Source organism: Aeromonas piscicola, from assembly GCF_000820005.1.
GTDB lineage: Bacteria > Pseudomonadota > Gammaproteobacteria > Enterobacterales > Aeromonadaceae > Aeromonas > Aeromonas piscicola.
In genome coordinates this window covers 1-55,196 of the sequence record NZ_CDBL01000067.1, presented here as the reverse complement: position 1 = coordinate 55,196, position 55,196 = coordinate 1, and the positions used below count along the sequence as shown (strand labels likewise).

Here is a 55,196-nt window from a genome sequence, read left to right as displayed (position 1 = left end):
AATGAAATGACAGGCAGCAGATAAAACAAAACGGCCAAGCAAGCTTGGCCGTTTATCAACTAAATCAGTGCTAAGACTGGATTAGAAGTTGTATTGCAGGGCAACAGTGAAGTCGTCATCCTTGCCGCTAACACCGTTGATTTTGTATTCGGTGTAGGCTTTCAGCTTGGAAGTGAAGGAGTACTGTACGCCCAGCAGAGTGGCATCCATCAGGTCTTCGTAGGAAGAACCGCTCAGGTTGGCATTCTCTTTACCTTCTTTGAAGTTGTAGCCGGCCAGGAAGGTCCAGGCATCAACGTTGTAGGTAGCAGCCAGTTCGTAACCACGGCCTTCATCTTTGTAGCCAGTGGTGTCGTTCTTCACTTCAGCCTGGGTGTAAACACCGGCGAAGTTGAAGCCGTTGATGGCGTAGTGTGCGCCCAGCGCCCACTCGGATTTCTTGCCGCTAGCGTCTGTGGTTTTGCCTTCCAGGTCGGAGTAAGCATAACCACCGTTGAAGCCCAGGCCGAAGTCGAAGTCATAACCGACAGCAGCAGCATAAGCATACTTACGCTTCACGTCCGGGAAAACAGTAGTCTTGATGCCACCAGCAACGTCTGCCACTTTCACAGCTTGGTCATCGTTGGTTTGATAGGACACTTTGCCCTTGAAACCGCCGATGGCGTTGGAGTAGATGACCTGGCCTTCTTGACGACCGTCATAGAAGTTACCTTCGCTGCCCCACTCGTTGAAGATATCGGTCGGCTCCAGTACGTCGTAGAAGGCGGTATCGGTCTGACCGAAGATAACCTTGCCGTACTGGGTGCCATCGAAACCAACGTAGATGTGACGGGAGTCAAACTTGTTGGCGGAGTTTTCAGCAGAAACTTGCCACTCGGTCTTGGCGATACCGGACCAGGTGTTGTTCAGAGCAATCTTGCCGGACCAACCCAGACGGGAAGAACCTTTCAGCTCACCATCAACATCTTTGTAACCAGAAGCAGCGGTAGAGTCAGCTTCGTTGGTGTCACCGTAGTAGTTAGCCTGTACACGGCCGTATACGTCAAAAGTGGTACCGTCTTTGTCATAGATCACTGCAGCGTTAGCGGCGGATGCAAACAGAGCCGGGATAGCAATAGCCAGAATTGTCTTTTTCATAGTTTCCAATGCCTACTGTAATTAAACACTAAGTTGTTGTTATTCCCTGTGTTAGCGATGTTCTTTGCATCACTATGGGGCCGAGACTAGCACCGGGTTTTCCAATCCGCAATGAAAAAACTTGGAACTTTTTACGAAAAGCATAGTCATAGCGGAAAATTTGTGACCTGAATCCCACATTGTTTGCCCCTCTTGGGAAAACGTTTACAGCGATAATGGCTGGCCTTATCGCGCAATATTGGTGATTTATCGCACAGTAGCGAGGGTTCGCCCTATAAATAGAAGAAGAGGTCTGATCTGTGCGTTGCACCATACCTCGACCCGGGTTGGCAGTTACGGGTATCCTGTCTTTCTTCGCCCCCCCGCAACGGTCTTTTCTTTCATGCTGTCTACCCGCCTCAAAGCCGCCATTCGCAATACCTATCGTCAAATCGCCGATGGTTTACCCGGTTTTGTGCCGCGCAAGGAGCAGAATTTTCTGGTGGCGGAGATAGCCAAGACTCTGACAGGGGAATATGACAAGCAGCGTCGCATCCTGGTGGCGGAGGCCGGCACCGGCATCGGCAAATCTCTCTCCTATGCCCAGGGTGCCATCCCGGTGGCTCGCCTGACCCAGAAGAAGCTGGTGATCTCCACCGCTACCGTCGCGTTGCAGGAGCAACTGATCCACAAGGACCTGCCCTTTTATCACCGCCACAGTGAGCTGCCGTTTCGTTTCATGCTGGTCAAGGGGCGTCAGCGTTACTGCTGCGAACATCTGCTTGAACAAGCGGCAAGCGGCACCGAGATGGCCAACTTCGAGCTCGATTTCGGTAGCTTAAGCAAACACAAGCCGTCAGATTCTGACAAGGAGCGCTATCAGGCGCTTTGGCAGGCCTATACGGACGGGAAATGGGATGGCGACCGGGACAACTGGCCCAAACCCATCCCGGATCTGTGCTGGGATCGCATCGCTGCCGACCGCCACACCTGCAACAAGGCGCTGAGCCATCATCAGCACTGCCCCTTCCACCGCGCCCGCAACGACATGGATGCCGCCGATGTGCTGGTGGTGAACCATGCCCTGTTGCTCTCTGATCTCACCATGGGTGGAGGCATCATATTACCGCCCCCCGATGAGTGTCTCTATGTGCTGGACGAGGCTCATCACCTGCCCACCATAGCCCGGGATCACGGCGCCGCCTCGGCCAGCGTCAAGGGCTCCCGTCGCTGGCTAGAGAAGCTGGTACAGAGTGCCGGCAAGCTGGCCAGGACACTGAACAAGGACAGCTTGCTCGACCCGCAGTTGAAGCTGCAGGATGCGCTGGCCTCTCTGCAACCGGATCTGAAGGCGCTGGAGCAGTGGCTCAGCGCCAACGATCGGCTGTTCAATGACGAGGCACACTATCGATTCGCCGAAGGCGTGCTGCCAGACCCCCTGCCCATGCTGGCGGAAAACCTGAAAGAGGCGAGCAAGAAAGCGTTGCGGGCACTGGATCGAATGCAGGGAGCCATCGGTGAAGCGCTGAAAGATGGCGAGATCCGTCGCAAGGAGGCCGAGCCACTGTTGGCGGAAACCGGTTTTCACCTGCAGCGGCTGGAGAGTTTCTGCGCCTTGTGGGAGATGCTGGGACGCCATGTGCCCGAGGGCAAGACACCGCTCGCACGCTGGATGGCCAAGAGCGACGACGGCGACATCTGGTTGCACGCCTCTCCCATCGAGGTGGGTTATCTGCTGGAAGAGTGGCTCTGGTCCAGGTGTCTGGGTGCCGTGCTGGTATCAGCCACCCTCACAGCCCTCTCTTCGTTCAGCTATTTTCGTCACCAAGTCGGGCTGAAAGAGCACGACGGCACCCGTTATCTGCGTCTGCGCTCCCCGTTTGACTATCAGAAAGCCGAGCTCTATCTACCCAAGATGGAGCATGAGCCCAGCTCCCCCGCCTTCACCCAGGAGCTCATCAGTGCCCTGCCCCGCCTGCTGGCTGGCAAGGAGGCGAGCCTGGTGCTCTTCTCCTCCTACCGGCAGATGAACGAGGTGGCGGTGGGGCTACGAGCCAAGGGGCTCTCCTTGCTGGTGCAGGGAGAAGCCTCCCGCAATGCCCTGCTCACCCTGCACAAGCAAAAGTGCGACGGTGGCCAGGCCAGCATACTGTTTGGCACCGGCAGCTTCTCGGAGGGGCTGGACCTGCCCGGCCACTACCTCACCAATCTGGTGATCACCAAGCTGCCCTTCGCGGTGCCCAACTCGCCGGTGGAAGAGGCCACCGCCGAGTGGGTCGAGAAACGGGGCGGCAATCCATTCCTGCAGCTGACGGTGCCGGAAGCTTCCCGCAAGCTCATTCAGGCCTGCGGTCGCCTCATTCGCAAGGAAGCAGACAGGGGCCGGGTCACCATACTCGACCGGCGTCTGCTGACCAAGCGCTACGGCAAGGGACTGCTCGATGCCTTGCCGCCGTTCAGCCGCCGGATTGAATAGGGTTCTGACACCCGGCGGGAGCAGGGCCGACTGGCACATACCCCTTTTGATAGAAAGATGGGCAGCCGGGCCAATCCATGGCGTCATAAACGCCTATTGCTGCCCTTGGGCAAACCTGTAAAAATGAGCCCCTGTTTTTCAGTGGGCACTCGCCTGACTGTTCAAGGAGATGAAATGAAACTGACTGTTCTGGTGCCGGCCCTGGCTGGTCTGTTGTGGGCAGGTAGTGCCCTGGCCGATGCCCAATTGGAAGTCACCAACCCTTATATCGTCCAGCTGATCGATGGTCAGTCCATCAATCCCAAGCTGCTCGACAAGACCAACACCTTCCCCATCAAGGCGGGTGATCATCAGCTGGTCGTCGCCTTCGAAGGCAACTACTCCAGCCGCAGCGACATCAAGCTGGTGACCGCAGAGCCGCTGGTGATCAACTTCACCGTCGCCGACAACCAAAAACTGGTGCTGGACTACAAAAAACCGCGCAACGAAACCGAAGCCAAACAGTTCGTCAAGGATCAAAAAGTGGTCCTGAAAGACAAGAGCAGCGGTCAAGTCGTGGCCAGCGAGCAGTTCGTGCTGCCGAAAGTAGAAGGCTTCCAGCTGACCCGTGACTATCAGCAAGAGTTGCTGGGCATGGGCAAGGCCTTCAACCAGCCGGCCACGGTCGCCGTCTCCAGCGCTGCCGTCATGGCCGCCGCCAGCGCACCGGTACAAGTTGCACCGAGCAAAGCACAGAGCAATCCGGAAGCCCTGACCCAGCTGCAGAGCTGGTACAACAAGGCCGATGCAGAAACCCGCAAAGCCTTCCAGATCTGGGTTATTCAGCAGCAGTAATGGCGTATTGAATGCCATCTTGTGCAAGAAGGGGAGCCTGGCTCCCCTTCTTCATATCCACCGTTTGAGGCAGCGCGCAATCGTCTTGGCTGAAGCCATTTTCCTGACCCCATAAAGCAAGAGGCGACCCCGGGGTCACCTCTTGCCTGTTTATCTCGTTTTGATCTTCTCTTGGCCCATCCGGATGGTTTGACGCCGTCCGGTAACGCTTCGCCAGTCGACAGCGCAGTGACGACTGATGCCTACTTTTGACGCTTGCGGGCGTACTTGCGGCGGGCGCGAGCCTGACGCTCATCTTCACGTTCGGCCTTCTCCTTGGCCTTCTGCGCCGCATCCTCTTCGGCCGCCACTATCTCGGCGCTCACCATCTCGGGGGTTTCCAGCGAGATGCGACCCAAGAAGCCTGCGCGAAACTCGTTCACCAGGATCTCGGACGCCTTGTGCAGATCGGCCAGGCCACCTTTGCGCATGAAGGCGCGCTGGCGGGCGATCAGCTCCAGCAACTCAATCTCGGTTTCCGGCAGATCAGTTATCTGGTAGCGCGCCTTGACACGCTCCGGATAGGCCTTGATGAAGTAATCGGCGGCAAACATGGCGATGTCGGCGTAGTCGAATACCGTGTCCTTGATGGCAGCGGTGATCGCCAGCCGATAGCCGCAGGAGGGCGGGTTGAGCTTGGGCCACAAGAAACCCGGGGTATCGGTCAGGATGACGTTGTTGTCGAGCTTGATCCGCTGCTGGGACTTGGTTACCCCCGCCTCGTTGCCAGTCTTGGCGATGATGCGCCCGGCCAGGGTATTGATCAGGGTGGATTTGCCCACGTTGGGAATGCCCATGATCATGGCGCGCACTCCGCGCAGGTCAAAGTTGCGCTCCGGCAGCATCTCGTGGCACAGGGTCAGCAGTTGCTTGATCTTCTCCGGCTCCTGCTGGGTCAGCGGCAGCGCCTTGATCCCCTTCTCCTTTTCCATGTGGGCCACCCACAGCGCCGTGATCTCGGGGTCGGCGAGATCGGCCTTGTTCAGCACCTTGATAACAGGGGTATCACCGCGCAACTCGGGCACCAGCGGGTTTTCGCTGGAGAAGGGGATGCGGGCATCGAGCATCTCTATGATGACATCGACCTGGGGCATGACCTCGGCAATCTCTTTGCGGGCCTTGTGCATGTGGCCGGGGAACCAGTTGATGGACATATCCGTTACTCTCTGTAGGGGCTGCGGGCGCTGGCTTGCTATGGAACGAGCGGCGGGCAATGGCGGACGTCAGGCGTCGCAAGGGGGCGTATTTTACCTGCTGATGCCCGGATTTGACAGGCTATTCTAGCCCCATGAGCGCAAACCACCAAGGATCGTCCCCCCCTTGCCGCCAGCGCAAACCCGGGGTTCATTCGATTGGTCTTTGCAGATAACTGATTGATACAACATAACATTCAAGCCCAGCCTTCACCGGATTGTCATCGACAACCACTAAAAGTGTCATCTGATCCCTCTAGGCTTCGCTCAGGTTTTACAAGGAGCGAACCCCAATGAGAAAAATGGCAGGACTTGCATTGATGATCGGCGCCGCCCTGGCCGCCGGCTGCAACTCCAACAACGACAGCGACAGCCCGGCGCCAGGCGCCAAAAACGTCATCTTCTTCCTCGGTGACGGCATGGGCCTCAACACCCTGACCGCGGCCCGCATCTATGCCGTCGGGGAAGAGGGCAGTCTCACCATAGACAACCTGCCGGAGACGGCCTTCATCAAGACCTTCTCCCACGACTCCCAGGTCACAGATTCCGCGCCTTCCATGGCGGCCTACATGACCGGGGTCAAGAGCAACAACGGTGTCATCAGCATGGACGGCGATGCCACCTATGAGAGCGACTGCAGAAAGAGTGCCGGCAAGCCGGTCACCACACTGCTGGAGCTGGCCAAGGCTGATGGCCGCGGCACTGGTGTGGTCACCAGCACCCGGGTCACCCACGCCACCCCGGCCGCCACCTATGCCCACATCTGCAACCGGGATCTGGAAAATGACATCGCCGCCCAGCTGGTGCCAGGCGGCACCGGTTATAACGGCGCTCTGAAAGAGGGGCTGGATGTGGTGCTCGGCGGTGGCAGCGGCTTCTTCCTGCCAAAAGCCGACAAGGGCAAGCGGGAGGATGGCCGCAACCTCATCAGCGAGATGCAGGCCAAGGGCTACCAGTTCGCCAGCAACCTAGACGAGCTGAACAAGGCCGAGGCGGGCAAGCCGCTGCTGGGGCTGTTTGGGGCGAGCCACATGAAATATGACCTGGACAGACCGGCCAGCGAGCCCTCCCTTACCCAGATGACCCTGGCTGCCATCAAGCAGCTCAAGGATAAAGAGAAGGGCTACTTCCTGATGGTGGAAGGGGGACGCATCGATCACGCCCTGCACGACACCAACGCCAAGCGTGCGCTGCAGGATACCCTCGCCTTCGACAACGCCATCAAAGCCGCCATCGACGAGGTAAAGAAGACCGACCCCGAGCTGAAAAACACCCTGATCGTGGTCACCGCCGACCATGACCACACGCTGGTGCTCAACGGCTATGCCAAGCGCACCGGCAAGACCACGGCCGACAACCCGGGCGTGCTCGGGCTGGTGAGGAACTACGAGACAGGCGAACCGAGCAAGGATAGCGATGGCATGCCCTACACCATCATCGGCTTTGGCAACGGCTACAACCGGGTGGATGGCCCGCGCAGCAACGTCGCCGCGCTGGATGACGCCACCGTCTCCGCCAACGACTATCACCAGGAGGTGGTGGTCAAGGTGGGCGAGATCGGCAACGAGACCCACGGCGGCACCGATGTCTTCCTCGGCGCCATCGGCCAGGGAGCGGACAGCTTCCACGGCTCACTCGACAACACCGCCGTCTTTGGCAAGGTCAAGGCTGCAGCCGGGCTGTAAGGAGCATTCCCATGAAAGGAGCCATGAAAAGAACCATGAAAAACAACCTGCACAGAACCCTCGTCTGCACCGCCTTGCTCACCGCCCTCGGCTCCTTTGCCCAGGCCCAGGCCAGCGATGCCAAAAACGTCATCCTGTTTATCGGTGACGGCATGGGCCCCACGGTGCTCACCGCCACCCGCCTGTTCAAGGTGGGTGAAGAGGGCAACCTGGAGATGATGAAGCTGCCACGCAGCGCCCGTATCAAGACCTTCTCCAATGATGCCCAGACCACGGATTCGGCCCCCTCCATGGCGGCCTACACCACGGGCGTCAAGATGAACAACGAGGTGATCGCCATGAGCAGCGACACCAAGGCGGTCGCTCCGGGCAAGGATGCCAACGGCAACAAGGGCATCAACAACTGCAGCAGCGACAACGGCACGCCTGTGCCCAGCATACTGGAGCTGGCCAAGGCGGCGGGCAAGTCGGTCGGCGCCGTCACCACCACTGAGCTGACCCACGCCACCCCGGCTGCGACCTACGCCCATATCTGCCACCGGGATGCCGCCTATGCCATCGCCGAGCAGGCGGTGCCGGGCGGTGCCGGCTTCAACGCCGCGCTCGGGGACGGGGTGGACGTGCTGATGGGGGGAGGAGCCAACCACTGGACCCCCTACAGCGCCAGCAACAAGGGCGGCCGCGCCGATGGGCGGGATCTCACCGCCGAGCTGACCGCCCAGGGGTACAGCTATGTCACCACCCAGAGCGATCTGGCCAAGGTCAGCAGTGGCAAACTGCTCGGCCTGTTCAGCGCCAAGTCCCACCTCGACTACGAACTAGACCGCGTCGCCAAGGGGGCGGCCAATACCCAGCCGTCCCTGTCGGAGATGACTGCCAAGGCGATCGATCTGCTAAGCCAGAACAGCCAAGGCTACTTCCTGATGGTGGAAGGGGGGCGCATAGACCACGCCCTGCACGGCACCAATGCCAAGCGTTCCCTCACCGATGCGGTGGCGCTGGATGAAGCGGTCAAGACGGCGCTCGGCAAGGTGGACTTGAAAGATACCCTGATTGTGGTCACCGCCGACCACGACCACACCATGACCATCAACGGCTACTCCGCCAAGGGCAACAAGGTGCTGGATCTGGTCAAGAACGCCGACGGCTCGACCCAGAACGACGTGGATGGCAAGCCCTTCACGACGCTGGTGTTTGGCAACGGCCCCAACCGCCCGGCGGTGCGTCCCCCCCTCACCAGCGATGAGGTGATGGCGGACGACTACCTGCAGGAGACGGGCGTCAAGCTGGGCTCCGAGACCCACGGCGGCGGCGATGTGATGCTGTTCGCGGACGGCGCCGGCAGCAGCCGCTTCAAGGGCACGCTCGACAATACCCGAGTGTTCGGCAAACTGCGGGAGGCGCTCGGCCTGTAAGCTGCAGGGGACCGGGTTCCTGAACCCGGGCCCCTGCTCTTTCGAGCGATCAAGCATGATGCGACTGTTACTTCCGTTATGGCTGCTTGGCAGCGCCCTCTCCTTTCAGGCTCATGCCGAGGAGACCCCCGATCTGGCCGCCCGGATCAGCTATCACGACAGGGTCACCAGCAGCGATGGCATCGCCAAGGAAAACAGCTGGCAGGAGAAGTGGATACGAGTCGGCAACCAGGTGTGGAGCCAGCGGCTCATCCCGCTGCCGCTGGCACGCGCCTATCACGCCACCCATGATGCCAACCCGGGCCACAAGCACTTCACCCATCAGATGGCGGCGCGCTGGGTAACCCGCGACGCACAGGGGGAGCTGCAACTGCGCTACGCCGACAGCTGGCACAACCAGCTGGTGGAGGTGCCGGAGGAAGAGTATGGCCAGGTGGCATTCAAACCGGATTGGGAGCGGATCCGCTACCTCGTCAACCCGGCCCTGCTGCAAGGGATGACGCCCCTTGATGAAGCCGCCCCCGAGCAGGCGCGCTGGTATGAAGGGCGCGAGGGCAAGCAGCGCACCCGCATCCTCTGGTCGAGCCGCTGGCAATTGCCGCTGGTGGTGGAGTCGGCAAGCCTGGACGGCTATCGCAGCTACCGGATGGAGGTGACCCTCAAGCCCTTGCCAAAACAGCTGCCCTGGCAGCAGCTGGAAGGCTACCAGACGCTGGATCTGAGGGATTTCTTCGACTGACGCGCCACCCTGAATGGGGTGAGCTGACTTGCGGTAACGGGATGTTACACTCTGTGTACTCATCCCTGATCCGGTCTCCTATGCGCATTCCCGTTCTCATGCTGCTGTGCTGCAGCTTTCTCTTTCCGGCCATTCAGGCCCATGCCGTTGTGGTCATCGCGGCCGAGATCCCCCCTTATGTCATCCGCTCCTATCAGGGCGCCCCGAGCGGCATGGCAATAGAAGTGCTGGAGGAAGCCGCCCGCCGCCTCAAGGAGCCGCTGACCATAGAGCTGATGCCGCTGGCCCGCGCCCTCAGCCAGACCCGTCATCGCCAGAACGTATTGCTGGTACCACCGGTCAAAAGCCCCCAGCGCGAGCCCCTGTTTCTCTGGATCGCACCCCTGCTGGACGAAGCCTTCGTGCTGGTCAGCCATCGCCAACACCACCCCGAGCCACTTTCGGTCAAGGCGCTGCCCGGCCTGACCATAGGGGTGATGCGCGGATCCTATGGCCAGAGCCTGATCCAGCCGCTTGGCCAGGTGAAACAGGATGTGGTAGCCGAGGAGGTCAGCAATGCCAGCAAGCTGGCGCTGGATCGCATTCAGGGCTGGGCCGTGGCCTGGAACAGCGCCCGTTACAATCAGCAGCAGACCGGCTTGCCGCTGACGGATCTGGTGCGCGGCGACACCCTGCAACAGACGGCCCTCTACCTTGCCGCCAGCCCCCACTTTCCCCCTGCCGACGCGCTGCGCTGGCGCAAGACCATTATGGCCATGCGCGACGATGGCAGCCTGGCGCGCATCATCAAGCAGTACGATTATCAGGCCCCCTGACAAGCCTATCAGGATAATTGCCAAAACAGTCCAGAATGGTTATGGTATCCCCATGAAAGCGTTCATGATTTTTCCAAGCCAGCTCACACCCCGTTGAGCCCCCGCCCTCGCCCCTGACAGCGAGTCGTTCGGGGGCATGCGTTCCCGATCTGTTTTTTCGTATCGACCCCCTTTTGCGACCAGCTTGCCCGCCATCCTGGTCATATGACCCATTGATAAGGAATATCTTATGCAAAGACCTAATCTCGTGATTTCCAGCCTGGATCTCGATCGCATCGAACAACTGCTCGGCAACCACCCGCAGCACCTGGCATTGCAGGAGGAGCTGGACCGCGCCGAGATGCGCGAGCCGGCCGACATGCCACCGGACGTGGTGACCATGAACAGCACAGTGCGCTTCAAGATGCAGAGCAGCGGCAACGACTTCTGCCTGACCCTGGTCTATCCGAAGGATGTGCAGGGGGATGAGTCCAAAATCTCCGTGCTGGCACCGGTCGGCAGCGCCCTGCTGGGGCTGAAGGTGGGCGACAGCATCGCCTGGCCGGGACCCGCCGGTCGCACCATCCAGGTCGAGATCCTGGAAGTGGTCTATCAGCCGGAACGGGCGGGCGAGCTGCACCGCTAGCCGCCACGGGCACGCGCCGACCCGAGCACCACGGGGGACGGCGCGTGTTCTCCCTGCCCCGACCCAAGCCGCCCCCTTCCTGATCCCGATCAAACTTTGGGGCAGAAGCGCCCACCATACTGACCACAATGCGCCCTTCCTCTTGAGCCCGAGCGAGGTGGCAGGTATCTTGTTGGCCGCGCCAGCACCCTGGCCGCAGATTTCAGGCTGACATCATGATAAAGATTGCCCTCATCGACGATCACCAGATCGTCCGCTCCGGTTTTGCCCAATTGCTCAATCTCGAGCCAGACCTCAAGGTCGTGGCCGAATTCGGCTCGGCCGCCGACGCCCTCGCCGGGTTGCCAGGCAGCGGCGTGCAGCTGTGCGTGTGCGACATCTCAATGCCGGATCAATCCGGGCTGGACCTGCTCAAGTGCCTCCCCTCCGGCCTCGCCGTGGTGATGCTGTCGGTGCACGACAGTCCGGCGTTGATCGAACAGGCCTTGCAAGCAGGTGCCAAGGGCTTCCTCTCCAAACGTTGCAGCCCTGACGAGCTGATCGCGGCGGTGCGCACCGCCGCCCACGGTGGTTGTTATCTGACCCCGGACATAGCCCACAAGCTGGCCTGCAACAACCAGGATCCCCTCACCAACCGGGAGCGGGAAGTGGCGCAGCTGCTGGCGCGGGGGCTCGAAGTCAAAGCCATCGCCGAACAGCTCGGCCTCTCCCCCAAGACGGTGCACGTGCACCGCGCCAACCTGATGGACAAACTGAAAGTCAGCAACAACGTGGAGCTGGCCCACCGCATGCTGGACAGCTGGTGATCCCCCGCCTTGCCAGCTATGTCGCCATCTCGCTGGCGGCCTGCTTCATCTTTGCCGCCGGCTGGTTTTGCCTGTGGAGCATCAGCCTGCATCTGGCGGGATCCCCCATACTGGCGGCGCTGCTGTTCCCGTTTGGCCTGCGCCTGGGCCTGTTGCTGCAAAGCCCGATCGCCTACTGGCCGCCGCTGCTGCTGTGTGAATCCCTGCTGCTCTACTGGCTCAATCAGGAGGTAGGGCTGCCGCTGTGGCAGCTGATCCAGGCGGGCAGCCTGCTCACCCTGCTGCCGCTGCTCATCGCCCGCCGCCAGCAGGTGCGCAACGACTGGCAACAGCTGCTGGTGCTGCTCGCCACCGTCACCGTGGCGGCGCTGCTGCAATCCCTGCTCTGGCATCTGGCCGGGGAAGACGGCCTCACCGCCCTGCTGCTCACCCTGACCGGCGGCCTGACCCTCACCTCCACCTGCATGCTGATCTGGCACTACCTTACCCGCGCCACCTGGGTGCCGCTCGGGCCGGCACTGGTGGATCAACCGGTAGACTGGCGCTTTCGTCATCTGGTCTGGTATCTGCTGCTGTTCGTGCTGAGCCTCTGGCTGCAGCTCGGCCTGCCTGACTCGCTGGTGCGCTTCACCCCGTTTTGCCTCGCCATTCCCATCATGGCCATGGCCTGGCGCTACGGCTGGCAGGGGGCTCTGCTCGCCACCCTGATGAACACGGTCGCCCTGATGGCGGGCCAGGCCTGGCACGAACACCCGCTGGATCTGCTGCTCTCCCTGCTGGCCCAGAGCCTGACCGGCCTGCTGCTGGGGGCGGGCATTCAGCGCCAGCGCGAACTCAATCAGGCGCTGACCCGCCAGCTCGCCCACAACCGCCAGCTCACAGAGCGGCTGCTGGAGACAGAAGAGAGCATTCGCAAGGAGGTAGCTCGCGAGCTGCACGACGACATAGGCCAGACCATCACAGCCATCCGCACCCAGGCCGGCATAGTGCGGCGTCTCGCGCCGGACAACGCCGGGGTCGGCCAGAGCAGCGCCCTCATCGAAACCCTGTCGCTCGGCATCTACGATGCGGTACGCGGCCTGCTCGGTCGCCTGCGCCCCCGTCAGCTCGACGACATGAGCCTGGAGCAGGCGGTACGCGGCCTGCTGCGGGAACTTGAGCTGGAGCGCCGCGGTATCGTCACCCGGCTCGAGTGGCAGCTGGCGGACGAGGGGCTCTCCGACGCCCAGCGGGTCACCCTGTTTAGGGTCTGTCAGGAGGGGCTCAACAACGTGGTCAAACACGCCAACGCCAGCTCGGTCACCATTCGCGCCCATCGCCAGGCCGAGCGCTTGCTGCTGTTGCTGGAGGATGACGGCTGCGGCCTGCCGGAGCACAGCTCGCCCCAGGGATATGGCCTGCTCGGCATACGAGAGCGGGTGCAGGCCCTCGGCGGCAGCCTGCAACTCTCCTGCATCCACGGCACCCAGCTGACCGTGGCCCTGCCCAATCGCAAACGGGAGGAGCGTCATGGCTGACCCCCTTATCCAGCGAGGCCCTGCATGCTGAGCTTTATGAGAAGCGCGCCGCCCCAGCCGCTCATCCGCGATCAGGCCGAGATCGATGCCAGCTATCGTCACTGGCGGCTGCATATTCTGCTGACCATGTACCTGGGCTATGCGGTCTTCTACTTCACCCGCAAGAGCTTCAACTTCGCCATGCCGGACATGCTGGCGGACGGCATGCTGGACAAGTCCGACATCGGCATGCTGTGGACCCTGTTCTACATCACCTACGGCTGCTCCAAGTTCTTCTCCGGCATCATCAGCGACCGCGCCAACCCGCGCTACTTCATGGGGCTGGGGCTGATGGCCACCGGCGTCATCAACATACTGTTCGGCCTCTCGTCATCCCTCTGGCTGTTCGCGGCACTCTGGGTCGCCAACGCCTTCTTCCAGGGCTGGGGCTGGCCACCCTGCTCCAAGCTGCTCACCAGCTGGTATTCGCGCACCGAGCGCGGCTTCTGGTGGTCGGCCTGGAACACGGCCCACAACGTGGGCGGGGCCCTGATCCCGCTCATCGTCAGCACCATAGCCCTGCAACACGGCTGGCGCTACGGCATGATAGTGCCCGGCGTCATCGCCATTCTGACCGGCTTGTTCCTCTGCTGGCGGCTGCGGGACACCCCGAGTGCCATGGGGCTGCCCACGGTCGGCGAGTGGCGCCAGGATGCGCTAGAGATCGCCCAGCAGACTCAGGATGCGGGCCTCTCTCCTCGCCAGATCCTGCGCAAATACGTGCTCGGCAACCCCTACATCTGGCTGCTGGCCTGTTGCTACGTGCTGGTCTACGTGGTACGCACCGCCATCAACGACTGGGGCAATCTCTACATGACGGAGCAGCGCGGCTTCAACCTGATGAGCGCCAACTCGGCCATTTCGATGTTTGAGGTGGGGGGCTTTATCGGCGCCCTGGTGGCGGGCTGGGGATCGGACAAGCTGTTCAACGGCAACCGCGGGCCGATGAACCTCATCTTCGCGGTGGGGATACTGCTGGCGGTGGGGTCGCTCTGGCTGATGCCCTTCTTCAGCTATGTGATGCAGGCGGCCTGCTTCTTCACCATCGGCTTCTTCGTGTTCGGCCCCCAGATGCTGATCGGCATGGCGGCGGCGGAGTGCTCCCACAAAAATTCGGCGGGGGCCGCCACCGGCTTCGTCGGCCTGTTCGCCTACATGGGGGCGGCGCTGTCGGGTTATCCGCTGGCCAAAGTGATGGAGATCTGGCACTGGAACGGCTTCTTCGTGGTGATCTCGGTGGCGGCCGGGGTCTCGGCCCTGTTGCTGCTCCCCTTCCTCAAGGCCCAGGCGCCGCGCATCCAGGCGCCGGAAGCGGAGTTAGTGCCTTGAGGCATCAGGCCAGTCGGCAGATCCGGTTTTTGCCCTCCCGCTTGGCCTGATAGAGGGCGCCATCGGCCTGGCTGAACAGGCTGTCGAAATGCCAGTCGTGCTGGCAGCGCGCCAGCCCCATGCTGACCGTGATGCCGATGCCGTCCAGCTCCAGCGCAGCCAGATCCTGCAATATCTGCTCGCAGCGCGCCTGCTGGGCTTGTTCATCCTCCCTGGGCAGCAGCAAGATGAACTCTTCCCCACCAAAACGGCTGGCCACCAGTTCAGACTGAGCGCCGAGATAGGCACCGACGGCCGTCAGCACCCGGTCCCCCGCCTCGTGGCCGTGGCGATCGTTGATCTGCTTGAAATCATCCAGATCCAGCACCGCCAGGGCACCAAATTCGCTCGCCCGCCGCGCAGCCATCCGCTCCATGAAACCGCGCCGGTTCAGCAGACCGGTCAGGGAATCATGACTGGCCTGCTGACGCAGCGCCAGCGCCCGGTACTGGGTACAGAGCAGCAGCACCCCGAAGGTGGAAAGGTAACTGCCCATCAGCATGGAGAGAAAGGGCAGCACGTTGACACCGCTCTGATCCATCAGCACCCGGGCATCCCCCTGCAGCAGAAACCCCATCCGCATCAGGTTCAAGCCATATAGCAGAATATTGACCACGGTGAACACCAGCACGGCGGGCAGGTAGGCAGGATAGCCATACCGCCAGATGAGCAGCACTATCACGGCCCCCAACACCATGTAGCTCAGGCAGGCCAGCAATACCCGGGGCGCCATCTGTTCGTTGAACAAGATGCTCCAGCTCAGGATCAGCACATAGATCAGCATGAACAGGGCGGTGGCGCGCCAGCTGAGGGGCTTGCCGAAAAAGCGCTGCAACGCCAGCGGCATCAGGGCGAGGCAGACGGTGATCAGCAGGTTGGCCAGCCAGATCCCCGCCAGATTGGGCATGAAGGCCTGCAGGGTGAAGAGACTCTGGGCCGCCAGGGCGCACAGGCTCGACCACCACCAGAGTCCGAGTCCGGGGATCTCCCTGTGGGTCGACCATATGATGGAGAGGGTGATAAAACCGAGACTGTAGCCACCCAGGGCCATGATCATGAGGGTGAATACATCCAGCTTGAGCAGTATTGAGGCGTCCATACCCGTGCCACTAAACGAAGGTAACTGAGTATATTTGAAGCGCAAAACAAGACCCAGTGGTGTCTGACTAAATCCTCAATAAAAGTTCACTTGTTGCATAAAATTACGCTGAAAATGCCCCATAAGAATCCCTCTCCTGCAACCCACCGGAAGGTGAGTAACGTTTGACACTGCTGATGAAAGGGTCCGGTGTAACAAAGTGTCCCGCGGGCATTTTGGACTTGAACCCGCTCCATTAGATAGATATGTTGTTTTCGTGTGATTTTATGAGTGCAGTCACGGGGAAAAAGCGCCACTAACCTATTGAGTCATCTGGCACAATCGGAATTTGGTACATTTTTCACTCAGCACACAGGAAATGGAATCTCATATGGGGCTTTTGCCTCAACCAAGACAATAATCCTGTCTTGCCTGTTGCCGGATGCAGCAGTCTCTTGTGCCACGGAGTCGCACGGGAGCAGGTTCAAGGCTGAACACAACATCGACAGAGACGTCACTTATGATCAAAAAACTCATTCTATCTACCTTGCTGTTTTGCGGGCTGGCCAGTGCCGCGCCCAGTTCAACCCTGGACGCCGTGCTGGAGCGCGGTGTGCTGCGGGTCGGCTTCGACGCCGGCTATCAACCCTTCGAAATGACCAACAAGCAGGGCCAGTACATCGGTTTCGATGTGGATCTCGCCAAGATGGTCGCCAAGGAGATGGGCGTGAAGGTCGAGTTCGTCAACACCGCCTGGGATGGCATCATTCCGGCGCTGCTGACCGACAAGTTCGATGTCATCATGGGCGGCATGACAGTCACCCCCCAGCGCAACCTGCGCGTCAACTTCGCCGATCCTTACATAGTCGTGGGCCAGACTATAGTGCTGCGCAAGGAGAAGGTTGGCGAGATCAAGTCCTTCAGCGATCTCAACGATCCCAAGTACAAGATCGCGGTCAAGCTCGGCACCACGGGCGAGCAGGCGGTCAAGCGGCTGATCCCCAAAGCCACACTGCTGCAGTTTGAAACCCAGGACGACGCCAAGCTGGAAGTGATCAATGGCAAGGTCGATGCCTTCGTCTACGACCTCCCCTACAACGCCATTTTCGCCTCCCAGAACACAGGCGCCGTGGTGCATCTGGACAAGCCGTTCACCTTCGAACCCCTGGCCTGGGCCATCCGCAAGGGCGACCAGGACACCCTCAACTGGTTCAACAACTACCTGCGCCAGATCAAGGGTGATGGCAGCTACGACCGCCTCTACAAGAAGTGGTTCGAATCCAACGCCTGGCTGAATCAGCTCAAGTAACCTCGCAAGGGGCGGCCTGCCGCCCCTTCACGCAGATCCCCACACAATAAATAACTACAACGAGGTTGCGACAGTGCACAACCCAACAAGACAGATGGAAAAACAACCCAATAAATTGCTCTGGCACGGCGTCTTCCTGCTGATGCTGCTGGCTGCCGTCTTCGGCATCTATAAAGCGGTTCAGTCCGTGGATTACACCTGGCGCTGGGAGCGGATCCCCCAATACATCGTCTATCAGGCGGAGCAGAACAACCTGGCCGAATTTGACGGCACAGTGATCGCCGGCACCACCAGCGCCGAGCAGGGCAAGCTGTTCCTGCAAAACGATCTCGACCCCAATCAGCGCCAGGCCATCGCCAGCACAGGGGTGAAGGTCGCCGAAGGGGACACCATCTTCCGGGGCGATACCCTGGATACCGAACTCACCTGGACCGCAGGCCCCATCGCCTGGGGTGTCTGGGTCACGGTCAAGCTCTCCCTGGTGGCGGGCGTGTTCGCCATCCTGCTCGGCACCCTGGCCGGCCTGGCCCGCTTATCCCCCAACCCGGCCCTGCGCAATCTGGCGGTCACCTATGTGGAGCTCATTCGCGGCACGCCGCTGCTGGTGCAGATCTTCATCGTCTATTTCTTCATCGGCACTGTGCTGAACCTGGACAGGTTCACCGCCGGGGTCGCGGCGCTGGCCGTCTTTACCGGTGCCTATGTGGCCGAAATCGTGCGCGCCGGCATCAGCTCCATTCACAAGGGGCAGATGGAAGCCGGTCGCAGCCTGGGGCTCACTTCGGCCCAGACCATGCGTTACGTCATCCTGCCACAAGCCTTCAAGCGGGTACTGCCGCCGCTGGCGGGCCAGTTCATCAACCTCATCAAGGACTCCTCCCTGGTGTCTGTCATCTCCATCACGGATCTCACCAAGGCGGGGCGCGAGGTGGTCAGCTCCACCTTCAGCCCGTTCGAGGTATGGTTCACCGTGGCCCTGCTCTATCTGGTGCTGACCGGCACTCTCTCTTTCCTGGTACGTCGTCTCGAGGTGAAATATGCGCGCAGCAACTGATCCGATTATCAAGGCTCAGCAGGAGTCGAGAAGTGCTGCCATCACCGGCACGCCCCGCGCCTTCCCGGTACGTCGTCTGGAGGTGAAACATGCGCGCAGCAACTGATCCCATCATCAAGGCAACAGGTGTCGAGAAATTCTATGGCACCGAGGTGCACGCCCTGAAAAACGTCAGCACCCAGGTGGCCGAAGGGGAAGTGGTGGTGATAGTGGGCCCGAGCGGCTCGGGTAAATCCACCTTCCTGCGCACCCTCAACCAGCTGGAAACCATCAACGACGGCAACATAGTGGTCGATGGCATCTCTCTGACCGAACCGGGTGACGTCAACAAACTGCGGGAAGAGGTGGGCATGGTGTTCCAGTCCTTCAACCTCTTCCCCCACCTGAACGTGCTGGACAACATCTGTCTGGCCCCGCAGAAGGTGCGCGGGCTGTCGCGCAACGATGCGCGGGACAGGGCCAAGGCCCTGCTGCTGAAAGTGGGATTGTCGAACAAGGCCGAGAGCTATCCGTCCCAGCTCTCCGGCGGCCAGCAACAACGGGTGGCCATCGCCCGGGCACTCGCCATGCAACCGCGTATCATGCTGTTCGATGAGCCCACCAGTGCGCTGGACCCCGAGATGGTGGGCGAGGTGCTGGATGTCATGAAGGGGTTGGCTCGCGAGGGCATGACCATGGTGGTGGTGACTCACGAGATGGGTTTCGCCCGCGAGGTGGCGGATCGGGTGCTGTTCATGGAAAACGGTGAGCTGCTGGTGGATGAGAAGCCGACCGATTTCTTTGACAATCCCCCCTCCCCGCGCCTGCGCCAGTTCTTAAGTCAGGTGCTCTGACGCTGACAGCCGTAGAAAGCAGAAGAGGGAGCCCATGGCTCCCTCTGTTTTCCTGCACGGACTTGGCCTGCCATCTTAATAGGGCTGGATCCTGCAGCAACACAGGGCCAGGTACTTAGTCCCTACCAAATCTCGTAGCCATCTTATTTACCACATTAAAACAAATATTTACCATAATGCTTTCCATAAGTCAGTCACCAGATGGCGGTGCAATATGTTAATGAAATTTTAAATCCATTCGGTATGCTGGAATCCAACTGGTCAAACCGGATGCCCGACATGGATGTGCAACTGCTACTGCTTTATCTCTCCCCGATCTTTCTGGCCTTTATCGGCTGGGAGATGCTCTACCTGCGCAAGCACGGGGCGGCCTTTCCCACCGCCACCTACCAGTGGCGAGACCTGTTCGCCAACGCCACCCTGGCCCTGATGCATCAGGGGGGTGACGCACTGACGGCCATCGCCATCGCCTACCTGTATGACGCCCTGTGGGGCTGGCGGCTGTTTGACATAGAACTCAATCTCTGGAGCATCTTGCTGCTGTTCCTGCTGCAGGATTGCTGTTACTGGCTGTTCCACTTTGCCAGTCACCATGTGCGCTGGCTGTGGGCCTCCCACGTGGTGCATCACAGCTCGGAGCGACTCAACCTCTCCACCGCCTTTCGCCAGAGTCTGATGTACCCCGTCTCCGGCATGTGGCTGTTCTGGATCCCCATGATCCTCATCGGCTTCCCGCCCCAGGCCGTGGTGGCGACCGTGCTGCTCAGCCTGGGTTTCCAGTTCTTTGTTCACACCCAGGTGGTGGGCAAGCTGGGCTGGCTTGAGTGGGTCTTCAATACCCCCTCCCACCACAGGGTGCACCACGCCAGCAACGCCAAATACATAGACCGCAACTTCGCCGGCGTGCTGATCATCTGGGATCGGCTGTTTGGCACCTTTGTGGAAGAGGATCCCGCCGAGCCGTGTCGCTTTGGCATCACCAAACCGGTTCGCAGCTTCAATCCGCTCACCCTCACCTTCCACGAATGGCGTGACATGCTGTGCGAGGCCCGTGGCCTCCCCTGGCAGCAGAAACTGAGCGTGCTGTTTGGCAAGCCGGCTGGCCCCGGCAGCGTCTGAATCAGAACCTTGAGGCAGAGCAAAAATGAGAGCGCCACCAGGGCGCTCTCGTTCATTGCCAGTCACAGACCCAGGTCAGACATGGGCAAATGACCAGAGTGCGGGAATGAGGCTCACCAGCGTTATCCCGGCCAGCAGTCGCTCGCGACCGCTGAGCCGCTGATGGTCACCAAGCTGTCGACGGCTGTAGAGAAACAGCAGCAGGCCCGGCCCGTACAGCAGCAAGGAGAGCAGCAGGTATTCCACCCCAGCGGCATAGAGCAGCCAGAGGCCGTAACCGCTCGACACCAGCGCCACAGTCCGCATCAGGCCATTGCCCTCACCACTCAAGGAAAGCTTGAGCAGGAACAGGCCGATCAGCAGATAGGGCACCAGGATCATGGAGGTGGAGATGAGCAGCAGACTGGTATACCCCTTGCCAAGCAGCCACACCAGCAGCAGGCAGCCCTGCACCGTCAGGCTGGTGAGCCACAGCGACGCTATGGGAGTGCCGTTGCGGTTCTGGCGCCGGAAGATAGCCGGAAAGGCGCCGTGGCGGGCCGCACTGAAGGGCACCTCGGCCGAGAACAGGGTCCAGCTCACGTAAGAAGCGAGCACAGAGACGATAAGGCCGATGCTTATCAGCAACTTGCCCCAGGAGCCTGTCATCTGGGCCATCAAGCCCGCCATGGAGGGATTGGGCAGGGCCGCGAGCTCAGGGCGACTCAAAATCCCCAGCGCCAGTACCGAGATGAGCACATAGAGCAGCAGCGCCAGCACCACCCCCAGCACTGTGGCCGTGCCCACGTCCCGCTTGTTTCTCGCACGGGCCGACAGCACAGCCGCCCCTTCGATGCCGGTAAAGACCCAGAGGGTGATCAGCATGGTGTTGCGCACCTGCTCGGAGACCGGCACTGCAAGCGTGCTGCCCCCCTGATCCGCCGCGAAGGTCACAGGGTCGAAGTAATAGCAGGCGAACAGGATGAACAGCAGCAGCGGCAGGCTCTTGGCCAGGGTCGCCACCAGATTGAACAGGGCCGCCTGCTGCACGCCGCGGGCCACCAGCAGATGCACGGCCCAGAGGATGCAGGACTCGCCGATAAAGGCGGCCAGGGTGTTGCCCTCACCAAACCAGATTTCGGTTGGCGTATCGACGAAGCTGCCCAGCGCCGCGAAGGCGATCACCAGATAACCCACCACGCCTATGGTGGCGCACAACCAGTAACCCCAGGCGGAGAAGAAACCCACCAGATCGCCAAAGCCTGCGCGGGCATAGCTGTAAATGCCGCCATCGAGATCGGGCTTCAGCCGCGACAGGTAGAGGAAGCTCGCGGCGAGCGCCAAAATGCCCACCCCGGTCACGCCCCAGCCGATCAGCACGGCGCGGGCGCCGGCCACCTCGGCCATGTTCTGGGGCAGGCTGAAGATGCCCGCCCCCACCATGGAGCTGAATACCAGGGCGGTGAGGGACCAGAGGCCTATTTTGCTCTCTTTCATATGCTCTCCTTAGCGCAGCCGGCTGGCCAGTGCCTGAATATGCTCGGGGCCTATGCCGCAGCAACCGCCGATGAGAGAGGCCCCCACCCCGCGCCAGCGCTCGGCCCAGCCGAGGTAATCCAGCGGCCCAAGATCGGCTCGGATCTCGTCCAGCCCGTCGTTGGCAGTCGCCTCTTTTGGCTGGGGCGGAAAGGCGTTGGCATAGGCGCCAAGGCGAATATCCCCTCGACCCAGCGCCTGCAAGCTGGCGCTGGCCACCGTCAGCGCGGCCTCAATCACCTCGGGCTGACAGCAGTTGAACAGGATGGCATCCACCCCGACCGCGACCAGCGCTGTGACGGCATCCGCCACCCGCTCGCCGGAGCGCAGGGTCGGCTCGCTGCCCGGCGCCTCGTCCTCTAAGGTGAAGGAGACCCAGAACGGCTTGCCATCCTGTGGCAACAGCGCTTTGAGGGCCAGCGGCTCGGCAATCAGGCTCATGGTTTCGGCCAGCCAGATGTCCACATAGGGCGTCAGCGCCCGAATGAGCGGTATGGCCAGCTCGCCCACTCTGTCCGCCTCGAACAGGTCGGCGCGGTAGGAGCCAAACAGTGGCGGCAAGGATCCTGCCACCTGTACGGCACCGCCCTGCACATCAGCCACCTCACGTGCCAACTGGCCAGCCCGCGCCGCCAGCGCTTCCCCCTCGGCGGCAAAACGCTCGGCGCCGATATGAAATGGCACCAGCGCATAGCTGTTGGTGGTGATGACCCGGGCACCGCTCGCCACATAGGCCTGATGCACCTCACGCACCGTCTGTGGCGCCTCCATCAACGCCAGTGCCGACCACTCGGGCTGGCGAAATGGCGCCCCCCGCCGTGCCAGCTCACGCCCCATGCCACCGTCCAGTACCCACAATGCCTGTGTTTCCATCTATCTTGTCTCTTTGTTGTTCTGTGCTTGTCTGTTGTATCGATTTGCAGCTTTCAGTGTTGCTCTGCGGCTGTGCCTCGCCAGGCCTCATCGTGGTGAGGCGTTCCTCTTAAAATCGGCCATAAAAACATATAGATGTTTAGACGTCCAAAACAAGATAAAACAAAGCAGAGCCGACGGCAATCGGTATCACCGAACATCAGCAGACAGCAGAGATGGGAAAGCAGCGAAGGCGGCAGAAGGCAGAAGGCAGAAGGCAGAAGGCAGAAGGCAGAAGGCAGAAGGCAGAAGGCAGAAAAGCGTGAGGCCACCCAAGGGTGGCCTCATTGCAACAGGATGAACTGGTGGCTTAACGCCCTGCCAGCACCCGTTTTATCTGTTTGGTCCAGTCGGAAACCCGACCCTGCTGGGGCAGACCACGCCAGATCTGCTCCCACTGGGCCGGGCTCAGAGGACGACCCAGTCGACGCTGCACCCCGGCATAGAGATAGTCGTGGGCCGTGGTGGCAGCATGGGCGGAGGTGAGGAACTTGGAGACAGGATCAGTCAACCGCACATCCCGCATACCAAGCAGCGGATAGTCGTTATGCACCGCCGCCAGCATGGTCTCGCGCATGGCCGACTCGATGTAACCACGGGCAAACAGGGCGGTCACCGACTCGAGGGACCCCTGATCCGGGCCGTGATACTCTTCATCGAATACCGGGCTCGGCTCTGCCACGGCACTTTGCACCACGGCATCGGGATCCGGCTGCGACACTACCACCGCCTTGGGAGCGGCAGGCTTGGCAACGGCAGTGGCCTTGCGGGGAGCGCTCTGGCTGCAAGCGCCCAGCGCGAGGGCAAGCGCCACACAGGCCAGCGCACGGGAATGAGACTGCATCTTCATGACTCCTTGATAGCTCCTTTACGATTCCTGAGCAGGCTTCTCGGCCACCACGGGTTCGACCCGGGTGACCAGCAGTTGGTCGATCTTGTAGCTGTCGATGTCGACCACTTCGAACTTGTAACCCGCGTATTTCACCGAGTCGGTGCGCTTGGGGATCTTGCGCAGCATGAACATGATGAAACCGGCTATGGTCTCGTAGTTCTGGCTATCCGGAAACGCCTCTATGTCGAAGGCCCGCATCACGTCGGAGATGGGGGTTACCCCGTCCACCAGCCAGGAGTTTTCGTCCCGCTGCACTATCTGCTCTTCCACCACGTGGGTGGCCCATTCGCCCATGACGGTACTCATCAGGTCGTTCATGGTGACGATCCCCACAACCAGCGCGTATTCGTTCATCACCACGGCGAAGTCGCCCCTGTGGTTCTTGAAGTACTCCATCGCCTCGTAGAGGTTGAGGGTGTCGGGAATGATGATGACGTTTTGCACCAGGGAGCCGCTGTTGAGGTCTATGCTCTGGCCGCTGATGACGCGGATCAGCAGCTCTTTCGCATCGACGAAGCCCTTGATGCTGTCGAGGTTGTGATCGCACACCAGAAACTTGTTGTGCGGGTGTTCGGCAATCTTGGCCTTGATGCTCTCCTCACCCTCTTGCAGGGTGAAGTAAATAAGGCTCTCGCGGGCCGTCATGGCGGAGGTCACGCCGAGGGACTGCAACTCGAACACGTTCTCGATGAGCTGATGCTCTTCACGCTGGATGACGCCGGCCTCGGCGCCTGCATCCATCACCGCATAGATGTCGTCAGAGGTGATCTCGTCGTTGCGTATCATGGAAACCCGCAGCAGCCGGAACAACGCATTCGCCATGCCATTGAAGAACCACACCAGCGGCATCAGCAGGGTCACGCACAGCAGCATGGGGCGAACCACCACCACGGCGATCCGCTCCGGCATGGTCATGGCCAGGCGCTTGGGCATCAGGTCGGCGATCAGGATGAACATGCCGGTGACGAACACGAAGGAGGCGGCGGAACTTATCTGGCTGAGCCAGGGACCTTGATAGAAGCCGGAGATGAACCCCTTGATGGCAGGATTCAGGGCAGACTCACCCAGGATACCACCCAGGATGGCGACGGTATTGAGGCCAATTTGCACCACGGTAAAGAAATTACCCGGCTGGGCCTGCAGCGCCAGCACCTTGGCGGCATGGCGGTTTCCCTCATCGGCCATCACCTGCAACTTGATCTTGCGGGAGGCGGCAAGGGATATCTCGGAAAGAGAGAAGAACACGCTGCCGGCAACCAGCAACATCAGAAAAAATAAACTATCGGCAAAACTCATGATTAACCTATTGCTACACCCGTCTTAGCACAAGACGGCAAACTGGGCCTGGGAGACCAGACCGTGAGTCCATCCGAGACTCACACAGGGGGCATATTCTAGCAGAAAAGCGCCTGTTGGGTGGCGATATCTTACTCTGGCACTCAGCGCAACAAAAAAGGCGCCCAAAGCGCCTTTTTATTCATTTCGCCATCAGAGTCACCAACCCGTTAAAACTAAGGGCATACGGCGCCAAGCCTTGTTATACCTGACTTACAGCGTAAGGTCCTCAGCTTGGCTAGGGGCTCTGATGAGCTTTCATTCCCACCCATAAACGCTAAGGTGTGGTCAATGATGTGGACACTCCACACCTAACCAGCACCACCCCTGAGCGGGTTGAACTGCACAGCATCCTGTAAAAAATCAGGCGCGAAATGAGCATAGGTCATCGTCTGCTGGATAGAGGCATGACCCAAGATTCGTTGCAGCACCAAAATGTTCCCCCCATTCGCCATAAAGTGTGTAGCGAAGGTATGGCGTAGTGCATGCACTGCTTGCCCTTTGGGTAAATCGGGCTTCACTACCTTCAACATCTCCCGCACCCGTAGGTAGTTCGCCTTGGGGAACAACACCCCACGCTTGTTTGCCACCCATTCAGCCTCAACCTCTGCACTGATGGGAACCGTTCGATTTTTACCGTTCTTGGTAGCCACGAACGTCACCCGTCGGTTGACTACATGCTCGGCCCGAACGGTAGAAGCCTCACTCCACCGAGCGCCGGTACTCAGGCATAACACGGCAACGCCTCTATCATCCCCACTTAGCCCAGCCAACAATTGCTGAACTTCAGATGGGGAAAGATAACTCATCTCCCGCGGCGCAACCTTCAAAGCCTTCACTTCTCGAACAGGGTTCTCACCACGATAGAACCCTCCCTCGATGAGGAAATTGAACATACCGCTCAGTTCCACCACCAGGCGGTTAACGCTATTGGGGGTTATGCCTGCGGCTAACATACGCGAACGCAGCAAAGTCAAAGCGTGAGCATTAAGCTGGTTGACCCGCACTTCACCCAAGTATCGATCTGCCCGTAATAAGGTACGGCGTGCGTGGGCCCCCCACTTTTGATACTGCCCTTTGTGCGCCCACCAAATTTCGATGAGCTCGGCCAACGTGCGGGCATCTGTGGGCTTGCTCTGCCAGGGCTTATCATGCTGCGTCGCCAACACATGCCGCTCGAAGGCAACTGCCTCGTGTTTCTTAGAAAACCTCCGCCGGATCCGCTTTCCCTTGCGACCCGTCGGTCTAACGTCCACTTGATATTGACCATCATCGAGCTTCTTAATCGACATAGCGAAGCTCTCCGATACTGCTTGTTGATACGTGCTGGCTCAGGCCGCACGCCTCTATATAGACAAGGAACTGCCTATGTAGGGTTAGCCAGTCTTCTGGTCTGAGGGCGATAACGTGCTGCTGTCTTGCCCAACGTGTGCGAGAACCGGCGCGATCTGGCCGGCTTCGGGTGAAACTTCATCAAACATGAACCAACTGTGGTACTTCCTGAACCTAGGTTGGCTAAATATCTTCTGGATAGCGGTAAAACCGATCTCCTTTCCTAACGTCTCGTAGCCCGTAAGTGTGCTGTACGGAACGCCTGTCAGCTCAGCGAACTGCTTTCTGTTCATCCTCTCTGACTCTCTGATCAGCTTCAGTTTCTCTGATGTATCTATTGACACAACTTCTCCTCGAAACATAATATCCCGAACGGAATATGAAATCTCATTTGGAATTTCATAGTAAAAGCCCCTGAAAGCTCTCTACAGCCAACAGGGGGTAACCAGAGAGGGTATCAGATATGAGTGATGCAACCAAAACCCCGAACAGTCAGACCGAAGTGCCCGCCAAGTTTGCTGTGGGCCTCACTCCTTCATTGGTTCATACCGATGCAGTAACCGCCGATGCGTTTGCCCATGCCATCGGAAAAACCCGCAAAGCAGTGGTGGAGATGATCAAAGTGGGCAAGTTACCCGGCGTAGAAATGAAAGTTCCAGGAAACCCTAATGCCAAAGGTGACTACTACGTATACCTGCCGGCCTGGAATGCGGGACTGAAATTGGCATTCGAAAGCCGGCCCAAGGAAATCCGGGATGGCTGGCTCGCATGGCTTGGCCTCAGCGTCTGAATGACATGCATTTATGCCTCTCTCTTGTGGCTTGGTTTCCACAAAACCATAACGACCTTTGGAGGGAAATCAGAGTGTCGAATACCACCAGAAACCTACACCCCCACTACCGCAGTGCCTGCGCTGGTTTCGTGAAGGATCGCAACGTAGAAAAGTTGGCCGCCAGCATGGGTATGTCAGCCCATGTGCTGCGCAACAAGTTCAATCAGCAGCAGAAACACAAGCTGTCGGGTGACGACTTGATCGCTCTCTACCAGGTGACCAAAGACGAATCGCTGCTCGATGCCCTGCTGTTTGAGTGTGGCCTGACTGCTGTCGCCATCCCCGATGCAGAGCGGGCGCCATCCCTGACCCACCAGGTGATCCAGCTCAACTCGCAAATAGCGAGTATCGGCCAGCGCACCCTGGAGCTCACGGAACGCGGCCGCATCACCAGCAACGAGCACCGTTCTTTCATGAGCATTGCCGCCGCCGCGATGGGCTCAGTGGCGCTGCTGATCAATGACGTCGAACAGCGATTTCAGGTGGTGTCGCCCCTTGCGGCACTGGCGATGTGAGGAGGAGAAAAAGATGAATTTACGAGCAAGTGCAGCCGAGAAGGCGCTGGCAGAAATGCGGGAAGCGCTTTACAACGCCAATTGCAGGGTTGCCAGATATTGGGGCGAACTCAATCAGCCACAACGCAAGGCCATCTGCAATGAAGCCGAATTACCGATCTCGATGGCAAGGCCTGAATTCCCACTTGGGGAGCGCGACCGCGAGGCCCTTTGTCTGGCCATGCGTCGCCTTGGGTACCAACACCTGTTTCATGGTGCAGTCAGCCTCGAGGAATGGCGCACCGGTTTGATAGCACCACCAGAAGAAAAACCAGAGGTAACAGGACCAGCCGACCGGCTGGCGAAGAGCAAGAGCTTGTTGATGACACTGGTCAACAACCCACAAACCGCAAATTGCGGACAAGAAAAAGCCCCGGTCACTGGTGTTTGCCGCACCTAACGGGGCTCTCTCAGTCAATCATCCCCAGGAATCTTGACATGACAACTCTAGCAATCCCCCGCGCGCTGCGCAACCGCGAGATCCAGCGCCGCCGTATCACAGGGCCATATGCCGCCCGCTACTCGGAAAACGACCTGACGATCCTGAGCCAGCGCGCTAACGCCCTGGTTTGGGCTTCTCTGTTTGGTCACATCAATCGCCTTAATGCCCATCAAGGAGCCTAACCATGACCATGCACACCACTGAAATGCCGTCTATGACGGACCTCAATGCCAGTACCCGCCAACGCCTGCGCCAACTGCGCGAATTTCTGGGGATGAGTCGTCCCAAATTCGCAGCGCAGCTGGATATCCCACCCACCACCCTCAAGAACTACGAGCTGGGCTATCGCGAGATTGGCGGCGGCCTGCTGCTGCGCATCATCAATACCCCTGGCCTGTCTGATTACGCCGTCTGGCTGATGAAAGGCTCTCTGATCATCCCCGAGCAAGTCCGCCCTGCCCATCCCAACTAATCCCACAAGGGGCTGCTTCGGCAGCCCCTGGAGCAATGCACATGGAAGGATTCAAGAGCATTGGCCGGATACCGGCCCAGATACAGGCAAAAGCGGCAGTAGTGCTGGCCTGTCAACGCCCTCGCCGGCTGCAATCCGGGTGTGGGGATGTCATTGCAGTGGGCTACCGATACCGCCTGTTTCGGCCCTGTGGGGCCAGCGGTTATCAGCTGATGACCCACGAACGGTACAACAAACTGACCGTAAGAAAGCGTTGAGGAAGTAGCTATGAGTGACGCAATCAAGATAGCCAGCCAGGCCCCCAAGCTCATCGAGGGGGTGCTGGCCGACATGTTCGCCGCCCGGGCTGATGACAATCGGGTGTGCCTGGGCAGCATATGGTCTGGCCCGCAGCACATTCAGATCCAGCTTGTGGCCACAAGCAGCCCAGACGCGCTGCTGGATGATGACAGCAGCGATGATGAATACACAGAAACCGGTGAGCCGGCCCAACCGAAAAGCGGGCTGTGGCTCCACTGGCAGAGCTACCGAGCCGACTACATAGGCGCCTCTAACGCCACCTATGGCACTGACGCGGCTGAGGTGCTCGCCCTTGGGGCGATCCGCTCCATCTACTGGCTGGCACTCGGCCAGGGGGAAACTCCACTTGCTACCGAAATCGGCGACTGGTGGAAAGAGTGCGCCCCCCAGCATGGACTGGGCGAGGTGATCCGATGACCGAGAACACCCCGGACTTTTCAGCTCTGCAAGCGGAAGTAGAGGCCGACATTGCCACGCTGTCCGCCATCGCCAAGGTAAAACTGGCAACCCTTCGTCAGTACCAACGCCAGCTCCTCACCTTACGAGAGGCCCGCCTGCCAGAGCCCAAATACGCCCTGTGCCGCCTGCTGTTCGAATGCAGAGAGGAGCGCCGCGCCCGTATCGAAGCGTTAGACACCGTCGCCCACCAGGAGCGGTATCTTGCCCACCTATGCGGTGACGAGCCCCTGCCCTTCTAATGCGGGACTACCACGCCGAGCTGTTCGACGCCAAACCCATCTCCCCCAGGCAGCCTGCTGCCTGGAAATTGGCAGCATCCACCAAAGCCATGGCGCGCCGCATCATGGCTTGTCGTCGTGTCTGGCTCTGCCCACTCGACGCATCCCGCCTCCCTGCCGCTCGGCGCAGGGAGCTCGCCGGCGGCGATATCAATACCCGGGTCGAGGCCATCAAGAGCTATTTTGTCGGCATCCCTGGCGCCTATGCCTTGGACTGGGCGCTTGACCTGCTGGAGCGGCCGATCCCGCGTGAGAACGGCGGGCCAGGGGTGCAGTTGCCCGGTGATCTGATCGCCGAGTTGTTCGTGGGTTACTGCACCCGTCGCGCCCCGGATGTGCTCAAGGGAGTGGCCATCTGCAAGGAGGCCAACCGCTGGCTATCAAGCCGCATCACCACCCTGCGCCAGGTGCAAAACGTGATCCCCGAACCGCTCGAAGCGCTGCGCACCAAAGAGAGCCGCGAGCGCCTGGCCGTCAACTACGCCGAACGGGTCACCCGGCTGTTTAATGCCATTACCGACTTCGGCGCTGAGCAGGTGCCGGCGATCCGTTTGTGGAAGGCGTGCCGCCAACCGCTGGCCGCTTGGGGCATGCTGCCCCGCCTGCCCAGGTTCAGAACAGCCGAAAGCCGCGACGACTTCATCGCCCACCACCTTATCCGCTGGCTCGACCCCAAGTGGTGGGCCAGGCGCATGCGCAAAATCTGGGATCAATACAACGAACATTGCGCCATCCTGCTCGGCAAGGTGCGCAAAGGGGTATCTGCCTACGTGTCCAGTCAGGGCCTACAGGCCTTTATCGAACGCCAGCGGATGGCGGCGGCCTGGCTCAAGGACATGGAAGCCTATAACGCCCAGGACGACATCACCATCAGCCTGGAAGATGCGGTAAAAGCCTCCATCGCCAACCCGGAGAACCGCCGCCATGAGCTGATTGTCCGGGCGCGTGGCTTCTCTGATGTGGCTGACGAACTGGGTTATGTGGGCCTGTTCTTCACCTGGACAGCGCCTAGCCGATTCCATCCCTGGAAAACGGTACGAGCCTCCCAAACCGGCGGACCAAACAGCACAGAAGAGAACCCCAAGCACGACGGCTCATCCCCTCGCGACTCGCAACACTACATCAGCGAGCTGTGGAAGCGCTGCCGTTCTGCCCTCGATCGCAACCTGGCCAAGCGGGGGGAGTTCCTAGTGGCCGACCCTATCGACTATTTCGGCTTTCGGGTGGTCGAACCCCACCACGACGGCACGCCCCACTGGCACCTGCTGATCTGGGTCAAACCCGAGCACCAGCACCGGCTGATCGGCATCCTGCAGCGCTACGCTCTGAGCCATGACAAAGGCGACCTGGAACGCAAACGCCACCCTGACAGCAAAAAGCCCTATAGCGACATCACGCCCCGCTTTGACTGGAAGGTAATGGACAAGGAGAAGGGCGGCGCCGTCGGCTACATCGTCAAATACATCGCCAAGAATATCGACGGGTACCGGGTCGGCGACGAAGGCGATCTGGAAGCCGAGACCGCGGCTACCGAAGGCGCCCGCCGAGTACGGGCCTGGGCCTCGCTCTGGGGCCTGCGCCAGTTCCAACCCTTGAAAGGCCCGCCGGTCGGTATCTGGCGGGAGCTGCGCCGGCTACCTGGCCGCCTGCAAGAGGCCAAGGGAATCGTCGTGGCCCCGCTGGCCAGCCCCATCATGGAAGAGTGCCGGCGCTATGCAGACGCGGTGGACTGGAAGAACTTCACCCAAGCCATGGGCGGCCCCTGCTGCCGGCGCGATGAACGCCCCTTGAGTATCCACCGCACCGCTTTTGCCGAACCCAATCAGTACGGCGAACCGCAAACCAAGCTTGTGGGCGTGCGGGCTGCTGACGGCCTCATCCAGCAGACCCGTGTGGGGGAATGGGTGCTGCGTAAATGTGGTTCACAGAGTACCACCGAGGCCCAGGGCAGCGGGTTTTGGTCTGTGGGCGAGCGCAGCGAGTTAGTGGGTACCGAGCGAAGCGAAGGGGGTTTCCCCCTTGGAGCTCTGGCAACAACTGTACGCGGCGATCTCGGAGGATCTAAAGAGGATCCATTGGGAGGTATAAATCTATTCCATTTGGGGCTAAGTGATGAAGAAGCGGCCATGGTCCAGCGCGGCTTGATTGTCAGAGCAGGGGATCGGTCAGTTTGCATCCGAGATGGTGAGTTGAAAGTGACCGAACGGCATCCGTTCGAATCACCAAACGAGCCATCACCGTATCAAATTGAAGCCGGATCCAGATGCCGGGAGGCAAAACGCCAGGCGGAGCTCAAGGATGTGCGGGGCTTGCTGGCCGAGTCCGGGGATCCAGCAGCTTGGCTGGCCAGCATGACGGCCGCCGGCGCCGATGATGCCTTGGCGTTGCTGGAGGCCCTAGGGGATGGGGATACCGAAGCAGCTTACGCCCAGCTTGACCGGCTGCGCGATACCGTCGATCTGCGGACGTGGCCTCTGCCACCAGTCGAGCGCAGCCAGGTGGCCTTAAGCAACGATGAATTTTTCGGATCTCAGGATGAAGTTACACGCCTCAAGTAAGGAGCAAAATCAGAGCAAACATACCCAATTGAAGCACCACATGTTACTTTTATATTTTTACAGTCTTAATTCTCTATTAATAATCCCATTATATATATGTATTAAAATGAGAGGGCACAACCTATGTTCACACTTAAGCTTATGATTCCGCTACTAATTGCATCTTCATTATCAGCAACTGAGATGCATCAGGTTACCTACGGATGGGTTGAACATGGCTCAATCCTACCAAGCAATACCGCTCTCGATATGAAGCTAGATACAGGAGCTGAGTCATCATCGATTGATGCTAACAACATCGATCTGTATATAAAAAACCATAAAAAATGGGTTAAATTCAATGTCGAAATAAAAAATAAAGACACTGGAGAAACGACTTCAATACCATATAACTTACCAGTTTCACGTAAAGTAAAAATTAGTGGTGCAGGTGGAGAAGACCATCGTTCTGTAGTTAGTTTGGATATCTGCATGGGAGGTGTAATTCTAGAAAACGAGGAGTTCACATTAGCTAATCGTAGTAACAAGATATACCCAGCGTTAATTGGCAGAAATACTCTGCAGCACATGGGAGCGCTAGTTGACTCGTCAAGTAAATACCTAAAAAGCGGTTCATGCACTAAAACCAAAAAATAAAAGAGCCTCATGAAATGGAAAATGTCGAAGTGTTAAACCGTGCATTTTTTTTACTCTTAAATGCATCTGATAAAACGCCTCTTTGGCTATTATATGCAGCTACCATGATAGCTGAAGTACTGATTTATTTTATCCCATTATTATTTGTCTCATATTGGTTATGGGGGGATGTGACCTATCGAAGCAAAATACTAAAAGCATGTGCTGTCACTATGATTGCACTTGGTTTAAATCAGATGATAAGCATGTTCTGGTATCATCCTCGTCCATTCATGATAGAGCTTGGTCATACTTGGCTAAGCCATACTCCTGATTCTTCATTCCCTAGTGATCATATGACTGTTTTTGTCGGAGTCGGATTGACATTAATGTTTGGAGGAATGCGTACAGCTGCCTGTGGAGCATTAGTCGCTGGCTGTGCAGTAGCCTGGGCCCGCATTTTTCTAGGACTACATTTTCCGCTTGATATGGTTGGTTCACTTATAACAACAAGTATATCTTATTGTTTGGTTCATCCACTTTGGAAGTGGAAAGGTGATACCGTTGTGGCATTAGCCGAACACATGTATAAAATCACCTTCGCAAAGCTGATTAATGCTGGCATAGTGAATCACTAACGAAAAAATATCATTAATCAATCTATATTCAGCTGAAAACAACATACATCTTAATTAAATATATTTCTCTTGCACATTAGAACGATAATCACTTATACATTTTCTCTACTTGAAAAAATTAAGAGCCAAGCCAATCAACTTAAAAATGTGACGTGATTCAAAATTTCAACCACAAAGTGTTCCATTTGAATTCAAGACATAGTCTATTCGATCTTAAGCCACCTAATGTGGCCTTACTCAATAAAAGGAATTTACTATGAAAAAAGCTTCGTTTGTATTAGCCCTGATGCTGGGAGCGTCCTCTTTCGCCATGGCTGCAACTGCCACGGACGCTGTGAAAGTTCACGAAGATGCAGCAAAAATGCACCAAACTGCTGCTAAACATCATCAAAAGGCTATCGAGCTGCATAAGGCTGGTAAAACAGAAGAGGCTCAAAAAGCAGCGATTGAAGCGAAGAAAGCTTCTGAAGCGGCCCATCAGAAAACTCTCGACTCTACTAAGCTTAAGTAATGTATACACCTTCTGAAAAAGCCGAGACCCTAACAGGGTTTCGGCTTTTTTGATCAATCTAACGACGATTTTACTACCTAACAGCGGGAACAGTTTAGAGAGAGGAACAAGTATCATGGCTGCACAAGAAGAGGTTAAGCAGGGAATTTACTATGTGAAAGGAGATGCTAGTCGCAGTATGAGTAAGGCTCAGGAGGATGGAGACGTGATTCCGATCGTCAAAGGTTTGGCAATTGACGAGTGGGGCCTTGAACAGGTGGTATTTGTCATGAAAGAGAACGCTGCAGCACTGGCGATGGACCACCTAACCAACGGTTACATTTGTTGGTATGACGGTCATCGACAATGGTCTCTAGAAGAGATGCAAACCCAACTTACAGGAAAGCTCAAGCCATAAGGAAACGCTAGAGTGCGCCCCTTTCTCATTGTCCCAGGTTGAGTTCCCGCTGCAGAGCCTGTCGCCCCTCTTGGCTAAGCGAGTTGATAAGGCTCAAGGCCAGTTGGCTGGTCGTGCGCCCCGATGGGCTCAGTGGATGACTGTATGACACCTGCGACACCCAGCTGTGTCCGCATTCCGCATCCGTGCACTGGCAGTACAGATCGGCGGTATCACGGCTCAGGCGGTGCGTCTTGGTAATACGCCCCAGCTCCCCACATTCCCGGCAAAATACCCGCATAAATCCCCCCAGATACCGTCGATAAAAAACCGCTCGATTATACCCTAAGCTGGATCTCTATACAGTAACACCGACCTCTAGCGACCGATTGAAATCCACCTGCAGCCGGCGCGGCAAATTGGCGCCATTGATCGCATCCTGGATAAGCTCGCACATCGGGAGCGTTTCGTTGCGGGCATAGGTCCGGTCGTACTGCTCAGGGTTGCCGAGACCCGCACCACCATTGGACGGGATGATGCCGGCAAGGGCAGCCGGGAACCGGTGCGCTGTCAGCACATCCTGGGCGGTGATTGCCTTGATGGCCGCAAACTCGTCTTTGGTCGCGATGTCCCCCACCGGGATCAGCTTGATGCCATCGGGCTTGCCGCCCGGGATGTTGACGAACATCGAGCGAAAGTTTCCGACCCCCTTGGAGCTTGCGATCATCTCCTTCATTTCCGTTTCCTGGTCATCGTCCATGTTCGGATCCGTGGCATAGAAGATGAACCCCATGTGCGCCCCGTTGAGGAAGTATTTGCGCCGGAACATGGTGGCGTCCTGGTTGAGCAGGGCCGACTGCAGGCCTCCCAGGTAATCGGGCTGGCCATACACCTGCTGCACCGGGTCGTACTGGGCCAGCCAGATGATGTCCTCTGCCAGATAGCGTTTGTAACTGCCGTCCCGCTGCAGCATCAGGAAATTGCCATCCTGGCAGCGGCGCAGGTAAAGGCTAGACAGAGGGTAGAGCCCCACCACCTGGCCAAACCCGTTGCGCAATTTCAGCAGCGCCGCGTCCCCGAACTGCAGCAGGTTATGCACAAAGGCGGTGATCACCTCCCGGGGCACCCCTTCGCTGCTGATAAAGCGGCCCGATACCATGTTGCGCCGCGCCATCAAGATGGCGCCATGGTGTGCATTGGCGCGGGCGACCTTGGCCAGCCCCTGCCGGTCGATAGGCGGCAGGTAGTACTCGCCCCAGGGGCTGTAGAACACGTCCGTGTAATCGGTCATCCAGGCCGTGGGGTCGATGGGCTCGGCCATGGAAAAACTGACCGAGGGCCGGCTGCCAGTTGTATTGGGGGTGGGCCGCTCGGCCCGCTGATGAAAGCGCTGTTTGCGGCTCATGTTTTCCTCGTTTGCTGATGGCCCAGGTGGATTTGCGGCGGCGCGATGTGTCGAGCGGTTCGTTGTCCACCGCGTGGGCAATGGCAAAGAACACGTCGGCGTGCCCGGTCTCGCTGCTGCGCGAGGCCCTGAACGTCAGCTGGCCGCCGCCGGTGGTGCTGCGCTTGATACTCATGAAGGCCAGCGGGATCTCGATGTCTTCCTGATCCCACTCGATGCGATCTGACTCGACCACATCCACCATCTTGAGTACCAGCCGGGCCTTGCTCTCCACGTTGTAGTTAATAGGGGTGATGGTTGACTTGAACACGGGCTGCAGCAGGTCATACACCCCGCTGCCCACCCCGGAGACGTCGATCCCCAAATAGGTGACCCGGAACTTCTTGGCGATCTTCTCTATCTCATCCGCCTGGTAGCGAAAGTTCATCCCGCGCCAGAAATGCTTCTCCAGCACCCGGAACTTTTCGCCCGGGAACAGCGGCGGGGCGACCACCACCAGGGTGGCGTTATCGCGGGTCCGGCTCGGGTCATAGCCCAGCCACACCTCGCGCTTGCCGAACGGCTCGGGATGCCCCGGGGTGTAGTCGCTCCAGTTGCTGACACTGGTCTGGGCCCGCTCCATGTGCTGGAACTTGAACACCGAGGCTTCATCGTCCACAAAGGCGCACATGTAGAGGTGATCGAATACCTCGATGGCGGTCTCTTCGCGCAGCGCCTCGATGTCGATGAGGTTGAAGCCGGTCGACACCGCCTCCTCCAGAGTGAGGATGTAACGCCATACCCGATCCGGGCAGACCCGGCCGCCGTCGCGCAGCTCTGCCTCGGTCGGAAACTCGATGGCCTGGCGCGCCGGATCCTTGCCCTTCCAGTCATCCCCGGTCCACAGCTTGTAACCGCCATGGGCCTTGCTGGACGGGGTAGAGAAAAAGGTCTTGCGCCAGTGGGATTGCGAGCCCATGCCGGTGGCCACGTCGGTGACCGCCTTGAAGTTCTTGATCCAGAAGTATTCGTCGGCGTAGAAGTTGCCGGTGTAGCCCTGGGCACTGTTGGCGCTGGTTGAACAGAACACCAGCTGCGCGCCGTTGGAGAGCACAATGGGGTTGCCGCTGAGCTCCACGCCTAAGAACTTGCGGGCGATGTTGATGATGTAGGAGCGGAAGATCTCGGCCTGGGCCCGGGTGGCGGACAGGAACACCTGATTGCCACCGGTCAAGATGGCATCTTCCAGCGCTTCGCCGGCGAAATAGTAGGTCATGCCGATCTGGCGGGACTTGAGGATGTTGCGGGTACGCGGGATGGCCGGGTCGTTCTTGACCTCCCGCACATACAGCTGGTGCGGGAACAGGGAGGCCAGCCACCCCTCGAAGTCTTCGGGGCCCAGGTCATTGACCCAGTTCTTGGTCTTCTTGCCGCCCTTCTTCGGCTTGTTCTCCCCACGCTGGCGGCGTCCGTCACCCTCGCCCACCTCGCCAGCCTCATCTGACGGGGTGGCCTGCCGGCGAGCCTTGAGGGCCTGCTCGCGCTCGGCCAGCTTGACGGCCTCCGCCTTGAGGGCGACGTGGTGGCTGATAAGCCGGTCCATTTCGGCCAGGTCGGCGTGGTTCTTCTTTGGCTTGGCGGCCAGCACCTGGTAACGACGGGTGATCGCATCTTCCAGCGCCTCGTCGCTCAATAGCTCCGTCCAGCCGTACTTCTCGGCCCACAGGTACACCACCCGCACGCTGCCAAGGCCGAGTTCCTCCTTGATCTCCCGTGCACTCCAATGGCGCAGATAAAGCCGCTTGGCGGTTTGTCGTACCTCTTCTGTATAGGCCATGAGGCTCCCCAGTCATAAAGCTGGGGCTCATGATACTGAGCCGATCCCGCCCCTCCCGCCGCCTTCATTCGGATGAATTCGGATAACCCCCGCTATCCGAAATCGCCCGAACGCCTCTGAGTGCTCCCCTGCGCTGGCCCCGATAACCTGACGCCAATTCGACACCAGGAGGCCGCCGTGCCAACACCGACAGACTCATCACTGCGCACCGGCTGGGTGGCGATTGCCACTGAGGGCCAGTCCGTGGATGGCCGTGAGATTTCGGCCAAGTGGATCACCGACATGGCCGACACCTACGATCCCACCTTCTACTGTGCACAGCTCTGGCCTGACCATGAGAAATGGGGCGAGAACCTGGGCTACGTGCAGGCCCTCAAGGCTGACAAGGTAGACGGCAAACATACCCTGTTCGCCATCCTCTGCCCGACCCGCGACCTCATCTATCAGAACCAGCGCGGCCAGTACAAATTCTGCTCCATCGAGCCGCTGGATAACTTCACCGGTCAGGGCAAAACCTACCTGTTTGCCGTAGGGGTCACCGACATCCCCGCCAGCACCGGCACCACCATGCTCAAGTTTTCCGCCAAGCACCCGTCGCCGACCGTGGGGATCAGCCAGCCGCTGGACTTGTCCGGCTTCTCGCTGCCGGCCGACGAGCACAGCCAGCCCGACCGCGTCTCACTCCTGCACAAGGTGTTCAACTTCCTGGGCGGTCATGGCGCCCCGACCACGGCGATCCCCACTGAGTCACCGATCCGCCCCCAACCCGAGGACAGTACCGACATGAACGAAGAACAGATGAACAAGCTGGCGGGGATGTTCACCGCGCTGGGCACCCAGATTGAAACCTTTGGCGCCAAGGTCGACGCGCTGACGGCAGACAAGCAACCGGCCGTCACCGAGCCGGCCACCGTCACCGATCCCGCCCCAGTCGCCGTCACCTCCGAGCAGTTCTCGGCCTTCGAGCAGACTCTCAAGGGCTTGGGCGAACAGCTGACCGGCCTCAACGCCAAGATCGAAAAATTTTCGGTAGAAGCACCAGACCAGCGCCCCGATGCCCTGGGCGGCAGCGACACCCACCCGACCGTTTGCTGAGGAGCACCCAGTGAGTCAAACCAAAACCCCGCAGGCTGAGAAGTGCCTGAACCACTACAACGCGTTGCTGGCCAAGGCCTTCAACGTGCCCGAGAACGCGCTGACCAAGCAGTTCTCCGTCAGCGCCCCCATGGAAACGGTGCTGCGCAGCGCCATCCTTGAATCCACCGAGTTCCTCAAACTCATCACCTGCCTGGACGTGGACCAGCTGACCGGTCAGGTGGTGCAGGTCGGCGCCAGTGCCCTGCACACCGGCCGCAAGGTTGAGGGGCGTTTTCGTCGCAAGATTGGGGTCGACGGCAACAAGTACAGCCTGACCGAGACCGATTCCTGCGTGCGCCTGGACTGGAGCACCCTGTGTACCTGGGCCAACGCTGGCCACGAGGGCCAGTTTGTGCAGCTGGTGTCCGACTTCACCAACCAGACCTTTGGCCTCGACATGCTGCGGGTGGGTTTTAACGGCACCCACATCGCCGATGACTCCGATCCGGTCAAGTGCCCGCTGGGTGAAGACGTCAACAAGGGCTGGCAGCAACTGGCGCGTGAGTGGAACAAGGGCAGCCAGGTAGTGAAAGCTCCTGCCGGCGACAAGATCTATTTCGACCCGAACGGCCACGGCGACTTCAAGACCCTGGATGAAATGGCCTCTGACCTCATCAACGCCACCATCAACCCGCTCTATCGCACCGATCCCCGTCTGGTGGTGCTGGTCGGTACCGACCTGGTGGCCGCGGCCCAGGCCAAGCTCTACAGCGAGGCCACCAAGCCCACCGAGCAGATCGCCGCCCAGCAGCTGGCCAAATCCATTGCCGGCCGCCCGGCCTTCATCCCGCCCTATTTCCCGGCGAACGGGATGTGGGTCACCACCCTGGCCAACCTACACATCTACACCCAGCGCAACACCCGCAAGCGCAAGGCCGCCGACAACGACGACACCAAGGGCTTTGAAAACCAGTACTGGCGTCAGGAAGGCTATGCCATCGGCGAATATGAAGCCTTTGGCAGCTATGAAGAGGCCGACGTGGCGGTCGGGGCGCGCCCTGCCGCCCCGCCTGCAGGTGCTGACACGCACAGCGAACCGGAGGCCTAACCATGGCCCTCTCGCCTGGCATGCGTCACAAGCAGCAGGTCCTGGCCCAGTTGGGGGCGGCGCAAGCCGCCACCACCGGGCAAGCCACAGGACTTGTGGCCAACAGCTTGCACCTGCAGCTGATTGCCCTGGAACAGGACATGGCGCGGCTCAAGGCGCTGGCTAGGATGAGCGACAAGGTGGCGATGAAGCGGGATGAGTTGTTTCCCAAATATCGCCCCTACGTGGACAAGTACCTGGAACTGGCGGCGCTCGGCACCGTGTACCAGAACGCGCTGTTTCAACGCCTGATCGTGTGGGCGTTTGATATCGGCGATCTGGAAACCGCCATCAGCTGGGCGCTGCTGGCCATCGAGCAGCACCAGCGCACCCCGGGCAACATCAAGCGCGACTGGGCCCACTTCACCGCCGACACCGTGCTGGGCTGGGCCGAGGAACAAGCGGCGCTGGGCCATGGCGTCGAGCCCTGGTTCTCCCGGGTGTTCGACAAAGTGCGGGGTGACTGGCGCCTCAACGAACAGGCCACCGCCAAATGGTACAAGCTGGCCGGTTGCCTGCTGCTGCGTGACAAGGACGGGGGGCCGCGCCCCAGCGCGTTGGCAGACAACGCCACCCTGGAGCAGGCCGACCACTGGCTGGCCCTGGCCGAGAAGACCCACAGCAAGATCGGGGTCGGCACCTTGCGCCACAAGATCGCCATGCGCCTGCGCGCGCTCAACCCGGAATAACGACTCCCACGCCACCGCGCCCCGGCGGGGATGAGCCTGCAGCTGACCGCTCGCACCGCGCTCAATCCCGTGGCCTCAGGGGCGCCCCAATTGATAGGGCAGCACATGATTTCAGGCAAAAGCATCCGCTACAGCGAGCAAACCATCACCAATGACGGCTTTTGGCCTGACGTGGTGTGTGGCGACTTCGAGCGCCGGCGCGCCCTGCCCGCTGACATGGACAGCGACGCCATCAGTGCGGCCCTGCTGGCGGCCATCAGCGAGATCAACCTGCAGCTGACCCGCCACCAGGCCACCTTGCGGGCCCAGGGCTACACCGATTCCGGTCAGGTGCCCGGCCCCCGCCTCGCCGGCGGCAACAACGCGCTGACCGAGACCTACCTGGCCGCCGTCTTTGCCCGGGCCAAAGCCATGCTAATCCCTGAGTTCGCCACGGTCACCGAGCGGGACGCCCGCAAAGACCTGGCCGAGCGCGCCCCCGACCTGCGCGAGCAACTGCTGGCCGAAAGCCAGCAACTGGTGCGCAGCATCAAGAACAAGCACCGGGTCGGGGTCTCGATGATATGAGCGAAACCAACGAGGCCCTGCATCCCCAGGGGTATTTCCTGTCAGCCCTGCACCGCGAGCTTGAGCGCGTGCTGCCGGCCCGCTGCGCCCGTTCCCTCGACAGCTGGATGGAGGGCGGCACCATCAGCCTGGAACCCAAGGACATGGGGATCACCGGGATGGATCTGGCCTGGCTCAAATACACCGCCGTGTTTTCCCTGGAAAGCCTGCCGTTTCGGGAATGCCGCACCGAGACCCTGCTGGCGGTGATCGCCAGCTGGATACAGGAAAACGATCCTTTCCGCGAACGCTTCGCCCTGCCCGATCCCACCTATGACGTGGTGCCCAATGACGAGCACAGCGCCGACCTGGATCTGGAGGTGAAGTTCGCCGAGCCCCTGCGCATCGTCGAAGACCCGGACGGTGCAATCCGCTGGCTGGATAAGACCTGGACCGTGGCCCCCTTTGAAGTGTGGGTGGCCGATGAAATCACCCTGTCGGTGGCGGGCAGCGCCCACCCCGTGCACCGCTAACCCCGAGACTTAAGGAGCCCGCGCCATGTGGCCTTATGTGCAGATCAACAACTTGAACCAAATGCAGGGGCCGGTGACCGAGGTCGAACGCCACCTGCTGTTCATCGGCAGCGCCGCCAGCAACACCGGTAAGCTGCTCTCCCTCAATGCCCAGTCAGACCTCGACCAGTTGCTGGGTACCGGTGACAGCGAGCTCAAGGCCAACCTGCTGGCCGCCCGTGATAACGCCGGCCAGAACTGGACCGCCGCCGCCTATGTGCTGCCCACCGACCAATCCTGGCAGGATGCCGTGCGCAGCGCCCAGCAGACCCAATCCTTTGAAGGGGTCGTGGTGCTGGGTCAGGAGTGGGACCAGGCGGGCATCAACGCCGCCCACGCCCTCAACCAGGAGCTGATCGCCAAGTGGGGGCGCTGGCAGTTCATGCTGCTGGCCGTGCCCGGCATTGTTGCCAAGGCCGTCGGCAAGGAGGGCACCGCCCAAGCCTGGAGCGACTACGAGGCCACGCTGACCGCCCTGCAAGAGGGCATCAAAGCCGACTCCATCAGCCTGGTACCACAGCTCTGGCCCAACCTCGCCGGCGCCTATGCGGGCCGCCTGTGCAACCGGGCAGTGAGCATTGCCGACAGCCCCTGCCGGGTGAAGACCGGCGCCCTGGTCGGCCTTGGCAACAAGCCGGTGGACAAAGACGGGATCCCGCTGCCGCTGGCCACCCTGCAGACCCTGGAACAGAACCGCTACTCGGTACCGATGTGGTACCCGGACTATGACGGGTTGTACTGGGCTGATGGCCGCACCCTGGACGTTGAGGGCGGTGACTACCAGGTGATCGAGAACCTGCGCATTGCTTACAAGGTGGCGCGCCGTACCCGTATCCGCGCCATCGCCCGTATCGGGGATCGCGCCTTCAACTCCACCCCGGGCAGCACCGCCGCCGCCATCACCTACTTTGGCAAAGACCTGCGCACCATGGCCAAGGCGACCACCATCAACGGCCAGCCGTTCCCGGGCGACATTGCCTCCCCCCAGGATGGCGACATCTCTATCCAGTGGACCGCCAAGAACCTGGTCTCGGTGTTTGTGGTGGTGCGCACCGTGGACTGCCCCAAGGGGATCATCGTCAACATCATGCTCGATCTGAGCCTCAACAACGGGGAGGGTTAACCCGTGACCAAACGCTTTTCCGGTATCAACTTCGACACCACCCTGATGGGGGCCATGGTCCACGTCGAAAAGGCCAGCCTCTCCATCACCGACAACAGCGCGGTGGCGCAGACCCGGGGCATTCCCGATGGCTTTGTGGATGGGGATGTCTCGGCCGAGTGTGAATTCGAGCTCGACACCAAGAACCTCAAGCAGCTGATCGCCGCCGCCAAACGGGCCGGCAGCTGGCGCGGGATGGAGCCGGACGATGTGCTGTTCTACGCCAGCACCGGCAGCGAGGAGATCAAGGTGGAGGCCTTCGGCGTCAAGCTGAACGTGGCCGACCTGCTCGACATCGATCCCAAGGGCGGCAGCAAGACCGTGCACAAGGTGAAAGGCTTCGTCACCTCCCCCGATTTCATCCACCTCGATGGCGTGCCGTACCTCTCCAAGGACGACACCCGCCACCTGATGGATTAAGGGGAACGCCTTGGACGACATCGACCGCGCCAACCATCACGCCGCCCGCATGCTGGCGGCCCAGCTGGCCAATCAGGTGGGCAAAGGGCGTTACCAGGGGGAAAGCCTGCACCAGTGCGAAGAGTGCGACGACCCCATCCCGGAAGCACGCCGCCGCCACATCCCCGGGGTGCGCCTGTGCGTCCCCTGCAAGACCCGCCTAGAGCGGCTGGGTCGCTAATCAGAGCAACGGACATGAATCCTATGCCAAACAAAGACCCCACCCTCTGGGCCGCCCTGCTGGCCTGGTTGATGGACAACTGGCCCGCCGTCTATGGGGCACTGCTGGCGCTGGCCGTCGCCTTTCTGCGCATCACCTACGCCGGCGGACGGGGTCGCCGCCGGCTGATTGAATCCCTGCTGTGCGGCCTCATCACCCTGGCGGCCGCCACCGGCACCCATCTGCTCGGGATCCCTCAGGAGGCCACCCCGTTGCTGGGTGGCATGGTGGGACTGCTTGGGGTCGACATCATCCGCGACCGGGCCGCACTGATGTTTCGCAAGAAGGAGGACAACAATGCCGCGCAGTAACTGCCACCCACAGGTGGCCGCCTTTCTCGACCTGCTCGCCTATGCCGAAGGCACCAAGGATCTCGGGGACGACGGTTACAACAAGCTGGTCAATCCGGCGGGGTTCTTCGGTGATTACCGCACCCACCCGAATGTGTCTGTGATTGTCCGCCCTGGGCTGGTCAGCACCGCTGCCGGCCGCTATCAGCATCTGTCAAAGCACTGGGCCCACTACCGCGACCAGCTCGGCCTGCCGGACTTTGGCCCCGCGTCGCAAGACACCTGGGCCATCCAGCTGATCCGCGAGCGCAAGGCGCTGGACGATGTGCTCAAGGGACGCATCAGCCAAGCGATCGCCAAGTGCGCCAACATCTGGGCCAGCCTGCCCGGGGCCGGCTACGGCCAGCGCGAGCACAAACTGGCGGACCTGCTGGCCAAGTTCACCGAGTTCGGCGGGGTGCTGGCATGAGCACGCTCATCCGATTCCTGCCGACCATCATCGGGTTTGTCCTTGGCACCCTGTTGTTTACCCAAGGCGAACGGCTCACGCAGCGCACCAAGGAACTGGCCAGAGCCAACGACACCATCAACATCCTGCAGGCTGTCAATACCCAGCAAGCGACCGCCTTCCAGGAACTGCTGATGCAGGCAAAGGGGTTGCGTCTGCTGCTCGCCAACCAGAACGACGCACTGACTGAGCTCGACAACCAGAACAGGAAGACCGCCGATGAATTGCAAGAAGCCTTGGCCACGCCGCCGGCGGGCCGCCCGGACTGTGCTCGCGAGCCTCTGCCTGCTGGTGCTTTGCGCCTGCTCCAGCCAGCCCACCACAGTGGTGCAAACCAAGGTGGTGAAACGGCTGCCGCCACCGGGGCTGGTACCCCACTGCCCGGAGCCTGACTTTACGGGGAGCACCTACGGCGAGGCCGTGCGGTTTATCCCCACCCTGCAGACGGCGCTGCGCCGCTGCCAAACCCAACTCAACACCCTGAACCAGTGGATTGAACAAGAGGAAACCACCCCATGAGCAAGCAAACCATCACCCTGACTATCGCCGGCACTGACATCCGCTTTGTGCCCACCATGGTGGCCTACAACAGCTACATCAACGGCCTGTCGATGACCGACAAGGTGGCGCCGTCCCACCAGTACCTCAAGCGCATCGTCGACGCCGACAGCAAAGAGGCGCTGGATGGCCTGCTGGCCCGCCCGGGCGCAGCCCTGCAGATCGCCGCCAAGGTCAACGAGCAGTACGCCCCTGATCTGGATATCGAAGTAAAAAACTGACCGCGCGCGCCGAGGCCATCGAGCACAACCAACTGGAGCAGGTGCTGGCGCTACGTCGCCACTACCTGCCCCATGAGGATGACGAGCTCGACACCCTGGCTCGCGCCCTCTGGTTAGACAAGTACCACGCCCAACGCCTCGCCCATGCCGTCGCCGAGGGCATCGCCACCGCCTTCAATGGATAAATCATGGCTTCTGTCACCGAACAACTGATCATGAGGATTGCCCTGATAGATGCCGTTACCCGGCCGCTTGATGGCATCAACAGCCAGCTGAACCGGGTGAAAGAGACCGCGCAAAGCGGCTTTGCCAATATTGCTGGCGGTGGCGCCGCCATGCTGGCCGGCACCATGGCGATCCAGAACGCGCTGGGGCCGGCCCTGGAAATGGACGCAGCCCTGGCCGAAGTGGCCTCGCTCGATGTCCATGAAAAGACCCTCAAGCAACTCTCCGACACCGCCTTGATGTTCTCCGTCAAGTACGGCGAATCGGCCAGCGCGTTTGTCAGCGCCTCCTACGATATCCAGTCCGCCATCGCCGGGCTGGAGGGGAACGAGTTGCCCTCCTTTGCCCGCGCCTCCGGCGTGCTGGCCAAGGCCACCAAGGCCGACACCGCCACCATCACCAACTACATGGGCACCATGTATGGCATCTTCGAGCAGCAGGCCAAGAAGATGGGCAAGGCCAACTGGGTGGAGGATGTCGCCGGCAAGACCGCGCTCGCGGTGCAGATGTTCAAGACCACCGGCCAGGGCATGACCGACGCCTTCAAGGGCATTGGCGCCAACGCCACCGCCGCCGGGATCTCGATGGATGAGCAGTTCGCCGTGCTCGGCCACCTGCAGGCCACCATGGGCGGCGGCGAGGCCGGTACCAAGTTCAAGTCCTTCCTGGCCGGTGTCGGCAGTGCCCAGAAAGCGCTCGGTCTCAAGTTCACCGACTCGGCCGGCAACATGCTGCCGGTGCTCGATATCCTGGACAAGCTCAAGGCCCGCTATGGTGAAACCCTCACCGTGGCCGGCAGCGACGAGCTGAAAAAGGCGTTTGGCTCGGACGAAGCGGTCTCCATGATCAAGCTCTTGATGAGCAACACCCAGGGCCTGGCCACCAGTATCAACGCCCTCGCCAACACCCACGGCATGGGCAAGGCCGAGCAGATGGCCAAGGCCATGGTAGATCAGTGGAAACGGGTAAAATCAGCCTGGTTCGCGATCCGGGCTGCCGCCTTTGGGGCCGTGCTCCCCTCCATCAACAAGGTGGTGGGCGCCTTTGCCGATGGCGGCGCCGTGGTGCTGCGCTGGACCCGGATCTTTCCCAACTTCACCAAGGTGGTGGGGTACGCCGTGCTGGCCATCGCCGGCCTTGGCATCGTGACCGGGGCCTGGTTGATGCTGGCCGGCCTCGCCAAGCTGGCCACCCTGGCCTGGGCGCTGACCTTTGGCGGCCTCACCGCTCCCCTCACCCTGTTCAAGAAGGCCCTCGCGGGCCTGCGCCCGGTGATCCTGGCCGTCAACATGGCCATGAGCCTCAACCCGGCGGTGATCATCATCGGGGCGATCCTGGCGCTGGTCGCCGCCGTGGCGCTGGCCATCATCTACTGGGACGAACTGCGCGCCACCTTCGCGGTACTGACCGACTTTGAACTGCTGGGCGCCTTCTTTGGCGGTCTGGCCGAGACCTTTGGCCCGCTCGCCTCACAGGCGCTGGCCCCCCTGGTGGATTTCTTCACCCTCATCGTGGGGCTGCTCGGTCAGGGGATCGCCTGGCTCGGCAGCTTCTTTGAGCAAACCAACCAGGCCAGCGTCGGGATCGACAACGTGGCCGATGCTGGCCGCCGGATGGGCAATATCCTTGGCGCGGCCTTCGACACCCTGCTGACCCCGTGGCGGGCGCTGATCGCGCTCATCAAGACCGCGCTCGATGCCTCGAATCAGTTCTTGGGTACCCAGTTCGACACCGGCGCCTTGAACGTGGACGTGCTGCCAAAGTGGGCCGCCTCCCCCGTGGCGATGGCCCCCCCTGCCAGTGTGGTGAACAGCCCCTTGGCTGACTACCGCCAGCAGGACCAGAGCAAGGTGCCAGCAGGTGGCCTGGGCCAGCAGCTGATCCAGGCCAACGCGTCGGCCAGTGCGGCCAACCAGAAGCCGACCCGCGCCCTGCATATCGGCGAGGTGCACATCAACCCCCAAACCATGCCGACACCGGACGAGCTCGAGAAAAACGCATGGGTGGAGCAACGCGGATGAACGAACCCAAGTACATCGATCTCCTGGTGGTGAACGGCGCCTGGCAACTCGATGCCGGCGGCCAGCCGCGCTACACCCAGGACCGCCACAGCATCGGGCAGGACATCAAGCACCGCATCATGGAGTCGGGGCTGGCCCGCAAGCTCATCGGCGAGCGCAGCCCTACCCTGCGCGCGGATGTGATGACCGAGATTGAACTGCTGGTAGAAGATGACGAGCGGCTGGTACCCGGCACCATCGTGATCCGTGAAGAGGCCCCCGACCGGGTGCTGGTCACCGCTCGCACCTATGAATTCGGCAATTTGGAGGTAACCTTGTGAACCTGCGCCCGAACGTGGACTTTATGGCCCTGCTGGCCGAGGCCGGTGTACCGACCACCGAGCAGGCCATGGAGGCCGAGCTCAAAAAGGAGGTGGTCGCCGCCGGCTCCCTCATCACCAACGACAGCGATGTGAGCCCCTTCTGGCGGCTGGTGCGCGGGGTGGTCATTACCCCGGCGCTCTGGCTTATCCGCACGCTCTTGGCCGGCCATGTACTGCCCAACACCTTTGCGGCCACCGCCACCGATGCCTATCTCGATCTCAAGGCCTGGGATGTGGACCTGACCCGCAAGGCCGCCCAGAAGACCCGGGGAGTGATCCACTTCGTCAAGGTGAGCCCCGGCGAGGCGGTCACCATTCCGGCCGATATCTGGGTCACCACCGAGCGCATCAACGGCACCATCTACCGGGTGAAGCCCTTGCAGGCGGTGGTCAGCCCCGCCGGCGAGGCGGTGGCCAAGGTGGTCTGCGAGGCCGAGTTTGCCGGCAGCGCCTGGAATCTGGCCCCGGGCTATTACAACCTGCTGAGCGAACCGGTCACCGGCATCCTCTCGGCCCGCAACGATGACAAGGAGTGGATCACCACCCAGGGTGCCGATGCCGAGGGCAACGATGCGCTCGGCCTGCGCATCCAGAACCAGTTTTCGGCGGTGGGGCGCTACCACATCGACGCGATTTACCGCTCCATGCTGGCCAGCGTGGCGGGGATCCGTGCCGATCACATCTTCTTTGAGCATGAGGGGCCACGCGGCCCGGGTACCGCCAACGCTTACATCCTGCTGGAAGTGGGCGCCACCCCGGCCAGCCTCATCAACCAGCTCAATGACTACGTGGGCCGCCAGGGCAACCATGGCCACGGCGATGACCTGTTCGTGATGGCCATGCCCGAGACCCAGCACAGCCTCACCCTTGAGTTATGGCCACAAGCCAACCTCACCGACGAGCAGAAAGCCGCGCTCAAGGCAGGCGCCGAAAGCCTGGTCAAGGCGGCATTTCGCCAGTCGGCGGACTTTCCGAGCGTTACCCGCACCTGGCCGCGCTCACGCTTCTCGCTCTCCCAGCTGGCCCGCGAGCTGCACAGCCAGTTCCCGCAACTGCAGAGCCTCAAGTTTGCGCAAGATGACATCGTGTCGGGGCTGGCCATCCCGCGCCTGAGCACGCTGGAGGTGACCCTGCATGACTGACCCGACCCCGCTTGAACACGACCTGCAGGCGCCGGTGCTGCCCGATGCCAGCGCCCCCTGGTGGGAAGACGGCTACACCATCAGCCCGGCCCACGCCGAGCCCGGGTTTCTGGCCAAGGGGATCAATGCCTTCTGGCAACGGGTCAAAGGCTGGCTGTTGCTGCCGCTGGCCCAGCAAGACCCGCTGACCTGCTCGGAATCCCTGCTGGCGCTACTCGCCTGGGAGCGGGACATCACCCGTTTCAACGGCGAGCCGCTGCCGCTCTTTCGCAAACGGGTCAAGTTCGCCTTTGTGAACGCCCGGGACGCCGGCGAGGTGGCCGGCTTTAAGCGCATCTTCGAGCGCCTGGGCATTGGCTGGTGTGACATCCACGAACGCCAGGCCGGCGCCCCCTGGGACGTCATCACCATCGAGGTGACCGATGGCGCCATCGCGGCCAACCAGAAACTGATGGAAACCCTCATTCAACACTATGGCCGCACCTGCCGCCGCTATCGCTTTCAGGTGGTTTACCCGGTCACCGGCACCCTGCGGTTCGGTCGTATCGACATGAGCCAGCAGGTGTTTGGCGCATCACTTAAGAGGAACGCATGAGCCAGATCATTACCAACGCTTTCTCCCGCTACTGGCAGGAGTGCCTGACCAACCAGACGCCGGTGGTGCTCGATGAGTTCGTGCTGGCCAACGTGCCGGGGCTCGATCCCGATGCGGCCATCAACCCAGACAGCGGGCTGCCGCCGGCGGGCCAGATTGTGCACCGCCACGCGGTCGACCAGCGTGGGCGCATCAACAACGATGCGGTGGCTTACACCATCGTGATGGACACCACGGTCGGCGATTTCAGCTTCAACGCCATGTACCTCATCAACAAGGCCACCGGCGTGGTGGGGATGATTGTGCACAAGGGGCTGGAAACCAAACTCAAGACCAATGAGGCCACCGGCCAGACCGGTAACAGCCTGGTGAAATCCATGCTGATGGAGTACGACCGGGCGGCAGAGGCCACCGCCACCCACGTGGACGCCAGCACCTGGCAAATCGACTATGCCGCCCGCCTGCGCGGGATGGACGACGACCTGCGCCTGCAGGCGCTGCAGTTCTTCGGGCCTGCCACCTTCTACGGTGACGGCTTCAAGCTGGTCAACGAGTCCGGGGTCTACAAGGTACAGCCAGGGGTGGCCTACGTGGGCGGCCTGCGGGCGGAACTGAACGAGGTCAAGAAGGTGACCCCGGGCGCCAAGCCGGTGGGGCTCTGGCTCGACATCTACCGGGCGGGCTCCCTGCTCGATGCCTGGGTGAATCACTTCACCCTTAGCTTAAGTGTCCCGGAGCTCACCGACTACCTGGACAACAACGGCTATCAGCACCATGTGGCCATGGTGGCCATCGTCAATGCGGACGGCAGCGTCACTGACGTGCGCCGCAAGCGCACCATCGAGCTGACCGGCGATGTCACCGGCAAGGGCATCCTGGAAGACGCCCAGGGCGTCACCATCGCGGTGGAGATCAAAGACGGCAGTCATCGCCACCAGTGGGGGGAGCTTGACCAGGTACCGGCCACCGCCAGCCGCTGGCCCAGCTATGCCGAGGTGACCAACAAACCGGATCTGGCCGCCGCCAACCACAGCCACCCAGGCACGCTGACCAACCCGATCCCGCTGGCCAAGGAAGACCTGAACACGATTATCACCCCCAGCGTGTATCGCCAGGACTCCGACGCTAATGCGGCCCTGGTGCTCAACTATCCAGAAGCGAAATCCGGTTCCCTCACTGTGACCGGCGGCGCCGGGGTGCAGCAGCGTTACCACGTCTACAACACCAGTCGGGTCTATACCCGCGCCCAGTACCACACCGGGGCCTTCACCCCCTGGGCTCGGGACTACAACACCTTGAACAAGCCGACCGCCGATGACGTGGGCCTGGGCAAGCTCTCCAACAAGGCCGCCAGTTACGACGCCACGGCCGATACCTATGCCCTGCGCGACGGGTCCGGCGACCTGCAAGCCCGCACCCTGCGCACCAACCTGGTCGATGAACAGCGTATGGTCGGCGCCGTGGCTTTTCGAGTGGAATACGGCAACGACAGCTATCTGCGCTACTGCGCCAGCCCGTCTGCATTTCGTCAGTGGCTTAACCAGCCAACCACCGGTTGGGAGGTGGGTTACCGCCTTGCCATCACCGACCCCAACAACCCCATGACCGAATACCACATTCCAGGGAAAACGGCGGTGATGTCTTACCTGGGCATTGATGGGGTTTACCGGGTGGCCACCTCTAACGGCGTGGGCGGCAATACCTTCACCCGCTTTGCCATTGATGCTGCAGGGAACGGCTCCTTTTCGGGAACGGTGAATGATAGCTCTGGCCGCTGCTATAGCCCGGGCAACCAACCCCACTACACCCACAACCATAACGCGGCGCAGGGCAACGCTGACGTGGTGGCTGGGTCTTATAACGCCATCGGCGCCCATGTGTTTGCCGCCCTGCTCCCGGCCGGCGGCAAAACCAGCCACGGCCAACGGGCGGCCGGCGCTTACCTGCGCCCATGCTCGGCCGCTGAATGGGGCTATGCCGGCTACAGCCTGCCGGGCACCTGGCAGTGTATGGGCGACATCATGGGCGCCAACGACGATGACCGCTATGACGACCGGGCCACCTTGTGGATCCGAGTCGCCTGAGAGAGGAGAACCTGATGGAACATATTGAAGTGCTCAGCGCCGTGCACCCTCGCCATTATGCGGCGGATCCCGACAGCATCACCCTGGATGTGCGCTTTGCCCATCTGCCTGAGCCGGTCCAGTTCACTGCCCGCAAGGATGACCCGATGGAGCACGGCCGCGAGCTCTACAGCCGGGCCGTGTTCGGTGAGTTTGGCGATATCGAGGTGATCCCGGTGTCACCGCCGACCGAGGCCGAGCAGCAGATCCGCCTCGATGCGCTGCTCAAGCAGGCCGCCAACGCCATGGCCCCGCTGCTCGACGCCGAGTCGCTTGGCATCATCAGCGAGGCCGAGCGCGAACAGCTCACCGCCTGGCAGCGCTACCGGGTCGCCCTCTACCGCCTGCCGCAAGGCGATGGCTGGCCGACCGAGGTCAGCTGGCCGGAGGCGCCGCGATGAGCTGGACACAAGGGCAGCTGCGCTGGCCAGCCAGTGCAGGCAGCCTACACACCCGCGCCCAGGGCGTGCTGAGTCAGCTCCCGGCCACCCAGGACAGTGCCATGGCGCGCCTACAGGGTCTGGCCGGACGGGCGCAGTACCGGCCCCACCCACTCAGCGAAGCGGCCGCCGCACTGGCAGGGCTGCGCCGCGAGCTCGACCGCCTGCTGGCCACCGGTCGCTGCCTGACCGTCACCCCCTACCAACACGGGGTCGGCCAACAGCAGGGCCAGCAGTTCAGCCTGGCCGCCCCCAATGCGGTGGCCACCCTGGCCGCCAAGCTGCAGGACGGGGCCGATCCCCTGCTGCCCACTGGGCAACTGCATGCCCTTGCCTGGCTGGTCACTGGTAACAGCGCCGACGCGCTGGCCCGCCAGCTGGCCATTCTCTGCGCCCTGCTGCCGCTGCCGGAGTGGTGCGCCACACTGCGCCGGCTCACTGCCGACAATAACCCCATGAGCCAGCCCACCGCGGCCAAGGTGCCGCGCTGGCGCGCCGATGAGCCGCTGAGCTGGGCACCACTGCGCCCCGCCCGCCTGGCGCTGGGGGCAGAGGTGGCCCAGCTGGAGAGTCTGGCCAGGGACAGCCAGACCCCGATCGCCAAGCTGCAGGGGCTGGCGACACGTCGCACCGAGCGCCTGACTACCCTCGCCGAGGCCCTAGCCGCGCTGGGTACCCTCTCCGGCACCCTCTGGCACTGGCAAGGCCAGGGGGATGTGGCCAGCCTTGCCACCCAGCTCGGGCAGAGCACACCACCGGATCACAGCCACAGTATGACGGTCGGCGCCCTGCTGCTCTCCCCGTCCCCGCTCACCTTCTGGCAGGAGTTAACCCCATGAGCCAAGCCATGCTGACCCTTGATGGCGAGCCCATCATCATGAAGTCAATGCGGGTGTCCGCATCGATGCAGTTTCAGGACAAGGACCAGAGCGGCCAAACCAGCTCGACCAGCAGCGCCGAACAGGGCGCCAAGGCCAAGGAGCTCGACATCTACGGCCTTATCCCGTTCAAGGATGAACGCATGCTGAGCCGGTTGTTTGAGCTGGCCGATGCCAAGGGCAACGGCGGCAAACGCCACGTCTACCGGGTCGGGTCGCTCTTGGCCAAGTCGGTGAAGGTGCGCCAGGCCAAGTTTGCCGGCCGCATCACTGCCAGCGAACAGGAGGGGCTGCTGGCCTGGCAGGTGCAGTTCACCTTGAAGGAATTCAACTCGGTACCGGAGAAGCGCGAAGCCCGTTTACCTGGTAGCCCCGCCAACCTAGGCCAAGGCTCCACCGGCACCACGGCAGCCAAGGGCGGCCAGGGGCAAAGCGGCGATGAGAAGCTATCCAAAGGGGAGGCTTTCTTTAAGAAACTGGACGACAAACTGGGGGATGTCCTGGCATGAAGCTGACCACCCGCCTGACCATCAATGACCAACCGGCTCACCTGGTCGAGCACGACATCATGCTGGATCTCAACACCGGCGGCCGGGCAGCCCTGACTGCCCAGGCCGAGGTGCAAAAAGGCCAGCCGATCACCATCGATGTCGGTTACAACGGCGAACTGCGCCGCTGGTTCACTGGTTACGTGTTCGATGTGCAGCCGGCCTCGGCTGGCTCTGTGCAACTGCTCTGCCGAGAACTGGCTGGCGTGCTGGCCGGTCGCCTCCCCGTCAGCATGCAGCATGCCACCCTGCGCAACCTGCTGGCCTGGCTCAGCACCGAGACCGGTCTGGTGTTCATGCTGCCAGCCGCGGCTGACTATGCAGATCGGCCGATCCCCAACTTCACCAGCGCCGGCACCGGTTACCAATTGCTGGAGAACGCTGGCCGCGCCTTTGAGGTACCCGACTTTGTCTGGTACCAGCAACCCGATGGCGACATCTTTGTAGGCAGCCACGCCGATTGTCGCTGGCATGGCCGGGAGGTGGAGATTGACCCCACCTGGACTGCCCGCCAGGCGGGCAACCTCATCACCTTGTCCCCGGTGCCAGCCATGCGCCCCGGGGCAACCGTCAACGGCAAGCGGGTCACCCGGGTGAGGCTCAAAGGGGATGAAATGACCCTGACCACCGTCACCCCGGGCAAAGTCAGCAAGTCGCTGGAGCGGCGCAAGATAGAGGGGGAATTTCCAGAGCTCGCCGACAAGATGCACCTGCCCAAGTTCGGTCGGGTCGAGGCTATCAGCGACCTGGCCAGCGCCGGCCAGCTCAATGATCCTTTTCGCCCCCGCTATGCGGTGGACGTGCAACTGCTGGGCGAGGATGGCCAACCGGACAAGGCCGCCCCGCTGTATCGGGCGGTGCCGCTGCCGGTGCAGTTCGGTGGGCAGGAACAGGGCCTGCTGCAGTTCCCCATCGAGGGGACGCTGGTTGAACTGGGGTTCGCATTCGGGCGGGCTGACCGGCCTTTTATCCGCACCGTGCTCGGCAGTGGCTGGCCCCTGCCGGACATCGCCCCGGGCGAGCAGCTACAGCAACAGCGGGCCGAGGTATTCAGCCGTACCGACACCGTGGGCAACCTCTCCCGCCACACCGACCGGCGCCTGCATGACAGCGCCCTGCAGATGCACCACCAGAGTGACGACTACCTGGGGGAACATGGCCAGCATCGGCTGCAGGTGGCCCAGCACAGCATAGAGGAGGTGGGCGGGTTCAAGCTGATTGAGGCGCTGGGCGCCATCGAGCTGCTGGCCGGGGATGATCTCACCCTGGGAAGCCTGGGCAACCTGAGCCAGACCACGGCGGGGGATCTGATAGAGGTGGTGGGGCAACTGCGCCGGACCGTTGCCGGCGAGCTGCAACACCTGGAGGCGCCCCGTTCGTGGATGGGGACCGAGGGCGTGAACATCTTCCGGCTGCTGCTGCAGCTGATGAACGTGGTGGAACAGCTGGCCGCCGCCACAGCCAGCCACACCCACGGCAGCGGGCCAGCCCCCGGTAACAGCGAAGCCATGACCCAACAGGGCCAACAAGCCAAGCTGCTGGCCAGCCAGCTCTCCCCCATCATCGAATAGGGATACACACATGATCACACTGACCCTGAATCAAAGTGCGATGCACCACCTGCAGGCGCGCCTAGATGCTGCCTCTCTACCACCCGCGAAACGCCGGCGCATCACCCAGCAGATAGGCCGAGAGGTGGCCAAGGTGAACCGCCAGCGTATCAGAGCTGGCAAGGCCCCTGATGGCACAAAGTGGGCGCCGACCAAGAGCAAGCGCAAGCACAAGCGGCTCACTGGCCTCTCCAAGCGCCTGCGCTCTCGCGGTACCGAGGACGCGGCCATCATCGACTTCGACTCCCGCTTCGCGGGGATGATCGCCAACCAGAACCACCAGGGGATGTCGCAGTCATTCACGGCAGCGCCGCCCAAGCCTGCACAACCGAGGAAGTCAGAGCGAGGCAAGAAGAAGGAACCGTTCAAGCCTACGGATAGCCCTTGCACCCGTAGCCAGGCGCAGCGCCTGCGTGCGCTGGGGTACAAGGTGCTGTCAGACCGGGGAGCTCGTCGTCGCTACCGCAAGCCCTCCCTCAAGTGGATACGGGAACATGTCAG

General features: G+C 60.9%; 63 protein-coding genes and 1 pseudogene. 52 read left to right on the top strand and 12 right to left on the bottom strand.

Going from position 1 to position 55,196, the window contains the following annotated elements:
• Positions 1-81 precede the first annotated feature (81 nt).
• Positions 82-1,137 carry a porin gene (locus BN1128_RS16615; RefSeq protein ID WP_042870774.1) on the bottom strand — a complete coding sequence of 352 codons (1,056 nt, stop codon included), beginning with the start codon at positions 1,135-1,137 and terminating at the stop codon, positions 82-84.
• 382 nt (positions 1,138-1,519) lie between these two features.
• Between BN1128_RS16615 and dinG the strand changes: the two genes are divergently transcribed.
• Both dinG and BN1128_RS16605 read left to right on the top strand, forming a co-directional pair.
• On the top strand, positions 1,520-3,592 hold the full coding sequence (gene dinG, locus BN1128_RS16610) for an ATP-dependent DNA helicase DinG (RefSeq protein WP_042870771.1): 2,073 nt from the start codon (positions 1,520-1,522) through the stop codon (positions 3,590-3,592).
• A 174-nt stretch (positions 3,593-3,766) separates the two neighbouring features.
• Positions 3,767-4,426 (top strand): YccT family protein, encoded by a 660-nt coding sequence (locus tag BN1128_RS16605; protein ID WP_042870769.1) that lies wholly within the window; start codon positions 3,767-3,769, stop codon positions 4,424-4,426.
• 242 nt (positions 4,427-4,668) lie between these two features.
• On the opposite strand, the gene ylqF is transcribed toward BN1128_RS16605, so the two are convergent.
• Positions 4,669-5,619, bottom strand: coding sequence for a ribosome biogenesis GTPase YlqF (ylqF, locus tag BN1128_RS16600; protein ID WP_042870767.1), 951 nt, complete (start codon positions 5,617-5,619; stop codon positions 4,669-4,671).
• Between the two features lie 332 nt (positions 5,620-5,951).
• On the opposite strand from ylqF, the gene BN1128_RS16595 reads away from it, so the two are divergent.
• The 8 genes from BN1128_RS16595 to uhpC all read left to right on the top strand — a co-directional run bounded on the left by BN1128_RS16595 (position 5,952) and on the right by uhpC (position 14,628).
• Positions 5,952-7,343: an alkaline phosphatase gene (locus BN1128_RS16595; protein ID WP_042870765.1), complete on the top strand. Its 1,392-nt coding sequence runs from the start codon at positions 5,952-5,954 to the stop codon at positions 7,341-7,343.
• Between the two features lie 23 nt (positions 7,344-7,366).
• On the top strand, positions 7,367-8,758 hold the full coding sequence (locus BN1128_RS16590) for an alkaline phosphatase (RefSeq protein ID WP_042870875.1): 1,392 nt from the start codon (positions 7,367-7,369) through the stop codon (positions 8,756-8,758).
• A 55-nt stretch (positions 8,759-8,813) separates the two neighbouring features.
• A complete protein-coding gene (locus tag BN1128_RS16585) occupies positions 8,814-9,497 on the top strand; it encodes a hypothetical protein (protein WP_042870763.1) in 684 nt (227 codons plus the stop codon).
• Between the two features lie 80 nt (positions 9,498-9,577).
• The gene (locus BN1128_RS16580) at positions 9,578-10,312 is read left to right on the top strand and encodes a substrate-binding periplasmic protein (RefSeq protein WP_209428578.1); all 735 of its coding nucleotides are present in this window, start codon (positions 9,578-9,580) and stop codon (positions 10,310-10,312) included.
• A gap of 229 nt (positions 10,313-10,541) precedes the next feature.
• Complete coding sequence (rnk, locus tag BN1128_RS16575; RefSeq protein ID WP_042036507.1) at positions 10,542-10,937, top strand: nucleoside diphosphate kinase regulator; 396 nt, start codon at positions 10,542-10,544, stop codon at positions 10,935-10,937.
• Between the two features lie 215 nt (positions 10,938-11,152).
• Complete coding sequence (gene uhpA / locus BN1128_RS16570) at positions 11,153-11,743, top strand: response regulator transcription factor UhpA (protein ID WP_042870759.1); 591 nt, start codon at positions 11,153-11,155, stop codon at positions 11,741-11,743.
• Complete coding sequence (gene uhpB, locus BN1128_RS16565; RefSeq protein ID WP_042870757.1) at positions 11,740-13,260, top strand: signal transduction histidine-protein kinase/phosphatase UhpB; 1,521 nt, start codon at positions 11,740-11,742, stop codon at positions 13,258-13,260. The genes uhpA and uhpB overlap by 4 nt, the downstream gene beginning before the upstream one ends.
• Positions 13,261-13,284: 24 nt before the next feature.
• The gene (uhpC, locus tag BN1128_RS16560; RefSeq protein WP_042870755.1) at positions 13,285-14,628 is read left to right on the top strand and encodes an MFS transporter; all 1,344 of its coding nucleotides are present in this window, start codon (positions 13,285-13,287) and stop codon (positions 14,626-14,628) included.
• Between the two features lie 4 nt (positions 14,629-14,632).
• Here uhpC and BN1128_RS16555 read toward each other — a convergent pair whose 3' ends face one another.
• On the bottom strand, positions 14,633-15,766 hold the full coding sequence (locus BN1128_RS16555) for a GGDEF domain-containing protein (protein WP_042870753.1): 1,134 nt from the start codon (positions 15,764-15,766) through the stop codon (positions 14,633-14,635).
• Between the two features lie 499 nt (positions 15,767-16,265).
• Between BN1128_RS16555 and BN1128_RS16550 the strand changes: the two genes are divergently transcribed.
• The 5 genes from BN1128_RS16550 to BN1128_RS16535 all read left to right on the top strand — a co-directional run bounded on the left by BN1128_RS16550 (position 16,266) and on the right by BN1128_RS16535 (position 20,060).
• Positions 16,266-17,054: a transporter substrate-binding domain-containing protein gene (locus tag BN1128_RS16550; protein WP_042870751.1), complete on the top strand. Its 789-nt coding sequence runs from the start codon at positions 16,266-16,268 to the stop codon at positions 17,052-17,054.
• A 94-nt stretch (positions 17,055-17,148) separates the two neighbouring features.
• Positions 17,149-18,108 carry an amino acid ABC transporter permease gene (locus BN1128_RS16545; RefSeq protein WP_042870749.1) on the top strand — a complete coding sequence of 320 codons (960 nt, stop codon included), beginning with the start codon at positions 17,149-17,151 and terminating at the stop codon, positions 18,106-18,108.
• Positions 18,092-18,214, top strand: a complete 123-nt coding sequence (locus BN1128_RS26465; RefSeq protein ID WP_276325069.1) for a hypothetical protein — start codon at positions 18,092-18,094, stop codon at positions 18,212-18,214. Before BN1128_RS16545 ends, BN1128_RS26465 begins: the two co-directional genes overlap by 17 nt.
• Entirely contained in the window at positions 18,198-18,941 is a 744-nt protein-coding gene (locus BN1128_RS16540; RefSeq protein ID WP_042870747.1) for an amino acid ABC transporter ATP-binding protein, read from the top strand. Before BN1128_RS26465 ends, BN1128_RS16540 begins: the two co-directional genes overlap by 17 nt.
• A gap of 279 nt (positions 18,942-19,220) precedes the next feature.
• Complete coding sequence (locus tag BN1128_RS16535; RefSeq protein ID WP_042870873.1) at positions 19,221-20,060, top strand: sterol desaturase family protein; 840 nt, start codon at positions 19,221-19,223, stop codon at positions 20,058-20,060.
• A gap of 75 nt (positions 20,061-20,135) precedes the next feature.
• On the opposite strand, the gene BN1128_RS16530 is transcribed toward BN1128_RS16535, so the two are convergent.
• The 6 genes from BN1128_RS16530 to BN1128_RS16505 all read right to left on the bottom strand — a co-directional run bounded on the left by BN1128_RS16530 (position 20,136) and on the right by BN1128_RS16505 (position 26,390).
• Complete coding sequence (locus BN1128_RS16530) at positions 20,136-21,536, bottom strand: basic amino acid/polyamine antiporter (protein ID WP_042870745.1); 1,401 nt, start codon at positions 21,534-21,536, stop codon at positions 20,136-20,138.
• A gap of 9 nt (positions 21,537-21,545) precedes the next feature.
• Positions 21,546-22,448, bottom strand: coding sequence for a homocysteine S-methyltransferase family protein (locus tag BN1128_RS16525; protein WP_042870744.1), 903 nt, complete (start codon positions 22,446-22,448; stop codon positions 21,546-21,548).
• 349 nt (positions 22,449-22,797) lie between these two features.
• On the bottom strand, positions 22,798-23,337 hold the full coding sequence (locus tag BN1128_RS16520) for a hypothetical protein (protein ID WP_042870743.1): 540 nt from the start codon (positions 23,335-23,337) through the stop codon (positions 22,798-22,800).
• 18 nt (positions 23,338-23,355) lie between these two features.
• The gene (gene paeA / locus BN1128_RS16515; protein WP_042870741.1) at positions 23,356-24,675 is read right to left on the bottom strand and encodes a polyamine export protein PaeA; all 1,320 of its coding nucleotides are present in this window, start codon (positions 24,673-24,675) and stop codon (positions 23,356-23,358) included.
• Between the two features lie 350 nt (positions 24,676-25,025).
• Positions 25,026-26,006, bottom strand: coding sequence for a phage integrase (locus BN1128_RS16510; protein WP_042870739.1), 981 nt, complete (start codon positions 26,004-26,006; stop codon positions 25,026-25,028).
• Positions 26,007-26,090: 84 nt separating this feature from the next.
• Entirely contained in the window at positions 26,091-26,390 is a 300-nt protein-coding gene (locus tag BN1128_RS16505; RefSeq protein ID WP_042870872.1) for a helix-turn-helix domain-containing protein, read from the bottom strand.
• A 119-nt stretch (positions 26,391-26,509) separates the two neighbouring features.
• Here BN1128_RS16505 and BN1128_RS16500 point away from each other — a divergent pair, with 119 nt between their 5' ends.
• The 13 genes from BN1128_RS16500 to BN1128_RS16445 all read left to right on the top strand — a co-directional run bounded on the left by BN1128_RS16500 (position 26,510) and on the right by BN1128_RS16445 (position 34,102).
• Positions 26,510-26,836: a Cox family DNA-binding protein gene (locus BN1128_RS16500; protein WP_082030449.1), complete on the top strand. Its 327-nt coding sequence runs from the start codon at positions 26,510-26,512 to the stop codon at positions 26,834-26,836.
• A gap of 74 nt (positions 26,837-26,910) precedes the next feature.
• On the top strand, positions 26,911-27,393 hold the full coding sequence (locus BN1128_RS16495) for a phage regulatory CII family protein (RefSeq protein WP_244464607.1): 483 nt from the start codon (positions 26,911-26,913) through the stop codon (positions 27,391-27,393).
• 13 nt (positions 27,394-27,406) lie between these two features.
• Complete coding sequence (locus BN1128_RS16490; protein ID WP_042870737.1) at positions 27,407-27,832, top strand: hypothetical protein; 426 nt, start codon at positions 27,407-27,409, stop codon at positions 27,830-27,832.
• A gap of 38 nt (positions 27,833-27,870) precedes the next feature.
• Positions 27,871-28,056, top strand: coding sequence for a hypothetical protein (locus tag BN1128_RS16485; RefSeq protein ID WP_042870735.1), 186 nt, complete (start codon positions 27,871-27,873; stop codon positions 28,054-28,056).
• Between the two features lie 8 nt (positions 28,057-28,064).
• Positions 28,065-28,346 carry a helix-turn-helix domain-containing protein gene (locus BN1128_RS16480; protein WP_420864937.1) on the top strand — a complete coding sequence of 94 codons (282 nt, stop codon included), beginning with the start codon at positions 28,065-28,067 and terminating at the stop codon, positions 28,344-28,346.
• Positions 28,347-28,381: 35 nt separating this feature from the next.
• A complete protein-coding gene (locus BN1128_RS26580) occupies positions 28,382-28,603 on the top strand; it encodes a ParE family toxin-like protein (RefSeq protein WP_420864936.1) in 222 nt (73 codons plus the stop codon).
• A 10-nt stretch (positions 28,604-28,613) separates the two neighbouring features.
• Positions 28,614-29,063, top strand: coding sequence for a hypothetical protein (locus BN1128_RS26295; protein ID WP_244464606.1), 450 nt, complete (start codon positions 28,614-28,616; stop codon positions 29,061-29,063).
• A complete protein-coding gene (locus BN1128_RS16460; protein ID WP_042870730.1) occupies positions 29,060-29,344 on the top strand; it encodes a hypothetical protein in 285 nt (94 codons plus the stop codon). The genes BN1128_RS26295 and BN1128_RS16460 overlap by 4 nt, the downstream gene beginning before the upstream one ends.
• Positions 29,344-31,941, top strand: a complete 2,598-nt coding sequence (locus tag BN1128_RS16455; protein WP_052445529.1) for a replication endonuclease — start codon at positions 29,344-29,346, stop codon at positions 31,939-31,941. The genes BN1128_RS16460 and BN1128_RS16455 overlap by 1 nt, the downstream gene beginning before the upstream one ends.
• A 123-nt stretch (positions 31,942-32,064) precedes the next feature.
• The gene (locus BN1128_RS24820; RefSeq protein ID WP_082030448.1) at positions 32,065-32,577 is read left to right on the top strand and encodes an ATP-dependent zinc protease family protein; all 513 of its coding nucleotides are present in this window, start codon (positions 32,065-32,067) and stop codon (positions 32,575-32,577) included.
• A 14-nt stretch (positions 32,578-32,591) separates the two neighbouring features.
• Positions 32,592-33,194 (top strand): undecaprenyl-diphosphatase, encoded by a 603-nt coding sequence (locus tag BN1128_RS24815; RefSeq protein WP_082030447.1) that lies wholly within the window; start codon positions 32,592-32,594, stop codon positions 33,192-33,194.
• Positions 33,195-33,450: 256 nt separating this feature from the next.
• Complete coding sequence (locus tag BN1128_RS16450) at positions 33,451-33,705, top strand: hypothetical protein (RefSeq protein ID WP_042870728.1); 255 nt, start codon at positions 33,451-33,453, stop codon at positions 33,703-33,705.
• A 115-nt stretch (positions 33,706-33,820) separates the two neighbouring features.
• Positions 33,821-34,102, top strand: a complete 282-nt coding sequence (locus tag BN1128_RS16445) for a hypothetical protein (RefSeq protein ID WP_042870726.1) — start codon at positions 33,821-33,823, stop codon at positions 34,100-34,102.
• 25 nt (positions 34,103-34,127) lie between these two features.
• Here BN1128_RS16445 and BN1128_RS24810 read toward each other — a convergent pair whose 3' ends face one another.
• From BN1128_RS24810 to BN1128_RS16435, 3 genes and pseudogenes are all read right to left on the bottom strand, one after another.
• Positions 34,128-34,382, bottom strand: a complete 255-nt coding sequence (locus BN1128_RS24810) for an ogr/Delta-like zinc finger family protein (RefSeq protein ID WP_080741289.1) — start codon at positions 34,380-34,382, stop codon at positions 34,128-34,130.
• Between the two features lie 57 nt (positions 34,383-34,439).
• The gene (locus BN1128_RS16440; RefSeq protein WP_042870724.1) at positions 34,440-35,486 is read right to left on the bottom strand and encodes a phage portal protein; all 1,047 of its coding nucleotides are present in this window, start codon (positions 35,484-35,486) and stop codon (positions 34,440-34,442) included.
• Between the two features lies 1 nt (position 35,487).
• Positions 35,488-37,302, bottom strand: a pseudogene (locus BN1128_RS16435) (terminase large subunit domain-containing protein); the annotation flags it as partial.
• 177 nt (positions 37,303-37,479) lie between these two features.
• On the opposite strand from BN1128_RS16435, the gene BN1128_RS16430 reads away from it, so the two are divergent.
• The 24 genes from BN1128_RS16430 to BN1128_RS25530 form a co-directional block, all read left to right on the top strand.
• On the top strand, positions 37,480-38,397 hold the full coding sequence (locus tag BN1128_RS16430; RefSeq protein ID WP_082030444.1) for a GPO family capsid scaffolding protein: 918 nt from the start codon (positions 37,480-37,482) through the stop codon (positions 38,395-38,397).
• 10 nt (positions 38,398-38,407) lie between these two features.
• Complete coding sequence (locus BN1128_RS16425) at positions 38,408-39,487, top strand: phage major capsid protein, P2 family (protein ID WP_042870722.1); 1,080 nt, start codon at positions 38,408-38,410, stop codon at positions 39,485-39,487.
• Between the two features lie 2 nt (positions 39,488-39,489).
• Positions 39,490-40,215 carry a phage terminase small subunit gene (gene gpM, locus BN1128_RS16420; protein WP_042870719.1) on the top strand — a complete coding sequence of 242 codons (726 nt, stop codon included), beginning with the start codon at positions 39,490-39,492 and terminating at the stop codon, positions 40,213-40,215.
• 105 nt (positions 40,216-40,320) lie between these two features.
• On the top strand, positions 40,321-40,782 hold the full coding sequence (locus tag BN1128_RS16415) for a head completion/stabilization protein (protein ID WP_042870856.1): 462 nt from the start codon (positions 40,321-40,323) through the stop codon (positions 40,780-40,782).
• Entirely contained in the window at positions 40,779-41,294 is a 516-nt protein-coding gene (locus BN1128_RS16410; protein WP_042066259.1) for a phage tail protein, read from the top strand. Before BN1128_RS16415 ends, BN1128_RS16410 begins: the two co-directional genes overlap by 4 nt.
• Positions 41,295-41,319: 25 nt before the next feature.
• Positions 41,320-42,456: a DUF2586 domain-containing protein gene (locus BN1128_RS16405; RefSeq protein ID WP_042870716.1), complete on the top strand. Its 1,137-nt coding sequence runs from the start codon at positions 41,320-41,322 to the stop codon at positions 42,454-42,456.
• Positions 42,457-42,459: 3 nt separating this feature from the next.
• Positions 42,460-42,915 (top strand): phage protein, encoded by a 456-nt coding sequence (locus BN1128_RS16400; protein ID WP_042870714.1) that lies wholly within the window; start codon positions 42,460-42,462, stop codon positions 42,913-42,915.
• Between the two features lie 10 nt (positions 42,916-42,925).
• Positions 42,926-43,135, top strand: a complete 210-nt coding sequence (locus tag BN1128_RS16395; protein ID WP_042870712.1) for a TraR/DksA family transcriptional regulator — start codon at positions 42,926-42,928, stop codon at positions 43,133-43,135.
• A gap of 23 nt (positions 43,136-43,158) precedes the next feature.
• Positions 43,159-43,485 (top strand): phage holin, lambda family, encoded by a 327-nt coding sequence (locus BN1128_RS16390; protein WP_042870710.1) that lies wholly within the window; start codon positions 43,159-43,161, stop codon positions 43,483-43,485.
• Positions 43,472-43,933 (top strand): glycoside hydrolase family 24 protein, encoded by a 462-nt coding sequence (locus BN1128_RS16385; protein ID WP_042870708.1) that lies wholly within the window; start codon positions 43,472-43,474, stop codon positions 43,931-43,933. Before BN1128_RS16390 ends, BN1128_RS16385 begins: the two co-directional genes overlap by 14 nt.
• Complete coding sequence (locus tag BN1128_RS16380; RefSeq protein WP_042870706.1) at positions 43,930-44,364, top strand: hypothetical protein; 435 nt, start codon at positions 43,930-43,932, stop codon at positions 44,362-44,364. The genes BN1128_RS16385 and BN1128_RS16380 overlap by 4 nt, the downstream gene beginning before the upstream one ends.
• The gene (gene lysC, locus BN1128_RS26290; RefSeq protein ID WP_240037968.1) at positions 44,264-44,491 is read left to right on the top strand and encodes an Rz1-like lysis system protein LysC; all 228 of its coding nucleotides are present in this window, start codon (positions 44,264-44,266) and stop codon (positions 44,489-44,491) included. Before BN1128_RS16380 ends, lysC begins: the two co-directional genes overlap by 101 nt.
• Complete coding sequence (locus BN1128_RS16375; protein ID WP_017412260.1) at positions 44,488-44,751, top strand: putative phage tail assembly chaperone; 264 nt, start codon at positions 44,488-44,490, stop codon at positions 44,749-44,751. Before lysC ends, BN1128_RS16375 begins: the two co-directional genes overlap by 4 nt.
• A gap of 41 nt (positions 44,752-44,792) precedes the next feature.
• On the top strand, positions 44,793-44,936 hold the full coding sequence (locus BN1128_RS25935) for a DUF6890 family protein (protein ID WP_167335816.1): 144 nt from the start codon (positions 44,793-44,795) through the stop codon (positions 44,934-44,936).
• A 3-nt stretch (positions 44,937-44,939) separates the two neighbouring features.
• Positions 44,940-46,997 carry a phage tail tape measure protein gene (locus tag BN1128_RS16370; RefSeq protein WP_042870705.1) on the top strand — a complete coding sequence of 686 codons (2,058 nt, stop codon included), beginning with the start codon at positions 44,940-44,942 and terminating at the stop codon, positions 46,995-46,997.
• Positions 46,994-47,317 (top strand): DUF2590 family protein, encoded by a 324-nt coding sequence (locus tag BN1128_RS16365; protein WP_042870702.1) that lies wholly within the window; start codon positions 46,994-46,996, stop codon positions 47,315-47,317. Before BN1128_RS16370 ends, BN1128_RS16365 begins: the two co-directional genes overlap by 4 nt.
• Entirely contained in the window at positions 47,314-48,501 is a 1,188-nt protein-coding gene (locus BN1128_RS16360) for a baseplate J/gp47 family protein (protein WP_042870700.1), read from the top strand. Before BN1128_RS16365 ends, BN1128_RS16360 begins: the two co-directional genes overlap by 4 nt.
• Positions 48,494-49,096, top strand: coding sequence for a phage tail protein (locus tag BN1128_RS16355; protein ID WP_042870698.1), 603 nt, complete (start codon positions 48,494-48,496; stop codon positions 49,094-49,096). Before BN1128_RS16360 ends, BN1128_RS16355 begins: the two co-directional genes overlap by 8 nt.
• Positions 49,093-51,180, top strand: a complete 2,088-nt coding sequence (locus BN1128_RS16350; protein WP_042870696.1) for a phage tail-collar fiber domain-containing protein — start codon at positions 49,093-49,095, stop codon at positions 51,178-51,180. The genes BN1128_RS16355 and BN1128_RS16350 overlap by 4 nt, the downstream gene beginning before the upstream one ends.
• Before the next feature lie 14 nt (positions 51,181-51,194).
• Positions 51,195-51,620, top strand: coding sequence for a tail fiber assembly protein (locus BN1128_RS16345; protein ID WP_042870694.1), 426 nt, complete (start codon positions 51,195-51,197; stop codon positions 51,618-51,620).
• Entirely contained in the window at positions 51,617-52,498 is an 882-nt protein-coding gene (locus tag BN1128_RS16340) for a hypothetical protein (protein WP_042870692.1), read from the top strand. Before BN1128_RS16345 ends, BN1128_RS16340 begins: the two co-directional genes overlap by 4 nt.
• Entirely contained in the window at positions 52,495-53,046 is a 552-nt protein-coding gene (locus tag BN1128_RS16335; RefSeq protein WP_042870690.1) for a baseplate complex protein, read from the top strand. Before BN1128_RS16340 ends, BN1128_RS16335 begins: the two co-directional genes overlap by 4 nt.
• Positions 53,043-54,656: a hypothetical protein gene (locus tag BN1128_RS16330; RefSeq protein WP_042870689.1), complete on the top strand. Its 1,614-nt coding sequence runs from the start codon at positions 53,043-53,045 to the stop codon at positions 54,654-54,656. The genes BN1128_RS16335 and BN1128_RS16330 overlap by 4 nt, the downstream gene beginning before the upstream one ends.
• 10 nt (positions 54,657-54,666) lie before the next feature.
• The coding region (locus BN1128_RS25530; RefSeq protein WP_042870687.1) for a phage virion morphogenesis protein at positions 54,667-55,196 on the top strand (530 nt) is incomplete at its 3' end.

Excerpts from the sequence above, each read along its gene's own strand:
- uhpA (WP_042870759.1), top strand. The coding sequence starts at position 11,153 with ATGATAAAGATTGCCCTCATCGACGATCACCAGATCGTCCGCTCCGGT.
- BN1128_RS16460 (WP_042870730.1), top strand. The coding sequence starts at position 29,060 with ATGACCGAGAACACCCCGGACTTTTCAGCTCTGCAAGCGGAAGTAGAG.
- BN1128_RS16385 (WP_042870708.1), top strand. The coding sequence starts at position 43,472 with ATGCCGCGCAGTAACTGCCACCCACAGGTGGCCGCCTTTCTCGACCTG.
- BN1128_RS16365 (WP_042870702.1), top strand. The coding sequence starts at position 46,994 with ATGAACGAACCCAAGTACATCGATCTCCTGGTGGTGAACGGCGCCTGG.
- BN1128_RS16530 (WP_042870745.1), bottom strand. The coding sequence starts at position 21,536 with ATGAAAGAGAGCAAAATAGGCCTCTGGTCCCTCACCGCCCTGGTATTC.
- BN1128_RS16525 (WP_042870744.1), bottom strand. The coding sequence starts at position 22,448 with ATGGAAACACAGGCATTGTGGGTACTGGACGGTGGCATGGGGCGTGAG.
- BN1128_RS16490 (WP_042870737.1), top strand. The coding sequence starts at position 27,407 with ATGAATTTACGAGCAAGTGCAGCCGAGAAGGCGCTGGCAGAAATGCGG.
- BN1128_RS16540 (WP_042870747.1), top strand. The coding sequence starts at position 18,198 with ATGCGCGCAGCAACTGATCCCATCATCAAGGCAACAGGTGTCGAGAAA.
- BN1128_RS16580 (WP_209428578.1), top strand. The coding sequence starts at position 9,578 with ATGCGCATTCCCGTTCTCATGCTGCTGTGCTGCAGCTTTCTCTTTCCG.
- BN1128_RS16415 (WP_042870856.1), top strand. The coding sequence starts at position 40,321 with ATGATTTCAGGCAAAAGCATCCGCTACAGCGAGCAAACCATCACCAAT.
- BN1128_RS16405 (WP_042870716.1), top strand. The coding sequence starts at position 41,320 with ATGTGGCCTTATGTGCAGATCAACAACTTGAACCAAATGCAGGGGCCG.
- BN1128_RS26295 (WP_244464606.1), top strand. The coding sequence starts at position 28,614 with ATGAGTGACGCAATCAAGATAGCCAGCCAGGCCCCCAAGCTCATCGAG.
- BN1128_RS16450 (WP_042870728.1), top strand. The coding sequence starts at position 33,451 with ATGAAAAAAGCTTCGTTTGTATTAGCCCTGATGCTGGGAGCGTCCTCT.
- ylqF (WP_042870767.1), bottom strand. The coding sequence starts at position 5,619 with ATGTCCATCAACTGGTTCCCCGGCCACATGCACAAGGCCCGCAAAGAG.
- BN1128_RS16370 (WP_042870705.1), top strand. The coding sequence starts at position 44,940 with ATGGCTTCTGTCACCGAACAACTGATCATGAGGATTGCCCTGATAGAT.
- BN1128_RS24820 (WP_082030448.1), top strand. The coding sequence starts at position 32,065 with ATGTTCACACTTAAGCTTATGATTCCGCTACTAATTGCATCTTCATTA.
- BN1128_RS24810 (WP_080741289.1), bottom strand. The coding sequence starts at position 34,382 with ATGCGGGTATTTTGCCGGGAATGTGGGGAGCTGGGGCGTATTACCAAG.
- BN1128_RS16555 (WP_042870753.1), bottom strand. The coding sequence starts at position 15,766 with ATGGACGCCTCAATACTGCTCAAGCTGGATGTATTCACCCTCATGATC.
- BN1128_RS16520 (WP_042870743.1), bottom strand. The coding sequence starts at position 23,337 with ATGAAGATGCAGTCTCATTCCCGTGCGCTGGCCTGTGTGGCGCTTGCC.
- BN1128_RS16445 (WP_042870726.1), top strand. The coding sequence starts at position 33,821 with ATGGCTGCACAAGAAGAGGTTAAGCAGGGAATTTACTATGTGAAAGGA.
- BN1128_RS16410 (WP_042066259.1), top strand. The coding sequence starts at position 40,779 with ATGAGCGAAACCAACGAGGCCCTGCATCCCCAGGGGTATTTCCTGTCA.
- BN1128_RS16510 (WP_042870739.1), bottom strand. The coding sequence starts at position 26,006 with ATGTCGATTAAGAAGCTCGATGATGGTCAATATCAAGTGGACGTTAGA.
- BN1128_RS16380 (WP_042870706.1), top strand. The coding sequence starts at position 43,930 with ATGAGCACGCTCATCCGATTCCTGCCGACCATCATCGGGTTTGTCCTT.
- BN1128_RS16605 (WP_042870769.1), top strand. The coding sequence starts at position 3,767 with ATGAAACTGACTGTTCTGGTGCCGGCCCTGGCTGGTCTGTTGTGGGCA.
- BN1128_RS16440 (WP_042870724.1), bottom strand. The coding sequence starts at position 35,486 with ATGAGCCGCAAACAGCGCTTTCATCAGCGGGCCGAGCGGCCCACCCCC.
- paeA (WP_042870741.1), bottom strand. The coding sequence starts at position 24,675 with ATGAGTTTTGCCGATAGTTTATTTTTTCTGATGTTGCTGGTTGCCGGC.
- BN1128_RS26580 (WP_420864936.1), top strand. The coding sequence starts at position 28,382 with ATGCACATGGAAGGATTCAAGAGCATTGGCCGGATACCGGCCCAGATA.
- BN1128_RS16350 (WP_042870696.1), top strand. The coding sequence starts at position 49,093 with ATGAGCCAGATCATTACCAACGCTTTCTCCCGCTACTGGCAGGAGTGC.
- BN1128_RS16330 (WP_042870689.1), top strand. The coding sequence starts at position 53,043 with ATGAAGCTGACCACCCGCCTGACCATCAATGACCAACCGGCTCACCTG.
- BN1128_RS16590 (WP_042870875.1), top strand. The coding sequence starts at position 7,367 with ATGAAAAGAACCATGAAAAACAACCTGCACAGAACCCTCGTCTGCACC.
- BN1128_RS16375 (WP_017412260.1), top strand. The coding sequence starts at position 44,488 with ATGAGCAAGCAAACCATCACCCTGACTATCGCCGGCACTGACATCCGC.
- BN1128_RS16585 (WP_042870763.1), top strand. The coding sequence starts at position 8,814 with ATGATGCGACTGTTACTTCCGTTATGGCTGCTTGGCAGCGCCCTCTCC.
- BN1128_RS16455 (WP_052445529.1), top strand. The coding sequence starts at position 29,344 with ATGCGGGACTACCACGCCGAGCTGTTCGACGCCAAACCCATCTCCCCC.
- BN1128_RS16550 (WP_042870751.1), top strand. The coding sequence starts at position 16,266 with ATGATCAAAAAACTCATTCTATCTACCTTGCTGTTTTGCGGGCTGGCC.
- BN1128_RS16355 (WP_042870698.1), top strand. The coding sequence starts at position 48,494 with ATGACTGACCCGACCCCGCTTGAACACGACCTGCAGGCGCCGGTGCTG.
- BN1128_RS16335 (WP_042870690.1), top strand. The coding sequence starts at position 52,495 with ATGAGCCAAGCCATGCTGACCCTTGATGGCGAGCCCATCATCATGAAG.
- rnk (WP_042036507.1), top strand. The coding sequence starts at position 10,542 with ATGCAAAGACCTAATCTCGTGATTTCCAGCCTGGATCTCGATCGCATC.
- BN1128_RS16485 (WP_042870735.1), top strand. The coding sequence starts at position 27,871 with ATGACAACTCTAGCAATCCCCCGCGCGCTGCGCAACCGCGAGATCCAG.
- BN1128_RS24815 (WP_082030447.1), top strand. The coding sequence starts at position 32,592 with ATGGAAAATGTCGAAGTGTTAAACCGTGCATTTTTTTTACTCTTAAAT.
- dinG (WP_042870771.1), top strand. The coding sequence starts at position 1,520 with ATGCTGTCTACCCGCCTCAAAGCCGCCATTCGCAATACCTATCGTCAA.
- BN1128_RS16345 (WP_042870694.1), top strand. The coding sequence starts at position 51,195 with ATGGAACATATTGAAGTGCTCAGCGCCGTGCACCCTCGCCATTATGCG.
- BN1128_RS16595 (WP_042870765.1), top strand. The coding sequence starts at position 5,952 with ATGAGAAAAATGGCAGGACTTGCATTGATGATCGGCGCCGCCCTGGCC.
- gpM (WP_042870719.1), top strand. The coding sequence starts at position 39,490 with ATGGCCCTCTCGCCTGGCATGCGTCACAAGCAGCAGGTCCTGGCCCAG.
- BN1128_RS16535 (WP_042870873.1), top strand. The coding sequence starts at position 19,221 with ATGGATGTGCAACTGCTACTGCTTTATCTCTCCCCGATCTTTCTGGCC.
- BN1128_RS16615 (WP_042870774.1), bottom strand. The coding sequence starts at position 1,137 with ATGAAAAAGACAATTCTGGCTATTGCTATCCCGGCTCTGTTTGCATCC.
- BN1128_RS16480 (WP_420864937.1), top strand. The coding sequence starts at position 28,065 with ATGCACACCACTGAAATGCCGTCTATGACGGACCTCAATGCCAGTACC.
- uhpC (WP_042870755.1), top strand. The coding sequence starts at position 13,285 with ATGCTGAGCTTTATGAGAAGCGCGCCGCCCCAGCCGCTCATCCGCGAT.
- BN1128_RS16390 (WP_042870710.1), top strand. The coding sequence starts at position 43,159 with ATGCCAAACAAAGACCCCACCCTCTGGGCCGCCCTGCTGGCCTGGTTG.
- BN1128_RS16340 (WP_042870692.1), top strand. The coding sequence starts at position 51,617 with ATGAGCTGGACACAAGGGCAGCTGCGCTGGCCAGCCAGTGCAGGCAGC.
- BN1128_RS26465 (WP_276325069.1), top strand. The coding sequence starts at position 18,092 with ATGCGCGCAGCAACTGATCCGATTATCAAGGCTCAGCAGGAGTCGAGA.
- BN1128_RS16545 (WP_042870749.1), top strand. The coding sequence starts at position 17,149 with ATGGAAAAACAACCCAATAAATTGCTCTGGCACGGCGTCTTCCTGCTG.
- BN1128_RS16500 (WP_082030449.1), top strand. The coding sequence starts at position 26,510 with ATGAGTGATGCAACCAAAACCCCGAACAGTCAGACCGAAGTGCCCGCC.